Origin of the sequence: Mesorhizobium sp. M0058, from assembly GCF_040323095.1 — a bacterium.
Lineage (GTDB): Bacteria > Pseudomonadota > Alphaproteobacteria > Rhizobiales > Rhizobiaceae > Mesorhizobium.
In genome coordinates this window covers 167,670-223,590 of record NZ_JAMYUQ010000005.1, presented here as the reverse complement: position 1 = coordinate 223,590, position 55,921 = coordinate 167,670, and the positions used below count along the sequence as shown (strand labels likewise).

Annotated in this window: 55 protein-coding genes, 1 tRNA gene, 1 pseudogene and 1 riboswitch (2 of these 58 only partly in view); of the genes and pseudogenes, 28 read left to right on the top strand and 29 right to left on the bottom strand. The window is 62.4% G+C overall.

Translation table 11 applies throughout. The annotated features are described in order from the left end of the window. Positions 1–480, top strand: the 3' portion of a protein-coding gene (locus NKJ75_RS10500) for a cytochrome b/b6 domain-containing protein (RefSeq protein ID WP_198020824.1). The gene continues 381 nt to the left of window position 1, outside the view; the window shows 480 of its 861 coding nt (coding positions 382–861); its start codon lies off the left edge, out of view; the stop codon is at positions 478–480. Position 481: 1 nt separating this feature from the next. Beyond that, positions 482–1,273 (top strand): molybdopterin-binding protein, encoded by a 792-nt coding sequence (locus NKJ75_RS10495; protein ID WP_352499639.1) that lies wholly within the window; start codon positions 482–484, stop codon positions 1,271–1,273. 153 nt (positions 1,274–1,426) lie between these two features. Here NKJ75_RS10495 and NKJ75_RS10490 read toward each other — a convergent pair whose 3' ends face one another. Then, complete coding sequence (locus NKJ75_RS10490) at positions 1,427–2,428, bottom strand: hypothetical protein (protein ID WP_352499638.1); 1,002 nt, start codon at positions 2,426–2,428, stop codon at positions 1,427–1,429. Positions 2,429–2,618: 190 nt separating this feature from the next. Further along, a riboswitch (glycine riboswitch) is annotated at positions 2,619–2,705 on the top strand. A gap of 149 nt (positions 2,706–2,854) precedes the next feature. On the opposite strand from NKJ75_RS10490, the gene gcvT reads away from it, so the two are divergent. Genes gcvT through gcvP form a run of 3 tightly spaced genes read left to right on the top strand, consistent with a single transcriptional unit; the run spans position 2,855 to position 7,157 of the window. After that, entirely contained in the window at positions 2,855–3,955 is a 1,101-nt protein-coding gene (gene gcvT / locus NKJ75_RS10485; protein WP_352499637.1) for a glycine cleavage system aminomethyltransferase GcvT, read from the top strand. Between the two features lie 5 nt (positions 3,956–3,960). Continuing rightward, on the top strand, positions 3,961–4,329 hold the full coding sequence (gene gcvH, locus NKJ75_RS10480) for a glycine cleavage system protein GcvH (RefSeq protein WP_023725711.1): 369 nt from the start codon (positions 3,961–3,963) through the stop codon (positions 4,327–4,329). A gap of 17 nt (positions 4,330–4,346) precedes the next feature. Further along, on the top strand, positions 4,347–7,157 hold the full coding sequence (gene gcvP, locus NKJ75_RS10475; protein ID WP_352499636.1) for an aminomethyl-transferring glycine dehydrogenase: 2,811 nt from the start codon (positions 4,347–4,349) through the stop codon (positions 7,155–7,157). Positions 7,158–7,169: 12 nt separating this feature from the next. On the opposite strand, the gene NKJ75_RS10470 is transcribed toward gcvP, so the two are convergent. The 10 genes from NKJ75_RS10470 to cpaB form a co-directional block, all read right to left on the bottom strand. After that, positions 7,170–8,333, bottom strand: a complete 1,164-nt coding sequence (locus NKJ75_RS10470; RefSeq protein ID WP_023821412.1) for a GGDEF domain-containing protein — start codon at positions 8,331–8,333, stop codon at positions 7,170–7,172. Positions 8,334–8,494: 161 nt separating this feature from the next. Further along, positions 8,495–8,965 (bottom strand): hypothetical protein, encoded by a 471-nt coding sequence (locus NKJ75_RS10465; RefSeq protein WP_023667596.1) that lies wholly within the window; start codon positions 8,963–8,965, stop codon positions 8,495–8,497. A 133-nt stretch (positions 8,966–9,098) separates the two neighbouring features. Further along, positions 9,099–10,151 carry a PA3715 family protein gene (locus NKJ75_RS10460; RefSeq protein WP_352499635.1) on the bottom strand — a complete coding sequence of 351 codons (1,053 nt, stop codon included), beginning with the start codon at positions 10,149–10,151 and terminating at the stop codon, positions 9,099–9,101. Then, complete coding sequence (locus NKJ75_RS10455; RefSeq protein ID WP_023735308.1) at positions 10,082–11,047, bottom strand: type II secretion system F family protein; 966 nt, start codon at positions 11,045–11,047, stop codon at positions 10,082–10,084. Before NKJ75_RS10455 ends, NKJ75_RS10460 begins: the two co-directional genes overlap by 70 nt. A gap of 1 nt (position 11,048) precedes the next feature. Next, on the bottom strand, positions 11,049–12,014 hold the full coding sequence (locus NKJ75_RS10450) for a type II secretion system F family protein (RefSeq protein ID WP_023688292.1): 966 nt from the start codon (positions 12,012–12,014) through the stop codon (positions 11,049–11,051). Between the two features lie 4 nt (positions 12,015–12,018). Then, positions 12,019–13,440 carry a TadA family conjugal transfer-associated ATPase gene (locus NKJ75_RS10445; protein ID WP_023667600.1) on the bottom strand — a complete coding sequence of 474 codons (1,422 nt, stop codon included), beginning with the start codon at positions 13,438–13,440 and terminating at the stop codon, positions 12,019–12,021. Further along, positions 13,437–14,651, bottom strand: coding sequence for a CpaE/TadZ family protein (locus NKJ75_RS10440; RefSeq protein ID WP_352499634.1), 1,215 nt, complete (start codon positions 14,649–14,651; stop codon positions 13,437–13,439). Before NKJ75_RS10440 ends, NKJ75_RS10445 begins: the two co-directional genes overlap by 4 nt. 44 nt (positions 14,652–14,695) lie before the next feature. Next, a complete protein-coding gene (locus NKJ75_RS10435) occupies positions 14,696–14,962 on the bottom strand; it encodes a hypothetical protein (RefSeq protein ID WP_023667602.1) in 267 nt (88 codons plus the stop codon). Positions 14,963–14,966: 4 nt separating this feature from the next. Next, positions 14,967–16,367 (bottom strand): type II and III secretion system protein family protein, encoded by a 1,401-nt coding sequence (locus NKJ75_RS10430; RefSeq protein WP_031197419.1) that lies wholly within the window; start codon positions 16,365–16,367, stop codon positions 14,967–14,969. Positions 16,368–16,445: 78 nt separating this feature from the next. Continuing rightward, a complete protein-coding gene (gene cpaB, locus NKJ75_RS10425) occupies positions 16,446–17,351 on the bottom strand; it encodes a Flp pilus assembly protein CpaB (RefSeq protein ID WP_023688289.1) in 906 nt (301 codons plus the stop codon). Between the two features lie 256 nt (positions 17,352–17,607). Here cpaB and parE point away from each other — a divergent pair, with 256 nt between their 5' ends. Together parE and NKJ75_RS10415 are read left to right on the top strand one after the other, a co-directional pair. Further along, positions 17,608–19,662 (top strand): DNA topoisomerase IV subunit B, encoded by a 2,055-nt coding sequence (parE, locus tag NKJ75_RS10420; RefSeq protein WP_352499633.1) that lies wholly within the window; start codon positions 17,608–17,610, stop codon positions 19,660–19,662. A gap of 102 nt (positions 19,663–19,764) precedes the next feature. Continuing rightward, a complete protein-coding gene (locus NKJ75_RS10415; protein ID WP_352499632.1) occupies positions 19,765–21,834 on the top strand; it encodes an FUSC family protein in 2,070 nt (689 codons plus the stop codon). Between the two features lie 4 nt (positions 21,835–21,838). Here the strand turns inward: NKJ75_RS10415 and NKJ75_RS10410 are convergent, their stop codons facing one another. Next, positions 21,839–22,960, bottom strand: a complete 1,122-nt coding sequence (locus NKJ75_RS10410; RefSeq protein WP_023704529.1) for a DUF2336 domain-containing protein — start codon at positions 22,958–22,960, stop codon at positions 21,839–21,841. Between the two features lie 91 nt (positions 22,961–23,051). Between NKJ75_RS10410 and NKJ75_RS10405 the strand changes: the two genes are divergently transcribed. Further along, positions 23,052–23,564: a MaoC family dehydratase gene (locus tag NKJ75_RS10405; RefSeq protein ID WP_460221791.1), complete on the top strand. Its 513-nt coding sequence runs from the start codon at positions 23,052–23,054 to the stop codon at positions 23,562–23,564. Beyond that, entirely contained in the window at positions 23,564–24,439 is an 876-nt protein-coding gene (locus NKJ75_RS10400; RefSeq protein WP_352499631.1) for an HpcH/HpaI aldolase/citrate lyase family protein, read from the top strand. Before NKJ75_RS10405 ends, NKJ75_RS10400 begins: the two co-directional genes overlap by 1 nt. Here the strand turns inward: NKJ75_RS10400 and NKJ75_RS10395 are convergent. Both NKJ75_RS10395 and NKJ75_RS10390 read right to left on the bottom strand, forming a co-directional pair. Continuing rightward, positions 24,436–26,337 carry a CASTOR/POLLUX-related putative ion channel gene (locus NKJ75_RS10395; RefSeq protein ID WP_352499630.1) on the bottom strand — a complete coding sequence of 634 codons (1,902 nt, stop codon included), beginning with the start codon at positions 26,335–26,337 and terminating at the stop codon, positions 24,436–24,438. The two genes, NKJ75_RS10400 and NKJ75_RS10395, sit on opposite strands and share 4 nt — an antisense overlap. 111 nt (positions 26,338–26,448) lie before the next feature. Next, positions 26,449–27,033 (bottom strand): nitroreductase family protein, encoded by a 585-nt coding sequence (locus tag NKJ75_RS10390; protein WP_352499629.1) that lies wholly within the window; start codon positions 27,031–27,033, stop codon positions 26,449–26,451. 165 nt (positions 27,034–27,198) lie between these two features. On the opposite strand from NKJ75_RS10390, the gene NKJ75_RS10385 reads away from it, so the two are divergent. Continuing rightward, complete coding sequence (locus NKJ75_RS10385) at positions 27,199–28,161, top strand: RgsD C-terminal domain-containing protein (RefSeq protein WP_352499628.1); 963 nt, start codon at positions 27,199–27,201, stop codon at positions 28,159–28,161. 156 nt (positions 28,162–28,317) lie between these two features. Next, positions 28,318–29,208 (top strand): ankyrin repeat domain-containing protein, encoded by an 891-nt coding sequence (locus tag NKJ75_RS10380; protein WP_352499627.1) that lies wholly within the window; start codon positions 28,318–28,320, stop codon positions 29,206–29,208. 83 nt (positions 29,209–29,291) lie between these two features. Here NKJ75_RS10380 and NKJ75_RS10375 read toward each other — a convergent pair whose 3' ends face one another. Together NKJ75_RS10375 and thrS are read right to left on the bottom strand one after the other, a co-directional pair. Further along, complete coding sequence (locus NKJ75_RS10375; protein WP_352499626.1) at positions 29,292–30,230, bottom strand: lysophospholipid acyltransferase family protein; 939 nt, start codon at positions 30,228–30,230, stop codon at positions 29,292–29,294. 85 nt (positions 30,231–30,315) lie between these two features. Further along, a complete protein-coding gene (gene thrS / locus NKJ75_RS10370; protein ID WP_352499625.1) occupies positions 30,316–32,289 on the bottom strand; it encodes a threonine--tRNA ligase in 1,974 nt (657 codons plus the stop codon). 207 nt (positions 32,290–32,496) lie between these two features. Here thrS and NKJ75_RS10365 point away from each other — a divergent pair, with 207 nt between their 5' ends. After that, on the top strand, positions 32,497–33,333 hold the full coding sequence (locus tag NKJ75_RS10365; protein WP_352499624.1) for an SAM-dependent methyltransferase: 837 nt from the start codon (positions 32,497–32,499) through the stop codon (positions 33,331–33,333). Positions 33,334–33,346: 13 nt separating this feature from the next. On the opposite strand, the gene blaOXA is transcribed toward NKJ75_RS10365, so the two are convergent. The 3 genes from blaOXA to NKJ75_RS10350 form a co-directional block, all read right to left on the bottom strand. Further along, positions 33,347–34,162: a class D beta-lactamase gene (gene blaOXA / locus NKJ75_RS10360; protein WP_023695454.1), complete on the bottom strand. Its 816-nt coding sequence runs from the start codon at positions 34,160–34,162 to the stop codon at positions 33,347–33,349. A gap of 156 nt (positions 34,163–34,318) precedes the next feature. After that, on the bottom strand, positions 34,319–34,687 hold the full coding sequence (gene yidD, locus NKJ75_RS10355; RefSeq protein WP_023667617.1) for a membrane protein insertion efficiency factor YidD: 369 nt from the start codon (positions 34,685–34,687) through the stop codon (positions 34,319–34,321). Between the two features lie 123 nt (positions 34,688–34,810). Continuing rightward, a complete protein-coding gene (locus NKJ75_RS10350) occupies positions 34,811–34,969 on the bottom strand; it encodes a hypothetical protein (protein ID WP_023667618.1) in 159 nt (52 codons plus the stop codon). 94 nt (positions 34,970–35,063) lie between these two features. On the opposite strand from NKJ75_RS10350, the gene NKJ75_RS10345 reads away from it, so the two are divergent. Next, positions 35,064–35,981: a LysR substrate-binding domain-containing protein gene (locus tag NKJ75_RS10345; RefSeq protein WP_023667619.1), complete on the top strand. Its 918-nt coding sequence runs from the start codon at positions 35,064–35,066 to the stop codon at positions 35,979–35,981. A gap of 27 nt (positions 35,982–36,008) precedes the next feature. Here NKJ75_RS10345 and tolA read toward each other — a convergent pair whose 3' ends face one another. Next, the gene (gene tolA / locus NKJ75_RS10340; RefSeq protein ID WP_155923149.1) at positions 36,009–36,401 is read right to left on the bottom strand and encodes a cell envelope integrity protein TolA; all 393 of its coding nucleotides are present in this window, start codon (positions 36,399–36,401) and stop codon (positions 36,009–36,011) included. Positions 36,402–36,441: 40 nt separating this feature from the next. Continuing rightward, entirely contained in the window at positions 36,442–36,888 is a 447-nt protein-coding gene (locus NKJ75_RS10335; RefSeq protein WP_023691130.1) for an iron-sulfur cluster assembly scaffold protein, read from the bottom strand. Positions 36,889–37,129: 241 nt separating this feature from the next. Here NKJ75_RS10335 and folE point away from each other — a divergent pair, with 241 nt between their 5' ends. The 3 genes from folE to NKJ75_RS10320 all read left to right on the top strand — a co-directional run bounded on the left by folE (position 37,130) and on the right by NKJ75_RS10320 (position 39,315). Continuing rightward, entirely contained in the window at positions 37,130–37,765 is a 636-nt protein-coding gene (gene folE / locus NKJ75_RS10330) for a GTP cyclohydrolase I FolE (protein WP_023667622.1), read from the top strand. 35 nt (positions 37,766–37,800) lie between these two features. Further along, complete coding sequence (gene hisI / locus NKJ75_RS10325) at positions 37,801–38,259, top strand: phosphoribosyl-AMP cyclohydrolase (RefSeq protein ID WP_023695458.1); 459 nt, start codon at positions 37,801–37,803, stop codon at positions 38,257–38,259. An 84-nt stretch (positions 38,260–38,343) separates the two neighbouring features. Continuing rightward, positions 38,344–39,315 carry a patatin family protein gene (locus tag NKJ75_RS10320; RefSeq protein WP_023667624.1) on the top strand — a complete coding sequence of 324 codons (972 nt, stop codon included), beginning with the start codon at positions 38,344–38,346 and terminating at the stop codon, positions 39,313–39,315. A gap of 15 nt (positions 39,316–39,330) precedes the next feature. Here the strand turns inward: NKJ75_RS10320 and recJ are convergent, their stop codons facing one another. From recJ to NKJ75_RS10300, 4 genes are all read right to left on the bottom strand, one after another. Beyond that, positions 39,331–41,115, bottom strand: coding sequence for a single-stranded-DNA-specific exonuclease RecJ (gene recJ, locus NKJ75_RS10315; protein WP_023695459.1), 1,785 nt, complete (start codon positions 41,113–41,115; stop codon positions 39,331–39,333). A gap of 248 nt (positions 41,116–41,363) precedes the next feature. Next, complete coding sequence (locus NKJ75_RS10310; RefSeq protein WP_023695460.1) at positions 41,364–42,677, bottom strand: homoserine dehydrogenase; 1,314 nt, start codon at positions 42,675–42,677, stop codon at positions 41,364–41,366. 50 nt (positions 42,678–42,727) lie between these two features. Further along, on the bottom strand, positions 42,728–43,945 hold the full coding sequence (locus tag NKJ75_RS10305; protein ID WP_023681615.1) for an LL-diaminopimelate aminotransferase: 1,218 nt from the start codon (positions 43,943–43,945) through the stop codon (positions 42,728–42,730). A gap of 90 nt (positions 43,946–44,035) precedes the next feature. Beyond that, positions 44,036–44,446: a hypothetical protein gene (locus NKJ75_RS10300; protein WP_023667627.1), complete on the bottom strand. Its 411-nt coding sequence runs from the start codon at positions 44,444–44,446 to the stop codon at positions 44,036–44,038. Positions 44,447–44,543: 97 nt separating this feature from the next. Here NKJ75_RS10300 and phaC point away from each other — a divergent pair, with 97 nt between their 5' ends. The 4 genes from phaC (at position 44,544) to NKJ75_RS10280 (ending at position 48,666) form a co-directional block, all read left to right on the top strand. After that, positions 44,544–46,379 (top strand): class I poly(R)-hydroxyalkanoic acid synthase, encoded by a 1,836-nt coding sequence (gene phaC, locus NKJ75_RS10295; RefSeq protein WP_023744796.1) that lies wholly within the window; start codon positions 44,544–44,546, stop codon positions 46,377–46,379. Between the two features lie 359 nt (positions 46,380–46,738). Then, positions 46,739–47,860: a D-Ala-D-Ala carboxypeptidase family metallohydrolase gene (locus NKJ75_RS10290; protein WP_245265759.1), complete on the top strand. Its 1,122-nt coding sequence runs from the start codon at positions 46,739–46,741 to the stop codon at positions 47,858–47,860. A gap of 332 nt (positions 47,861–48,192) precedes the next feature. Beyond that, a tRNA-Glu gene (locus NKJ75_RS10285) sits at positions 48,193–48,267 on the top strand. 123 nt (positions 48,268–48,390) lie between these two features. Then, positions 48,391–48,666, top strand: a complete 276-nt coding sequence (locus tag NKJ75_RS10280; RefSeq protein WP_023833746.1) for a hypothetical protein — start codon at positions 48,391–48,393, stop codon at positions 48,664–48,666. A gap of 48 nt (positions 48,667–48,714) precedes the next feature. Here NKJ75_RS10280 and NKJ75_RS10275 read toward each other — a convergent pair whose 3' ends face one another. Next, positions 48,715–49,152 (bottom strand): hypothetical protein, encoded by a 438-nt coding sequence (locus NKJ75_RS10275; RefSeq protein WP_352499623.1) that lies wholly within the window; start codon positions 49,150–49,152, stop codon positions 48,715–48,717. A gap of 118 nt (positions 49,153–49,270) precedes the next feature. Between NKJ75_RS10275 and NKJ75_RS10270 the strand changes: the two genes are divergently transcribed. The 3 genes from NKJ75_RS10270 to NKJ75_RS10260 all read left to right on the top strand — a co-directional run bounded on the left by NKJ75_RS10270 (position 49,271) and on the right by NKJ75_RS10260 (position 50,369). After that, positions 49,271–49,516, top strand: a complete 246-nt coding sequence (locus tag NKJ75_RS10270; RefSeq protein WP_023833748.1) for a helix-turn-helix domain-containing protein — start codon at positions 49,271–49,273, stop codon at positions 49,514–49,516. A 219-nt stretch (positions 49,517–49,735) separates the two neighbouring features. Further along, entirely contained in the window at positions 49,736–50,167 is a 432-nt protein-coding gene (locus tag NKJ75_RS10265; RefSeq protein ID WP_155923528.1) for a hypothetical protein, read from the top strand. 1 nt (position 50,168) lies between these two features. Continuing rightward, entirely contained in the window at positions 50,169–50,369 is a 201-nt protein-coding gene (locus tag NKJ75_RS10260) for a hypothetical protein (protein WP_155923529.1), read from the top strand. A 76-nt stretch (positions 50,370–50,445) separates the two neighbouring features. Here NKJ75_RS10260 and NKJ75_RS10255 read toward each other — a convergent pair whose 3' ends face one another. Next, a complete protein-coding gene (locus tag NKJ75_RS10255) occupies positions 50,446–50,619 on the bottom strand; it encodes a hypothetical protein (RefSeq protein ID WP_023833751.1) in 174 nt (57 codons plus the stop codon). Positions 50,620–50,812: 193 nt separating this feature from the next. On the opposite strand from NKJ75_RS10255, the gene NKJ75_RS10250 reads away from it, so the two are divergent. Together NKJ75_RS10250 and NKJ75_RS10245 are read left to right on the top strand one after the other, a co-directional pair. Further along, entirely contained in the window at positions 50,813–51,001 is a 189-nt protein-coding gene (locus NKJ75_RS10250) for a hypothetical protein (protein ID WP_155923530.1), read from the top strand. An 847-nt stretch (positions 51,002–51,848) separates the two neighbouring features. Then, complete coding sequence (locus NKJ75_RS10245; RefSeq protein WP_023749100.1) at positions 51,849–52,382, top strand: J domain-containing protein; 534 nt, start codon at positions 51,849–51,851, stop codon at positions 52,380–52,382. A 110-nt stretch (positions 52,383–52,492) separates the two neighbouring features. On the opposite strand, the gene NKJ75_RS10240 is transcribed toward NKJ75_RS10245, so the two are convergent. Further along, positions 52,493–52,705 carry a hypothetical protein gene (locus NKJ75_RS10240; RefSeq protein WP_352499622.1) on the bottom strand — a complete coding sequence of 71 codons (213 nt, stop codon included), beginning with the start codon at positions 52,703–52,705 and terminating at the stop codon, positions 52,493–52,495. An 86-nt stretch (positions 52,706–52,791) separates the two neighbouring features. Here NKJ75_RS10240 and NKJ75_RS10235 point away from each other — a divergent pair, with 86 nt between their 5' ends. Both NKJ75_RS10235 and NKJ75_RS10230 read left to right on the top strand, forming a co-directional pair. Further along, the gene (locus tag NKJ75_RS10235) at positions 52,792–53,016 is read left to right on the top strand and encodes a hypothetical protein (protein WP_352499621.1); all 225 of its coding nucleotides are present in this window, start codon (positions 52,792–52,794) and stop codon (positions 53,014–53,016) included. Between the two features lie 1,332 nt (positions 53,017–54,348). Further along, the gene (locus NKJ75_RS10230) at positions 54,349–54,570 is read left to right on the top strand and encodes a Flp family type IVb pilin (RefSeq protein WP_023833754.1); all 222 of its coding nucleotides are present in this window, start codon (positions 54,349–54,351) and stop codon (positions 54,568–54,570) included. A gap of 409 nt (positions 54,571–54,979) precedes the next feature. Here the strand turns inward: NKJ75_RS10230 and NKJ75_RS10225 are convergent, their stop codons facing one another. Then, a complete protein-coding gene (locus NKJ75_RS10225) occupies positions 54,980–55,393 on the bottom strand; it encodes a hypothetical protein (protein WP_023833756.1) in 414 nt (137 codons plus the stop codon). Between the two features lie 484 nt (positions 55,394–55,877). On the opposite strand from NKJ75_RS10225, the pseudogene NKJ75_RS10220 reads away from it, so the two are divergent. Continuing rightward, a pseudogene (locus tag NKJ75_RS10220) lies at positions 55,878–55,921 on the top strand (phosphatase PAP2 family protein); its annotated part runs 475 nt beyond the window's last position; the annotation flags it as partial.

Here is a 55,921-nt window from a genome sequence, read left to right as displayed (position 1 = left end):
GTCGTGCATTTCTTCTTCGCCTGGATACTGACAACCACCTTGGTCGTCTGGCTGGTCGCCAGCCTGGTCAACGGCCATCTGCGCCGCGACCTGGCGCCGCGCCTTGACGATCTCAAGCGGCTGCCGCAGGACATCATCGAGCACGCCAAGCTCAGGTTCCACCACACACGCGAATACAACACGCTGCAGAAAATGGCCTATGGCGGCGTACTGTTCGTGCTGTTGCCACTCATTATCATCACCGGCCTTGCCATGTCGCCGAGCATGAACTCGGTGCTGCCCTGGCTCAACGAACTGCTCGGCGGAAGGCAGACGGCGCGCACCATCCATTTCACGGTGATGGTGCTGCTGGTCGGCTTTTTCATCGTCCATATGCTGATGATCCTCGCCGCCGGCCCGATCAACGAACTGCGCTCGATCATCACCGGCTGGTACCGCACCGATCCGCCAAGGCATGGCGACACCGAGAGGAGTGCGTGAGATGGCCAAATTCCAGATCAGCCGCCGAAAGTTCCTGACGGGTGCCGGCCTCGGCGTTTCCGGCATCATGTTGTCGGGCTGCGATGCCTTCGACAGCCAGCTCGGCATGGGCGATCGCCTGCGCAGTTTCCTCGAAAACGCCAATGGCCTGACCTACCGCGCGCAACGCTGGCTTGCCGGCCGCGATGCTCTGGCGCCGGAATTCACCGAGGCCGACATCCGCCAGCCGCAGCGGCCGAACGGCGTCACCGCGCCCGAGGATGACACCTACAAGGGCCTGCTCGCCAACAATTTCGCCGACTGGCGGCTGGAGGTAACGGGCCTGGTCGAAAAGCCGCTGTCGCTCAGCCGCGAGCAGTTGGAGAACATGCCGAGCCGCACGCAGATCACGCGCCACGACTGTGTCGAAGGCTGGAGCTGCATCGCCAAATGGACCGGCACCCCGCTGTCGCTGGTGCTCGACCAGGCTGTGGTCAAGCCGCAGGCCCGCTATGTCATGTTCCACTGCCTCGACACGATCGATCGTAGCCTCTCCGGGGAAATTAAATATTATGGCACCATCGACCTGATCGATGCCCGCCACCCGCAGACGATCCTCGCCTACGGCCTCAACGGCAAGCCGCTGCCGGTCGAAAACGGCGCGCCGCTGCGCGTGCGCGTCGAACGACAGCTCGGCTACAAGATGCCAAAGTATCTCTACAAGATCGAGCTCGTCGACAGTTTTGCCAATATCGGCGGCGGCCGCGGCGGCTATTGGGAAGACAATGGCTATGACTGGTATGGCGGGATTTGATAGGCCTCGCATTCTGACCGAGCACGATCTGACTCCGACCGAACCGAGCTTGCCTGAAGGAAGCCGGTTTCGAGCGCGTGGCCGAACTTGGCGATTGGCCTGAAGACACTCCAATATCGTCCTCTGCAAAACGGTCGCAGAAAACGGCGCGGCTTAAGCAACCTTGTCGAGCATCGGCTTGAGCGCCGGATGTATCTCCGGCGACGCGTGTATGATCAGCGCCAGCAGGGCGCGTTCGTTCTCATGCAGCGGGCGGTCGGTGCCGATGCGATCGGCCAGCCATTTCGCCTCGCTGGCGTCGATCGACTCGGCGCGGCGCGCGAGTGCCTCGGCGGCACGGTTCTTCGATTCCCATTCGGCCTCGATGTCGCCGGGCGAACGATAGGCTTCCATGATGCCGGCCAGTCCGCCCGAGACCATGCGGCTGAAGAAGCCGCCGATCTCGGGCTCCGCCTGGTCCAAGAAACTGTCACGGCGCAGCGCCACATCGCGCGTCGGCGCTTCGTAGCCGGCCGAACACATGACGAAATTGGCGAGCGCCTTGACGAACAGGTCGTTCCAGGACGGGTCGTTGTGGGCCGCTGCGGTCTGCTCGTTGATCTGGAACAGCACCTCGGCCTCAACCCGTGTGATGGCGATGTTACCGTCGCCGCCATAGGCATGGAGAATGCGGCGCAACAGATCGACCTCGGCCTTGGCGACCAGCCCGGGAACCAGCGCGCCGCCGAGCATCAGTGGTCCCTTGCCGTCGACCACCGCGTTGGCGACCTGCTCGAGCGCATAGGCGGAGAGCCGGCCGGGCGATGATTTCGCCCTTTCCAGCACATGCACCAGCAGCTCCAGTTCGGTCACACTGTCGACCATTCCGTCGCGCGAGATGGTCTGTATCAGCCAACCGGCATTGTCTTCAGAGATATAGCCTGCCGGCTTTTCCTGGTGGACGATGTAGTCGGTAACGGCCTCGACGAAGAACTCAGGCCATTGCGGGCATTTGTCCGTCGCTGTCGCATCGAGCGCGAACAGTGCTTCAGCCTCGCCGCGCGTCACCACGCCGTCGGCGAACACTTCGCGACGCAGCATGACGACATCTTCCGCCGTGATGCGGTCCTTCGAGGCCAGCCCCGCCACCGGCGCGCTGCCGATCCGTTCGCCCATTCTGTCAATCCCCATCCGCCGTGCCCAACGCAATTGCCGGCCAAATTATCAGCCCTGAATATCGGCATTGTCTTGAAAAACCGGCAAACGGCGTGGTTAGCGAAGACTTGTCAGGAAGATGTCGCTGGCAGGTGACAAGGTGTCGCCGACAAGCTATGGATGGCGCGTCGAGGGCTCAGGGTCTGAGTCCTACCTGTTTGCGGGAGAGAGCAGCGCGAGCTGCCGCCGAAGGGGAAATCGCCCGAAATCTCTCAGGCAAAAGAACCGTAGACGGGAAAGACACTCTGGAAAGTCGGGGCTTGCCCCCGCGCCGAAGGTGTAAGCGTCGCCGACAGAGTTCCGGTTGCGCGAGTCTCTCAGGCTTCAGACAGAGGGGCACGGACTGGTCGCCAGCAGCGGCCGATTGCGTGCGACTCTGGAGATGACATGACGGGCGACGACACCAAACACCTTCCTCTCGAAGATCTGCACACCGCCGCCGGCGCACGCTTTGGCGCCTTTGCGGGCTGGTCTATGCCGCTGATCTATCCGGCCGGCGTGATGAAAGAGCACCTTCACACCCGCGAACATGCCGGCCTGTTCGACATTTCGCATATGAAGCTGTTCGCTGTCAGCGGACCGGGCGCTGCGGCACTGCTCAACCGCGCCAGTCCGCTCGATGCCGGCGCGCTTGAGATTTCACAGTCCAAATATAGTTTCTTCCTCAACGAGGCCGCCGGGATCATCGACGATCTGATCGTCACCCGGCTCGGCGCCGAGCGCTTCATGGTGGTCGCCAACGCCGGGAATGCGGTCGAGGACGAGAAGCATTTGCGTGCGCTGGCGACCGATTTCGACGTGAAGGTCGATGCGCTCGATCGCGTCTTCCTGGCGATCCAGGGGCCCGAAGCCTGGGCTGCCTTGTCCCGCGCCGGCATCGAGACCGGCTCGCTCTTGTTCATGCATGGCATCGAGCCGAAGCAAAACTGGTTCATGAGCCGCTCCGGCTACACCGGCGAGGACGGCTTCGAGATCGGCCTGCCGGAGGCGGATGCGCGCGCTCTGGCCACGAAACTGATCGAGGACGAGCGTGTGTTGTGGATCGGCCTTGCTGCCCGCGACTCGCTGCGGTTGGAGGCCGGCCTGTGCCTGCACGGCCAGGACATCACGCCGGAGATCGATCCGGCGAGTGCCGGCCTGATGTGGGCGATCCCCAAAGATCTCCGCGCCGGCGGGTCCTTCATCGGCGCCGATGCGCTGCGGTCCATCCTGGAGCGCGGGCCGTCGCAAAAGCGCGTCGGCCTGAAGCCGGACGGCCGCCAGCCGGTGCGCGCCGGCGCTGCTTTGTTCGATGCCGACGGCGATCCGGCCGGCTACGTGACATCAGGCGGCTTCGGCCCGTCGGCCGGCCATCCCGTCGCCATGGGCTATGTGTCAACGGCCTTGGCCAAGCCGGGCACGAAACTGTTCGCCGACGTTCGCGGGACGAAAATCCCGGTCGATATCAGTTCCTTGCCCTTCACTCCTCATCGCTACCGCAAAGGATAATTCCGATGGCAAAAACCTATTTCACACAAGATCACGAATGGCTGAGCGTCGAGGGAGGCATCGCCACCGTCGGGATAACCGACTATGCGCAGGAACAGCTTGGCGATCTCGTCTTCGTCGAACTGCCTCAAATCGGCACCAAACTCAGTAAGGGCGACACCGCCGTGGTCGTCGAATCCGTCAAGGCGGCATCCGATGTTTATGCGCCGGTTGATGGCGAGATCACCGACGCCAACGGCGCGCTGTCCTCGGACCCGTCGCTGGTCAACTCCGCTGCGACCGGCGACGGCTGGCTGTGGAAGATGATGCTCGCCGACGAAGGCCAACTCGCAGGCCTCATGGATGAGGCCGCCTACAAAGCCCATATCGGTTGATATCAGGACCTATTGCCATGAGCGCAGCACTTACCCCCTTCTCGGCCCGCCACATCGGTCCTGATGTAAACGATGTCAGAGCCATGCTTGCCGTGATCGGCGTTCCCTCTGTCGAGACGCTGATCAGCCAGGCTGTGCCGCAGTCGATCCGCCTCGATCTGCCGCTGACCCTTCCCGCGCCGGCGAGCGAAGCCGAAGCGCTGGCCGAATTGTCGGCGATCATGGCAAAAAACACGGTGCTGAAGAGCTTCATCGGCGCCGGCTATCACGGCGTCCACGTGCCGCCGGTCATCCAGCGCAACCTGTTCGAGAACTCGGCCTGGTACACCGCCTATACGCCCTACCAGGCCGAGATCAGCCAGGGCCGCCTGGAAATGCTGTTCAACTTCCAGACCCTGGTCACCGAATTGACCGGCCTGCCGGTGGCTTCGGCTTCCCTGCTCGACGAAGCGACGGCGGTGGCCGAAGCGGTCGGCATCGCGCTGCGCCATCATCGCGACAAGCGCACCAAGGTAGCGCTGGCCGGCACGCCGCATCCGCAGACGCTGGACGTCGTGCGCACCCGCGCCGAGCCGCTCGGCATCGAGATCGATGGCGAGACCATCGACGACAACACCGCCGCCCTGCTGGTCTCCTGGCCGGACACGTTTGGCGTCTATGGCGACCACAAGGCGGCGATCGAGAAGGCTCGCGCCACCGGCGCCGTGGTCGTCTTCATCGCCGATCCGCTTGGTCTCACGCTGACCGACGCGCCGGCCAGGCTTGGCGCCGACATCGCCGTCGGCGCGATGCAGCGCTTTGGCGTGCCGATGGGCTTTGGCGGCCCGCACGCCGCCTATTGCGCCGTCTCCGACAAGCTGACCCGGCTGATGCCCGGCCGCCTCGTCGGGCAGTCGATAGACAGCAAAGGCCGTCCCGGCTATCGCCTCGCCCTGCAGACGCGCGAACAGCATATCCGCCGCGACAAGGCGACCTCCAACATCTGCACCGCGCAGGCGCTGCTTGCCAACATGGCGACCGCCTATGCGATCTGGCACGGCCCCACTGGTTTGCAGGCGATCGCAGCGCGCATCCATGAGCTCGCCAACCGCCTCGCAGCAGGCCTGAAAACCGCTGGTGTTTCCGTGCTCGGCTCAAGCCGTTTCGACACGGTGACGGCCAAAGTGAAGGGCAAGGCAGCTTCGATCGCCGCTGCCGCTGAAAAAGGTGGCCGGCTGCTGCGCGTCATCGATGCCGACCGCATCAGCATCGCCTTCGACGAAACCTCGACCGAGGCGGATGTCGAGGCTATCGCCGCCCTGTTCGGCGCCAAGTCCGGCGCTACTGAGGCCGGCGCGATGCCCGGCAAGCCGCGCGGCAAGGAGTTTCTGACCCAGCCGGTTTTCCGCGAAAACCACTCCGAGACCGACATGATGCGCCTGCTGCGCAGGCTAGCCGACAAGGATTTGGCGCTCGACCGCACCATGATCCCGTTGGGCTCCTGCACCATGAAGCTCAACGCGGCGGCCGAAATGATGCCGGTCAGCTGGCCTGTTGTCGCCAACCTCCATCCCTTCGCGCCGGCCAGCCATTCGGCCGGCTATCGCGCCATGGTCGGCGAGCTGGAAGGCTGGCTGGCGGAGATCACCGGCTTCGACGCCGTCAGCCTGCAGCCCAATGCCGGCAGCCAAGGCGAATATGCCGGCCTGCTCGCCATCCGCGCCTATCACCGTTCGCGTGGCGAAGGCCATCGCACCATCTGCCTGATCCCCCAGTCCGCGCATGGCACCAATCCCGCGAGTGCGGCGATGGCCGGCATGAGCGTCGTCGTCGTGCGTTGCCTGGAGGACGGCAATATCGACATGGACGATATGCGGGCCAAGGCCAACGAGCATTCGAAGAATCTCGCAGCCCTGATGTTCACCTATCCCTCGACGCACGGCGTCTACGAAGAAGGCGCGCGCCACCTGTGCGCTCTCATTCACGAGCATGGCGGCCAGGTCTATTTCGACGGCGCCAACCTTAACGCCCTGGTTGCTTTGGCGCGGCCCGCCGATATCGGCGCCGATGTCTGCCACATGAACCTGCACAAGACCTTCTGCATCCCGCATGGCGGCGGCGGTCCGGGCGTCGGTCCGATCGGCGTCAGGGCGCATCTGAAACCCTATCTGCCGGGTCATGTCACCGAAGGTTCGGCGCATGCCGTGTCCGCTGCCCCGTTCGGCAGCGCTTCCATCCTGCCGATCACCTGGATGTACATCCGCATGATGGGCGCCGCCGGCCTGAAGCAGGCGACGGAGACGGCGATCATCTCGGCCAATTATGTGGCGACGCGGCTCGCGCCGCACTTCCCGCTTCTCTACAAGGGCAGGCACGATCGCATCGCGCATGAATGCATCCTCGACACGCGCGTGCTCAAGGAGAGCGCTGGCATCAGCGTCGACGATATCGCCAAGCGGCTGATCGATTACGGTTTTCACGCGCCGACCATGTCGTTCCCTGTCGCCGGCACGCTGATGGTCGAGCCGACCGAATCCGAGCCCAAGCGCGAACTCGACCGGTTCTGCGAGGCGATGATCGCCATTGCCGGCGAGGCAGCGAAAGTGGCGAAGGGTGAATGGCCGCTCGAGGACAACCCGCTGGTCAATGCCCCGCACACGGCGGCCGAAACCCTTGCCGGCCAGTGGACCCACCCCTATTCGCGGCTGGAAGCGGCCTACCCCGCCGGCGATGTCGATACAGCGGCCAAATACTGGCCGCCGGTCTCGCGCATCGACAATGTCGCCGGCGACCGCAACCTCGTCTGCTCCTGCCCGCCGCTGTCGGAATATCTCGGCGCCGCCGAATAACACTCTGGCCTGTCAGGCTGAGCGCAGGGCCGGTCCGTCGGCTTTGCCGTTGAGGACAAGCACGCGATTTCGCCCGGCGTTCTTGGCCGCGTAGAGCGCCCGGTCGGCCTCGGCCAGCACTTCATCCAGGCTGCTGCCGTCTTCCTTGCCAAAGCCAATGCCGCCGCTGACGCTGCTGCGCAACGGCCCGCGCGGCGTCGGCACCACTTCCGTGCCGAAGGCGACGCCGATCCTGCTGGCGAAATCGTAGGCCTTGTCTTCGGTCATCCGAGACATGACCAACGCGAACTCCTCGCCGCCCAGCCGGAAGGCGTCGACGCCAACCCTGTCATACTTCTTGATGACTGCGGCGAAACGGCAGAGCACCCGATCGCCGACGGGATGGCCATAGACATCGTTGGTTCGCTTGAAGTGGTCGAGGTCGAACATGGCGACCGACATGAACGGGCCGAAGACGCGCTCGCGATAGAGCGAGTTCAAAGCCCGCCGGTTCATCAGACCGGTCAACGGGTCGGTCAGGGTCTCGGCCTTCAGTTCGATCTGTGCCTGCAGATGATGCAGCGACAGCGTCAGCGCGCCGAGAGCCGTCATGCAGGCGACCGCCACGACCGAATTCAACCGCTCGGCCCAATTGTCGGGTGCGACGCCGAGCACCCAATGGCCCTTGACCAGAAGCACGGCGCCGCAGAGCCCGAAGGATACGCCGCAGACGCCGCTTAGCGCCGAAACGACCAGCAGAATGCCGCGATCCTGACCGCCCTTGATCCAGAACATCACCCCGATCGAGGCGAGCAGCACTGTTACCGTCGTATAGGTGAGGATGAAGCCGACACCATCGAAACCGAGATAGGTCACGCCGGCGCAGACAGCGATCGCGAGCATGGCCGGCAGGACAGCGCGGCTGTAATTGCGCACACCAAGATATTGCATGGCCGAAAGTGAAAGCGCCAGGAAACCGAGGCTGAGCAGCGCCAACGCTGCCTGACAAAGCAACGGACTGGGCTCCCTCGTGTAGCGCCAGAAGACGATGACGTGGGCCACAAGGACGAGAATACCGCACGCAACCGTCAGCACGAAGCGTGCACGCGGCGCCGTGAACCAGATCACAAACATGGTGACGCTCAGGCATGTGCCCGACAGCGCAGCCGCCAGCAATAGCGAACTGAAATCCAGCATGGATGAGCGGCAACCTTTGGGATCTTCGATTTGTGGCGCATCATAGGCATGCAACCGGCCGGAGATACCGTTTTCGGCCGGTTTTCAAAGCAACCTGCCGACAGGGTTTACAAAGCGTCGACTGCCGTCCCGGGAAGCTCGGCACGCGAGTGTCCCTAGTCTCAGCCCTTGTTGAGCAGCGCCAGATTGGCGTTGATCACGCTCGGGTCGGCCATGCCGGCCCTTGCTTCCATGAGCAGCGCTCTCGCCTTCTTCTTGTTGCCGCGCAGCAGCTGCGAATAGCCCATATTGTTGACAATCTGCGGCTTGCGCCCGGCAACCTTCAAAAGCTGGTCGTAGGCGCGGTCGGCGAAGTCGAAGCGGCCGAGTTCGTCATAGGAGGCGGCAAGCCCCATCCATCCCTCGGCACTGTCGGCCTTCAGTTCCACGGCCTTGCGGAAATGCTGTTCGGCAAGGCCGTAATTGGCCTCGCGGAACTGCGCCTTGCCTTGCGCAAGGTCGGAGGTGCTGACGTCTTTTGCCACCGGTTGGATCGATGTGGTCTTGGTTTTGTCGACGTTGTCGGTCGTGCAGCCGCCGACCATCAAGACGGCCGCTAGCGCGGCCATTGCCGTGAAACTTCTGTGACGCATGCCCCTGGCCCCAATCGCCCGATTTACCGGGTCGTTCTCTGAGGAAGCAGGCTACAACAGGGCGATTAAACTTCAGTGCGGAAACGCGCCTAAAATTTGGTTTCGGGCACAGAAGCCATTAACCAACCGAAGCCTATTCCGGCTCCAGCGCCTTGAGCCCCGCCGGAAACTGATAGCGCCTGCCGTCGTAGCGCAGCCGGTAGGTTCGTTTCATGGACCTGCCGGGATGGGACTGGCACTCGCCATTCTTGTCGACAGACGGATTGTCGGTGTCCAACCGCTCGAACACTGTGATGTCGTGATAGCCGTGATGTCTCGCCGGGCTCATCGCCAGGCTGACCCGGTTGGATTGAAAGGATCCTGCGCAATTGGTGTCGCCTTCGCCGCCAAAGCCGGCCACGATGATGCCGTCGAGCACCAGGCGCAGAGCACCGCCGTCAAGGGCATAGAGCCGCAGGTCGGTTTCACTGAAAGGATTCGGCTGCGAATGGTTTGCCATGTCGATGCGCAGGCCGAAGGCGCCGACATCGGGCGCCAATCTGTAGCGCCCGGTATCGAAGTCGATCTCGCGGATGCCGACGGCATCATCGGTCATCAGCCCGGGCTGGAGCAGGCGCTGGCGCACCTGCCGGGACTTCCTGTCGACGACCAGAAGCTCGACATCGCCGACATGCCCGTCGTCGCTGGATTGGGAGCTGTCGATCAGCGGCACGGCGACCAACAACAGGTCGTCATGGGCGGGCCAGATCTTGCAGACCACGCCGAATGGCGCATCGCCATCCCAAAGCGTCTGGGCGATGCTGGTATGAGGTTCGAGCGTGAAGGAGGCGCCATCGGCACTCTTTTGGGCCTTGGGATATGCCTGCTGCACCAGAGCGGCAGCGTCGCCGCAATCGTCGGCCGCGGCCGCCGCCGGCGACAGACTGGCCGCGGCGAGGCCGAGGAAGGCGGTGCACAAGACTATTCGCATGGACGGCTCACTCATTTTGCTTTTTGCGGATTTTGCCGAAGGAGAGCGGCCAAACCGGCCGGATATGACATCCAGGCGAAGCGTAGTTGAAGTGAGTAACCGCAGAAAGCCGCCGGGCGGCCACTTGGTATCTACTGCCTTGGTATCTACTGAACCGCCGTCATTTTGACGATGATCGGGATGACGGCGATCATCAGCACCACCGGCAGGATGCACACCACCACCGGCACCGACATCTTGGCCGGCAAGGCATGTGCCTTCTCCTCGGCCAACGACATGCGCTTGTGGCGCATTTCGTCAGAGAACACGCGCAGCGCCCCGGCGAGGCTGGTGCCGAGTTCCTTCGACTGCTGCAAGAGCGTGGCGAAGGAGCGCACCTCGTCCAGGCTGAGGCGGTCGGCGAGCGCCTTCAATGCATCGTCGAGGCTGCGGCCGGCCCTGAGTTCCAGCGACACCAGCTGCAGATTCTGGCTCAGCGACGGATAGGTCTTGGCCAGTTCCTTCGAGACGCGCTCGATGCCGGCCTCCATGCTCATGCCGGCATCGGAGCAGACGATCATCAAATCCATGAAGTCGGGAAAGCCGTTGCGGTATTCGCGCATCTTTTCCCGCACCTTTTGGCTGAGCACCAGGCCGGGCACGAAATAGCCGGCGGCTCCCGACAGGATGATGAAGGTCCAGCGGCTGGTCGCGGTGGAATCGGCGCTGCCCATCCAATGGTTGACCAGGAACGCGCCGATCGCTGCGCCCACCAGGCAGGCGAAGCGGATCAGGAAGAATGTGCCGACCGCGCGCGGCTCCATATAGCCCGCCTGGATCAGCTTCATACGCAGCCGGGCGACATTTTCCGGATCGCTCTTGGCGTAGAATTCCTGCGCCCGCTTCACCGCCTTCTCGCGCACGACGCTCTGGTTCTTCTTCGGCGCCACCTCGGCCTGTTGGGGAGTCTTGCTGTCGTCGATCTTGAGCCGGCGCTTGAGATCGTTGCGGTCGCCTTTGGCCACTACCAGCGGCCATGCCACCGCGCTGCCGCCCAATGCCAGCAGCATCGCGGCTACCGGCATCAGCGACGTCGGCGCCAGCGAGGCAAGAAACTGGATCAGCTGCTCCATCTCAGAACCGGAAGTTCGACATCTTGAACATGATGATGTTGCCCAGCATCAGCCATGTCACCGAACCGCCCAGCAGATACCAGGTCTTCGGCACATCCCAGACGCTTTGATAAAATTGCGGCATCATCACCATGATGGCGGCGAACAGCAGCGCCGGCACCGCCGTCAGGATATAGGCCGACATACGACCCTCGGTCGAAATGGCGCGCACCTTGCGGCGCAGCTTGCCGCGTTCGCGGATCGTCGTCGACAGCCCGTCGAGGATCTCGCGCAGATTGCCGCCCGAACTCGTCTGAATGGAAACCGCGGTGACGAACAGCGGCAGATCCTCCTGGCCGACGCGATCAAACAGTGAATTCAACGCCGAAACCAGGTCGGAACCATAAGTCACCTCGTCGGAGATAACGCCGAATTCGGTGCCGATCGGATCGGGCATCTCGCGCGACACCATGGAGATCGCCACCGGAACCGGATGCCCGGCCTTCAAGCCGCGCGTGATCAATTCCAGCGCCTCCGGCAACTGCACGCCGAAACGCTTCACCCGCCGGGCACGCTTGGAACGCAGCACAATTACCGGCAGCAGCGCTGTCAGCACCACAAACAGCAAAATGGCGAGCAACAGCGGCAGGCCGTACCAGAGCGCGACGAGCATCATCGCCAGCGCCACGCCCGTCGTCATCGTCAGGAATTTCGGCAAGGGCATCACCATGCCCGACTGCGTGCGCAGGGCGCGAAAACGGTCGGGCGAGAAGAATGACGTGCCGGAATCGAGGCCGCGTTCCTTGCGCAGCTGGATCAGCACCTGTTCCTGGCTGATCTTGTTTTCCTGCAGCTTCATGCGCCGGTTGATAGCCAGGCGCTTGTCGCTGCGGCCGGCATAGAGCAGATAGCAGCCTTCGGCGATCATGATGCCGGTCAGCGCTGCCGCGGCATAGACGACATAGATCGGGCTGAAATTCTCGAACACCCGGCTACTCCTGCGGCCGGCCGGGTTCGAAATATTTGCCGGGGAATTCAATGCCCATATTGCGCAGGTCCTCGAGGAAACGCGGGCGAATGCCGGTCGCCTCGTAGTGACCGAGGATCTTGCCGTCGGCTTCCATGCCGGTGCGCACGAAGCGGAATATCTCCTGCATCTGGATGACGTCGCCTTCCATGCCGGTCACCTCGGCGACGCTGGTCACCTTGCGCTTGCCGTCCGACAGTCGCGTCAGCTGGACGATAAGGTCGAGCGCGCTGGCGATCTGGCTGCGGATCGACTGCACCGTCATCGGCATGCCGGTCATGCCCAGCATCTGCTCGAGGCGCGAAATGGCGTCGCGCGGCGTGTTGGCGTGGATGGTCGCCATCGAGCCTTCATGGCCGGTGTTCATCGCCTGCAGCATGTCGAAGGCCTCCTCGCCGCGGCACTCGCCGAGGATGACGCGGTCAGGGCGCATGCGCAGCGCGTTCTTGACCAGGTCGCGCTGCTTCAGCTCGCCATGACCTTCGATGTTGGCGGGGCGCGTTTCCATGCGCGCGACATGCGGCTGCTGCAGCTGCAGTTCGGCCGCGTCCTCGATGGTGATCAACCGTTCGTCTTCCGGAATAAAGGCTGACAATGCGTTGAGCATCGTCGTCTTGCCGGTGCCGGTACCGCCCGAGATGATGGTCGTTTTGCGGGCGTGGACTGCAGCCGCCAGCACCTCGGCCATGTTCTGGGTGATGGCGCCGAACTCGACCAGCTTGTGCAGGCCGAGCTTGTTCTTTGAAAACTTGCGGATCGACACCAGCGGCCCGTCGACGGCGACCGGGCGAATGGCGGCGTTGAAGCGCGAGCCGTCGAGCATGCGGGCATCGACCATCGGCTGCGATTCGTCGACCCGGCGGCCGACGGCGGCGACGATCTTGTTGACGATGCGCAACAGGTGCGCCTCGTCCTTGAACGGGATATGGACCTGCTGCAGCTTGCCCCGTTTTTCGACGAAGCAGTTCTGGTGGCCGTTGATCAGGATGTCGTTGATGTCGGGGTCCTTGAGCAGCGGTTCCAGCGGGCCGAGGCCGACCATCTCATCGACGATGTCATCGACCAGCGCTTCAAGTTCGACGGTGTTGATCGCCATACGCTCCTGGCGGGTCTTTTCCGACACGAACTCCTGCACCTGCCGGCGCATCTCATCCTTGGGCAGGCGCTCCAGCGCGACCAGGTTGATTTCCTCGAGCAGCAGCCGGTGGATGCGCACGCGGGCATCGAGCACCTTGTTGGCGCTTTTTCCCGGTGTTGTCTCCGGCTTCGGCGGCAAGGCCTTGCGGTTCGTCGGGATGACCACGGCGTGATGCGCGACCGGCGCCGCCTCGGCCGGCTTCAGAGCGCGGACGTCACGGTTCTGCAGGGTCGAGAAGCGGCTGGTCATCCGGCTTTCCTCTTCAGGAGGCCCCTGCCGATGCCGAACAGCGAGCGCGATTTCTCCGGCGTCACCACGGCTTCTTCCGGCAGGATGATCCTCTTCAGATCGTTGACGACATTGGCGTTCGGGTCGATCTCATGCAGCGGCACGCCGCGGTCGACCGCTTCACGCACAAGCCGGTAATTGTTGGAGATGCCGCCGACGAAATGCTCGCCCAGGATTTCCTGGACATCCGCCTGCTTGATGCCGTTGTCGAACATCTTCTGCTCGAAACGATTGACGATGACGTTCGGCTTCACTTCCTTGCCGGCCGTCTCGTAGACCGCCTGGATCAGCCGCTGCGTGTGGCGCAGGCATGGCACCGTCATTTCGGCGACGATGTAGAGCTTGTTGGAGCCGAGCAGCACCGTCTCCGTCCACGGAAACCAGGTGCGCGGCATGTCGATGACGACGTTATCGAAATAGGCCGAGACGAGATCGAGCATGCGCACCACGACATCGGTCTTGAACGAGCGCATTTCCGACGGATGCGTTGGCGCCGCCAGCACGCAGAGCCCGCTCGCATGCTTGGACAGCATCACATCCAGCAGCTGACGGTCGAGGCGCTCGGGCTGGTTCTCGATTTCGGTGATGTCGAAGCGCGGCTCGAGGTCGAGATATTCGGCGCAGGCGCCTTGCTGGAAATTGAGGTCGACCACGCAGGTCGACGCGCCGCGCGTCACCGAATGATGCAGCTGGAAGGCGGTCTGCAGCGCCAGCGTCGTGGTGCCGACGCCGCCGGCGGCCGGCATGAAGGTATAGATCTGCGACTCGGTGTTTTCCTCGCGCCCCGGCCCTTGCAGCGCGCGCACGACCGACCGCACCAGATCGGCGGTGGTGATCGGCTTGACCAGGAAATCGGCGACCTGGAGCTGCACCAGGATACGCACTGCGGCTGCGTTGAATTCCTGGGTGACGACGACCACCGGAACGCGGCCTTCAAGCCGGCGCATGATGCGCTGCAGCGACTCGATCTCTTCCAGCTTTGCCGCATCCATGTCGACGATGAGCGCGCCGAAATCGGCTTCCTGGACCTCGCCGCGCAGTTCGGTAATGTTCTTCTCGACGGCCGAAAGCTGGATCACCTCCGAGGCCGCGAACGCGGTGCGCGTATCCTGCGCAAAGGTCCGGTCGCTGGACACCAGCAGGATCTTCTTGGTCTTGATGCCGCTTGCCATTTTGTCAGCCTGTCAGGTCATTCCCGGTCAAATCACCGGGCAAATCAATCGGTTGTCGCTGTCGGTTGCACGGCCTTGGCAGCAGCAGCCTGGTCGGCGGCGTTGACTGCCGCCTCACTGCGCTGCGCCGGCACCAGCAGCCTGGTGTTCTGGACGCCGTATTTCCAGGGATCGACCATCTGCATGGCCGTATTGGCGGCCTGTGCGTTGCCGGCGGCAATCGTCGGTCCCTCGGAGCGGACATAGTCGTCGCTGGTGCAGCCGCCGGCGAGGCCGGCGATCAGCAGGGCGATGCATGATTCCACGCGCATGGCTTCAATCCTTCGGCAGGTCGAGGAAATGCCCGACGGTGGTGACCGCGGCCGGCTGTGCCGTACTGCCGCTGGCCATTGCCACTGCACGATTGGCTTCGGACGATTTCACTTCCTCGGTGTTGTTGAGGAAATAGTCGACATTGCTGGCTGGCTGCGTGCCGTCGGTCGGCTCGAGCAGCTTCTTCGACGGATCGACCGGCTTGACCAGATAGGGGGTGACGATGATCACCAGATCGGTCTCGCGCCGCTGATAGGATTTGGAGGAGAACAGCGAGCCGAGCACCGGCAGCTTGCCGAGGCCGGGAAGACGCGATGTGGTAATGTCGTTCTGTGACTGCAGCAGGCCGGCGATCATGAAGCTCTGGCCATTCTTCAGGTCGACGGATGTTTTGGCGCGGCGCACGATAAAGCCCGGGACCGAGATATTGCCGATATTGTAGGAGGCCGAAGCGTCGATCGAGGACACTTCCGGCGCGATGTCGAGGCTCACCAGCCCGTCCTTGAGAACCGTCGGCGTGAAGTCGAGGCTGACGCCGTATTTCTTGTAGCTGACGGAAATCTTGCCATTGTCCTCGGAGACCGGGATCGGGAACTCGCCGCCGGCGAGGAAGCTTGCCGTCTGGCCCGAGCGGGCGATCAGGTTCGGCTCGGCCAGCCGCCTGGCGAGACCACGTTCCTCCAGCGCCTTGATGGCGACGTCGATCGACAGGCCATTGGACAGCAGCCGGCCGATGATCTCGCCATTGCCGGCTCCCGGCACCGTGCCAGGATCGAGGGTGACGTCGCGCCCGCCAATGCCGTAAGCGAAATTGGCGCTGTATTTGGCGCCGAGATCCTGTCCGGCCTGGCGATTGATCTCGACGAAGCGGACGTTGAGCTGAACCTGCTGCGAGGACGAGATGTTGACCGAATTGATCACTTCTTCATTGCCGGAGAAGCGGCTGGCGATCTTGCTTGCCTTCTCGGCGGCGACCGCGTCATCGGCCTCGCCCGACAGCACGACGCGGCCATTGGCCGAGCCGACCTTGATCTTGGCGTCCGGCACGCTGGCGCGAATGGTGCTGGCCAGCTGGTCGGTGTCCAGCGTCACCTCGATGTCGACGGTGCCGACCAACTGCTTGTTCTCGTCGAACAGCGCGATGCCGGTGGTGCCGAGATTGTTGCCCAGCACATAGAAGGATTTGTCGGTCAGCGGATTGACGTTGGCGATCTCCGGATCGCCGATGACGATCTGGTAGAAGGCGGCATTGGTCATGACCGTCTTCGGCTTGCCCTTGGCTACCTTGATCGACGCATTCGTTGTCGACGAGACATGGACGATATCGTTGTCGGCCTTGGCTGGTGCACTGAGGCCGAGCATTGCGGCCGCGGCCAGGCAAGCCCCCACCGCAAGCGCCCGCATTGGGCGCAGCCCTTTCGTAGTTCGAAATGCATGAAGTCCCGACATCTGTCCCGTCCCTCGCCCGGTCCCCACCGGCAGTTATTGCTGGTCCCGCGCAGGAACCTGGTATTCTTCGACCTGCGTGCCGCGCGTCACGATGATCGTCTTGAATTTCGGCTTCTCAGGCTCCTTGGTCGCGGCAGTGAACAGCGCGCCGGCAGCGGCCTGGACGCCGGAGGCGACCGATCCGCCGAAGGACGAGATGGTGGTGACGCCGTCCTTGGCGGCCCCTCCGTCTGCGGCCGAGCGGAGCGACAGCGACAAGGTGCCGACGGTGCGGGCAAGCGCCACTTTCTGCGCGCCTTCGGTCGTCACCTCGATGGTGACGGAATTGGCGATCTGCGGTGTGGTCTGGCGCTCGTCGGCGCCCTGCCCCACGGTCAGCACCTTGGCGTCGGAGACGACAATCTCGGAGGTAACGGTCGATCCGGCAGCGCCCTGCGCGTTCTTGGCCACTTCCTGGATTTCGCCCGCATCGCGTGTCAGCACCACGTCGACCCGGTCGCCCGGCATGACGAAGCCGCCGACACCGGCGATCTCGTCGGTGCGGATTGTCACCGCCCGCATGCCGGGCGTCATCATGTTTGATAGCGTCGCGCGGCCGTTCGGCCCCGACAATTTGCTGATCAGCACCGGCTCGTTGACCTCGATCGGCGACAATACCACGCGGCTGCCTTCGGCGAGCAATGCATTGACTGTGGTGAACGCGCCCTGCGGCACCGAATCCTCGGACCATGGGATTTCGCTGAGCTGCGCCCGGTCAAGCTCCATGCCGTAACGCAGCGGCGCGTTGGCCACCACTATGGTCTTGAAGACGACCTTGGGGACGGCGGGCGCCGGGATCGACGCCGTTTTCTCTTCGGCATCGGCCTTGGCCTGGCTTTTCACCCAGAAATCCGCGGCAAAGATTGAAATCGCGCCGAAGACGGCAGCGATGCCAATCATCGTTATGGCCTTGCCCCTCACAACCAACCCCTGACATTCGTGGTCTTTTGTTTTGTTGGAGCGACGCTAGGCCGCTTTGTTAAAGATTCAGGAATCGCGGCCGCTCCGCACGGACCTATTTCCGCCGGCTTGGTTATCGAAAGGTTTTAGGATAAGAAGGGTTTAATCCCCGAACGTAACAGGAACTTCCGTCGCTTGGCGCCGAAAAGCGTGGCAGTATCGACGGGTGATTCGCGGCACGGATTCTATGGTAGGCATGGACGACAACAACGATCTTTTCGGCAATCTGGAAAAGCAGCCCCAACCGGCTCGGACACCTTCGCGCCCGGCCGACCCGCTGGTGCAGGCCACGAAGCGTCCTGCCGCGACCAAGGACGGCAGCGAGGGCTATAGCGCCGCCGACATCGAGGTGCTGGAGGGGCTGGAGCCGGTGCGGCGCCGTCCCGGCATGTATATTGGCGGCACCGACGACAAGGCGATGCACCATCTGTTTGCCGAGGTCATCGATAATTCGATGGACGAGGCGGTCGCCGGCCATGCCACCTTCATCGATGTCGAGCTGTCGGCCGACGGATTTCTGACCGTCACCGACAATGGCCGCGGCATTCCGGTCGATCCGCATCCGAAATTCAAGAAACCGGGGCTCGAAGTCATCATGACGACGCTGCATTCGGGCGGCAAGTTCGATAGCAAGGTCTATGAGACCTCCGGCGGTCTGCACGGTGTCGGCGTCTCGGTCGTCAATGCGCTGTCGGACCATCTCGAAGTCGAGGTCGCGCGCGGTCGCCAGCTTTACCGCCAAAGGTTCTCGCGCGGCGTTCCGGTGAGCGGGCTGGAGCAGCTCGGCGAAGTGCACAACCGGCGCGGCACCAAAATCCGCTTCCATCCCGACGAGCAGATTTTCGGCAAGGGCGCCGCCTTCGAGCCGGCGCGGCTCTATCGCATGACCCGCTCGAAAGCCTATCTGTTCGGCGGCGTCGAGATCCGCTGGAGCTGCGACCCATCGCTGATCAAGGAAAAGGACCAGACGCCGGCCAAGGCGGAGTTCCATTTCCCCGGCGGCTTGAAGGACTATCTCAAGGCATCGCTCGGCGATGATTTCCAGGTGACCCGCGAAATCTTCGCTGGCAAGAGCGAGAAGCAGGGCGGCCACGGTTCGCTGGAATGGGCGGTGACCTGGTTCGGCGGTGACGGCTTCGTCAACTCCTACTGCAACACCATCCCGACCGGCGAAGGCGGCACGCATGAGGCCGGCTTTCGCAATGTGCTGACGCGCGGGCTTCGGGCCTATGCCGACCTGGTCGGCAACAAGCGCGCCTCGATCGTCACCTCCGAAGACGTGATGATCTCGGCGGCAGGCATGCTGTCGGTGTTTATTCGCGAGCCGGAATTCGTCGGCCAGACCAAGGACAGGCTGGCAACGATCGAAGCCATTCGCATGGTCGAGACCGCCATCCGCGATCCCTTCGACCACTGGCTGGCCGACAATCCGCAGGAAGCCTCCAAGCTGCTGGAATGGGTGATTGCGCGCGCCGACGAGCGGGTGCGCCGGCGCCAGGAAAAGGAGGTGTCGCGCAAGAGCGCGGTGCGCAAGCTGCGCCTTCCCGGCAAGCTCGCCGACTGCACGCAGAACGCCGCCGCGGGCGCCGAACTGTTCATCGTCGAAGGCGACTCGGCCGGCGGCTCGGCCAAGCAGGCGCGCGACCGTGCGAGCCAGGCGGTGCTGCCGCTGCGCGGAAAAATCCTCAACGTCGCCAGCGCCGGCAACGACAAGCTCGCCGCCAACCAGCAGATATCGGACCTGATTCAGGCGCTCGGTTGCGGCACGCGCTCGAAATACCGCGATGAGGATTTGCGCTACGACCGCGTGATCATCATGACCGACGCCGACGTCGACGGCGCTCACATAGCCTCGCTGCTGATCACCTTCTTCTACCAGGAAATGCCGAACCTGGTGAATGGCGGCCATCTCTATCTGGCGGTGCCGCCGCTCTATTCGATCCGGCAAGGCGGCAAGGTTGCCTATGCCAGGGACGATGCGCACAAGGACGAGCTGTTGCGCACCGAATTCACCGGCCGCGCCAAGGTCGAGATCGGCCGTTTCAAGGGCTTGGGCGAAATGATGGCCGCGCAGCTCAAGGAAACCACCATGGACCCGAGGAAGCGCACGCTGCTCCGGGTCGATGTGATCGACGCCGTGGCGGCGACCAAGGATGCTGTCGACGCGCTGATGGGCACCAAGCCGGAAGCCCGCTTCCGCTTCATCCAGGAACGCGCCGAATTCGCCGCGACGGAAGTGCTGGATATCTGAGCGCCGGCCGACTCTTCGTTTTGACGCAGTTCCGGGCGGAAAACCGTTTCAAACTTTTCCTGGAATTGCTCTAGCCTGCACTTCCGATACGGAGACCAGCTTGTGATCCGGGCGCGGCTGAAGAGCTACTTCGAAACCAGTTTGGCGGGCCTGACGCAGCCGACGCGCTCGGATTGGATTTTCGCCCTGCGCACGGTTTCGGCCGGTCTGATCGCGCTTCTCGCTGCTTACGCGTTGAAACTCGACCACCCGCAATGGGCGATGATGACGGTCTTCATCGTCGCCCAGCCGGTCGCCGGCATGGTGCTGGCGAAAGGTTTTTACCGGCTGCTCGGCACGCTGGCCGGTGGACTTGCGGCGATCGGCATCACCTCGGTTTTCGGCACCAATCCCTGGCTGCTGGTCACGGCGCTATCCGTCTGGATTGGGCTGTGCACGCTGGTTTCGTCGCTGCTGCGCAATCCGGAAGCCTATGGCGCCGCACTTGCCGGCTATACCGCGATGATCATTGGGCTGCCGGCTTTCGGCCAGCCGCACGTGGTCGTCGATCTCGCTGTCGCGCGCTGCGCCGAGATCGTGCTCGGCATCGTCTGCGCCGGCCTGACCAGCCGGCTGATCCTGCCCAAGCTGGCCGCTGACGCCATCATCTCCAGGCTGAAGCGCAGCATCCTCGACCTTGCAACCTATGCAGGCGGCGCTTTTTCCGGTGGCGACCCGGCGACGCTGGCCGGCCTGCACCGCAAGCTGATCACCGACGCCCAGATGCTGGCCGAGATGCGCGCCTATGCCCGGCTCGAAGCACCGAGCTTCGCCACCCGCGCCCATCCGGTCCGCCTAACCATCGGTCAGCTTCTCTCGGCGCTGTCGGCGGCGCGCGCGCTGCATTCGCATGCCGCGCCGAAAAACGCAGCGCTCATTCCGGTACGCTCCGAACTGCAGTCGTTGGTCAGCGAGCTGGCAGCGACGCCCGAGGCGCTGGACGACACGTCGCCCTGGGTGACGCGGCTCGACGCGATTGCCGGCAAGGCCCGGCAAATGCCCGACGCCTCGACCGATCAGGGCGACGACAGGGTCGGCACCATAACCCGCCTCACCATCGCCGCCGATTTCGCCGAAGCCTTCAAGCAGGTGCTGCGCGGCCTCGACGCCCTGCGCGCACCGGTGACGGGCCCCAGCCGGAGCAACAGGCAGCCGCCTGCGCTGGTGGTGCACCGCGATTATCCCGGGGCTTCGCGCAATGCCATACGCGCCGGCCTTGCCACGTTGGCGGTCGCCGCCTTCTGGCTGACGACGAAATGGTCCGACGCGGCCGGCACCGTCATCCTCGTTGCCGTCGTCTCCAGTCTTTTCGCCGCGCGGCCTGACCCGGTGCGGGTGTCCTGGGGCTTCTTCAAGGGAACGCTGCTGGCTTTGCCCTTTGCCTTCCTTGTCGGCCAGGTCGCGCTGCCTGCTTTGCCCGGCTTCGGCTGGTTCACGCTGTTTGTCGTGCCGATCCTGGTACCGACGGCGCTGGGCATGGCCAATCCGCGCACCGTCGGCGTGGCGACGGCCTTTGCCATCAATTTCCTCGCCTTCCTCAGCCCGCATCAGGCGATGACCTATGCCCCAGGCCCGTTTTTCGCCGGCTCGGCGTCGGTGCTGGTCGGCATCCTGCTGGCGATCGGCGTCTTCATCGTGGTGCTGCCGGTGGATCCAGGGCGCGCGGCCAACCGCATCGTGCGGGCCATGCGCGAGGATCTGGCGCGGCTGTGCCTGCATGAGCGGGTGCCGCGGCGTTCGGCCTTCGAGAGCCTGGCCTATGACCGCATCAACCAGCTGATGCCGCTCTTGCAAAATGCCGGCAGGAAAGGCGATGCGATTCTGGGCGGCGGGGTCGCCGCCGTTACCGTCGGCCTTGAAATCCTGCGTCTGCGCGCCGCGCAGCAGAGCCCGTCCACTCCTTCCGACACCGCGCTCTCGATCGCCAATTTCCTGCGCGGCCTGGCGCGTGAACTGCTCTTTCGCGCACCAGGCGAGCCCCAGACGGCGACCATCACTGTGGCCCGGCAATATGCAGCCGGCCTCTCAGAGCGCAGCGGTAGTGCCGACACGCTGCAGATCGCAGCCTCGCTGCGCATCATCGCCGCCGCGATCGAGGATTTCCCGGATTTCTTCACCAGGGACCGTGGCTAGGGCGTCAGGCCGCGGCTATCGCCAGCGCATGCCCGCGCGCGTTTTCCCGCAGCGCGTCGAGATGGATCGACTTGACCAGGCCGGCGAGATCGCCCTCGGTGGCATGACCGCCGAGCTCCTTCAGCATCAGCCAGCTGACCTCCTGCACGCCGGCGAGGCGCTTGCCGTTGGCGACTTCGCGCCAGATTTTGAGCGCGCGCAGGATGATGCCATGGGTGGAAGCGGCAAGGCCGGCGCCGCGGAACAGCGCCTGCAACGCAACGTCCTGGCCGCCTGCGAGCAAGGCCCGCACCCGCTGCTCCGACTGCTGGCTGAGCGCAACCAGGGCCGAGCCGAAAAAGTCGACCTTGCCGTGGGCAATGGCACGGATGATGAAACTTGCGGTCAGGTCGCCGCGCAGGCGCAGATGTTCGATAAGTGCCGCATGTTCCTCCGCGCGCGTGCCTTCGACCAGCCGCACCGAAGCCTTGACGCAAGCATCGCGCGTGACGCGCTCGGCTCTGGCCGCCCCCATCAGCGCCATCACCAGCGGCGAAGCCTTCAGCGTTTCGCCGAGCTTGACCAGTAGCATGTGCCGGCAGTCGGCCGGCAGCCGCACATCCGTGACCATTGCCTCGCGCAAATGAGCGATATGGCCATGCCGCTCGGCGATGCGGCGGAAGGAGAGCGAGGCTATGTCGGCGCCGTCATTGGCGAGCAGCGCCGCACACGCTTCCGGTTCGCCGATCTCGGCGATCGCCGCGGCAACCGCCATCGAAACGACCGGCCGGTCGGCGATCAGTTTTTGCGTCGCCTTGTGCCCGGCCGCGACGCGGTCGATCAGGTCGGCGTCCGTCAGCAGCGGGGAGCGCGCCAGCACCAGGGCTGCCACTTCCGGCTGATCGGAGGCAAGCGCGCTGATGATCTGCAGCGGCGCGTGATGGCTCATCGACAGCGCTTCGGCCATAGCCAGCCGCACCTTCGACGAGGCGTCGTCGAGCAGCAGCGTCAGCGCCGCTTCGGCCGCGCAACGGTCTTCGAAAGGCAGGTCGGAATTGACGTAGGCGCGGGCCAGCGCGCTTGCCGCCGCGGCGCGCTCCGAAACTCTCGCGGTGTAGATCCATTTGAGAAAATGCGAGACAACCATACTGCCTGCTACGCCCCTTGCCGGAAAGCTTCCGGCCCCAGGAATGACCCTAGGCAGAAATGGTTTACGAACGGTTCACCATGTTTATTAACTGGCTTGCGGGTGGCATGGGCAGCGCCTATCAACCGTCAGGCAGCGGAGGAGAAAAACGATGCCCGGGCTTTATCTCGAAGAGTTCGTCGTCGGACATGTCTTTCGGCACACGCTGCGCAAGACCGTCACCGAAAGCGATAACATGCTGTTCTCGGTGATGACGCTGAACCCGCAGCCGCTGCACATCGACTTCGACTTCGCCGCCAAGAGCGAATGGGGCAGACCGCTGGTCAATTCGCTGTTCACGCTCGGCCTGATGATCGGCATTTCCGTCAATGACATCACCGTCGGCACCACAATTGCCAATCTCGGCATGAGGGAGACAGTGTTTCCGCACCCGGTCTTCCATGGCGACACCATCCGTGTCGAAACGACTGTGATCTCGGTCAGGGAATCGAAATCCAAGCCGGACCGCGGCATCGTCGAGTTCGAGCATCGCGCCTACAATCAGAACGATGTGCTCGTCGCCAAATGCACGCGCCAGGCGATGATGATGAAAAAGGCGGCCTGATGCGCTCGCTGCTGTTTGTGCCCGGCGATTCCGAAAAGAAGCTGGACAAAGGCTTTGGCGCCGGCGCCGACGTGGTCATCGTCGACCTTGAGGATTCCGTGGCGCCACAAAACAAGGCGTCGGCACGCGACATCGCGGCACGCTTTATCGGCGGCAACCGGCAGCAGACAAGCTCCGCCATCTATATCCGCGTCAACGATCTCTCGACCGGGTTGACCGACGACGATCTGGCCGCCCTGGTTCCGGTCAAACCCGACGGCATCATGCTGCCGAAGTCGAACAGCGGCCAGGATGTCCAGCAGCTATCCGTAAAGCTCCGCGTACATGAGGCCGAAAACGGATTGCCGGATGGCGCGATCAAGATCCTGCCGATCATTACCGAGACCGCTGCTGGGTTGCTGGCCGCCGCGACCTATGCCGGGGCAAGCGCCCGGCTTGCCGGCCTCACCTGGGGTGCCGAAGATCTGTCCGCGGCGATCGGTGCGCGGGCTGCGCGCGACGACAACGGTCGATACACCGATGTCTTCCGCCTTGCCCGCACCATGACCATCCTCGCCGCCGGCGCAGCCGAAGTCGCGGCGATCGACACGGTCTTCCCTGCCTTTCGCGACATGGCCGCCTTCGAAGCCGAATGCACGGAGGCCGAGCGTGACGGCTTTACCGGCAAGATGGCAATCCATCCGGCGCAAGTGCCGGTCATCAACGCCGCCTTCACGCCATCGGCGGAGGCAGTGCAACGCTCGCAGGCCATCGTCGCGGCCTTCGAGGCGGCCGGAAATCCCGGCGTGGTCGGCATTGACGGCAAGATGTATGACCGGCCGCATCTCAGGCTCGCCGAACGGCTTCTGGCTCGCGCCAAGGCAGCCGGGGTTTAGTCCCGCGCCAGCACGATGACCCGGTCCTCCGGCAGGTAGGCCAGCGCTTGCGACTTCAACGGGTTGACGGTGACGCCGCCCAGAGCCCGCTCATCATTCTGCGCAGCGCGAACGCGCCTATGCCCGATGGCGATCTCGCCGCGCAGACGCGCCGATTCCGCGATCGTCCAGAACGTCACCGGATGGTCGATGGCGACATAGTGGCCGACCGGACGCATGTAGATTTCGGAGCCCTCCTCGTCGAGCAGATCATCGAAGATCGCGGCGAGATGCTGGTTCTCCGATGCCTGCGCCAGCATCAGGCTGACCAGCCGGTTGCTGACGACGAAATCATCGGCCTTAGTCACCGCCGCCAGCTCGCGGTTGCGCACGTCGATCATCTCGCTGACGATCGAGATGTGCGTGCCGGCATCGTCTGCGATTTTGCGCAGATGCAGCAGCGTCACCAGCGTGCGCGTATCGGCGGGCTGCGCTGCCATGGTCTCGCTGTAGCCAAGGACGAGCACGTGGTCGTAGGAAGGCACGTCCAGGCTTGCCAGTGCTGTGCTGCTCGACGTGTCGGTGATGCGGCAGGAAACCGACAGATTGTCGCCGACGACCGGCAGGCCGGCAACTTCCTGCTCGAGGCCTGGCGTATCGGCGGCGATGGTCAGGATCGAACCCGGCGCGACGTAGCGCGACAGTTCATAGGTGATGATCGGACCGCGCCGGTTCCAGCCAAAGATCAGCGTGCGCTCCGGCTTCGCGTCGACAAGCTGATGGCGAAGGATTGCCGCGGTATCGATCTTGGCCCCCGCGCCTCCCAGCTTGATAGCGGCATCGTCCTCGGCAATGATGATGGCGCGCATGTCCTTGCCGATCACCAGATCCGACGGCGGGTTGAGATTGACGCGCCCGGTTTGGTCGCAGAGCCCGATCAGCGTGCAATGCTCATACGCCATCACCGCCTCACCGAAGGTCTTGCCGGTGAGATCAGGCTGCTCGGTCGTGTAGATTTCGCAGCCGTCGAAATCGAGCAGCTCCGAATAGACGCCGCTGAGACCCGACTGCCGGCTCGAATGCACGACGATGCGCGAGATCAGCTGGTCGGCCAGGACAAGCTGTACCTCGGCCCCGCCGACGACGCGGGCGACCTCGGCGTTCTTTCCGTCGCGGATCTCGGCGGCGATGTTATAGGGCGCCGTGCGCCGGTTCGGGTCGTTGGCCAGCGCCAGCACCGTCTTGATCACCTGCGAATCCGGGTCGTCGCCGTCCGGCGACAGCACGATGATCGAGCGCGAGGTCTGCGGGTTGACGATGGCCAGATCGTAGAGGTCGGTCGGGTCGCCGCTGCGGCAGATGATGCGTGTATTGCCCAGTCTGCCGACTTTGGCGGCGATCTCGTCCTCCATCGCCACCTTGTCCATATTGGCCATGACGACAATGCGCGGATGGCGGCGGCTGGCATTGGCAATGACGAGTTCGGAGATGACGTCGAAGATCGACGGCGACCAGTTGAGGATGATGGTGTGGTCGCTCTCCAGCACCCGCGAACGGCCCTTGCGCAATTCATCGAGCTTGCTGTCGACGCCGGCGCTGAGCACGCCGATGAGGGCCGACACGACGAAGATGCCGGCGAGCGTGACAAAGAGCATGACGAGACGAAAGGCCCAGCCGGTGTCGCCGCCCATCGTGCCGGAATCGAGCGTGCGCATCAGCGATTCCCAGAATGCTTCGAAGAAGTTCAGTGGTTCGCCGCCCTCCGGCGCGATGCGGGTCACCGCAAGGAAAGCCGCGGCGGCGATGATGATCAGCAGCGAAGCGACGGCGAGCCAGCCGATCAGCGCGATCGGCCCGGCCGCCATGCTCTTGTCAAACCCATAGCGCAGCCGGGTTCGCAGCGAGTCTCGTTTCTTCATGTCGCCGGCGACCCCCAAAAAAATCCCCATGGTCGATGCGCCAACCCCCAACGCATCGCCGAAGCCGCTGTCTTAGCCTGTGTTTAAATAAAGGGGAATCGCTTTCGGGTGTCAGCCGTTCCACGGCCCCGCATAATCGGCATAGAGCTTTGCCGGATCGGGCCGCGGCCGTTCCGGCGCCGGTCCCTGATAGCAGCCGATATGGACGAAGCCGACAACACGTTCCTGTGGCGCCAGTCCCAGCAGCGCCCTGCCCTCCGCCACGTCGGAATACCAGTTGCTGATCATGTTGGTGCCGTAGCCCAGCGCATTGGCTGCGATCATCAGGTTCATCGCCGCCATGCCGCCGGACAGGAACATTTCCCATTGCGGGATTTTTGGATTGTCCTTCGGGCTCGAGACCACGCCGATCACCAGCGGCGCACGCGAAAACCGAGCCAGTTCCTGGTTGCGGCGGTTTTCCGGCAGCGGTCCTTCGCGCTGTTCGGCGAGCGCCGCCAGCTTCCTGCCGATCTCGACGCGCGCCTCGCCGCGATAAAGGATGAAGCGCCACGGCTCCAGCCGGCCGTGATCGGGCACCCGGCTTGCAGCCGCGATCATGGTCGCGATATCGCCATCGCTGGGCGCCGGTTCCTTCAATTCAGGAATCGGTGCGGAGTTTCGGGTCAGCAGGAAGTCGATGATCGGCGACGCCATGGGGGCCAGGTCTCCTAAAGCACTCGATTTTGAGCTGAAGCGCGCCATTGCGGATCGGGGCGGCTCGGGCATTGGCGCGGGCGCGCCGGACGAAAGAACCTGTTGCCAAGGCGGTCGGACTCTTAAGCCTTGAAATTGCCACCGCCTTGGGCTTCAACGCAAGGCATGTTTGAGGGGACATCGCGCCTTTTCCTGATTTGGCTCGCCGTAGCGCTGTTTGCGCCGGCCTCGATGGCCATGGCGCAGAATGCCGACGGCATCGGCAATCTGAAACTCCCCGATATTTCGAGCTATGCACCGCCCAAGGGCGAGACGCCGCTGGCACTCGGTGGCGGCGGTGCCATAACGCTGTCGGCGCAGTTGACCGACAAGGGCGCCGACATCACGCGCGGCATCGTCTGGCGCGTCTTCAAGCCCGAGGCCGCCGGCGACGGCAAGCTGCCGATGGTGGCTTCCGCGCATGGCGGCAGCGCCGTGTTCCAGCTCGAACCCGGCAGCTATCTGGTCCACGCCTCATACGGACGCGCCGGCGCCACCAAGCGCATCACCGTCGGCAAGGACGCCAGGCGCGAAAGCCTGGTGCTCGATGCCGGCGGCCTCAAGCTCGACGCGGTGCTGTCGGGCGGCGTGCGTATTCCGCCGAAAAAACTGCGCTTCTCCATTTATGAGGGCACCGCCGATGCCAATGGCGACCGCGCTTTGATCATTCCCGATGTCGAGCCGAACAGCGTCGTGCGGCTCAACGCCGGCGTTTATCATGTCGTCTCCACCTATGGCGCGGTCAATGCCGTTATTCGCTCCGACATCCGTGTCGAAGCCGGCAAGCTGACCGAAGCCACCGTCGAGCATCGCGCGGCGGAGGAGACCATGAAGCTGGTGCGCGAGACCGGCGGCGAGGCCATCGCCGATACATCCTGGTCGCTGCTCAACGAATCCGGCGATCCGATCAAGGAGGCCGTCGGCGCCTTCGCCTCGATGGTGTTGGCCGAAGGCCAATACACAATCATCGCCAAGAACCGCGACCGCATCTACCAGAAGGATTTCACCGTCGTTGCCGGACAGAACCAGGAGATCGAGGTCCTGGCCACCGAGGCGTCGGCCATCGATCCCGAGGAAGGCGCCGACTAGGTTGTGGACTCATAAGCCCGAAGCCACAGCCGGACGGATCGACCTTGCGATTCGTTTCTAGGCACCGGTTGGAGTGGCCACGATCCGGCATTCGTGGTATGTTTTTGCGGCCTTGAAAGCATGACCCGTACCGCAGTTTGCCTTGGGAGATGCCAAATGCGCATGTCCTTGCTTTTCATTCCACTACTGCTCGCACCGATTGTATCGCATGCCGCCGGCATTCACGACTCCGCCATGAAGGGCGATGTCGCGGCGATCACGGCAGCGCTCGACGCTGGTGCCGGCGTCGATGAGAGCGACGGGCGCACGACACCACTCTATCTTGCGGTCAAAGGCGGTCATTTTGCAGCGGCAAAACTGCTCATTGAACGCGGTGCCGACGTCAACGCCGTCCCGGACCCGCGTTTGGGTCCTGCCCTTATTCTGGCTTTGGCAAAACGCAGGACCGATTTGATCAATCTGTTGCTGGACGGGGGCGCAAATCCAAATTCGAAGCGCAGCCGCGAAAACGCTATCCACATCGCAGTCAATCTCGGTTGCCTCGATTGCGTGAAAGCACTGGTTGAGGCCGGCGCGGACGTGAATGCGAAGACAAAGGACGGCAAGACACCGCTCCATCTGGCAAAATTCAAGGGGCAACGCGAAGTTGCTGACTATCTCATGTCGCACGGCGTCGTGTTGCCAACGCCAGCTCCGATCTCGATGAAGTTGGCTGCTGCCGATGTCGAGAAAGGCCGAACCTACTTCACACACGTGTGCCACGGTTGCCACAATGCCGAGCCACAGGGAGGGATCAAAACGGGACCGAACTTATGGGGCGTCGTCGGCCGCGACAAGGCATCCATGGCAAATATGCGTTACTCCGACACCTTGCTGGCCTTAGAGGGTGTATGGACGTACGAGGACCTGAACACATATCTGCTTGAGCCCATGCTCACCACGCCGGGTGTTTACATGGAGGTGCCTGGCGTCCCGGACGAGACCGAACGGGTCAACCTGATCGCCTACTTGCGTACACTCAGCGACAAACCGCTCCCACTGCCCTAGGAGCTATTGAGCAAAAAGGCCGAGGTTGTCGAAAGTTGACCGACTGAACGTCGTTTATGAGTACACGCCCTAGTTAGCGTCTCTCAGGCTGCCTTGCGCATACGGCGCGGCAGGAAGTGGACGCGGCTGCGCGGCGCGTCGGGCGCTAGGTCGAAGACACCGCGATGAAGACGGTCGAGCAGCGTCTTGCGGTCGCGCAATGGCTCCAACTCATCCCAGCTCAGCACATCGCCGACGCGCACGTCGATCGCCTTGCCGGACAGCCGCGCAAATTCGCGGATGAGCATTGAAAGGCGCAACGTCATCGACGCCTTGCCGACGAATTTCGCCAGCCTTCCTTCGCGCTCGGCCATGTTCATCGGACCGCTGACCAGATGGAACAGCCGGCCGTTCTGACCTGAAAAATGCATCGGCACCACCGACGCCTTGGCGTCCTGCACGAGGCGCGCCGGAAACATCTTCCACGGCAGGTCGCGCGCCCGGCCAAAGCCTTTCGGCGCGGTGGCGACGCCGCCGGCCGGAAATACGACGATGGTGACGCCCTCTTTCAACAGCCGCACTGCCTCGTGGCGCGCCGCCATGTTGTTCTTCACCGCGTCCTTGGTCTCGGAAAAGTCGATCGGCAGCGAGTACGGTTCCATCTCGCGGATCTTCAGCAGATCCTTGTGGATCATGACGCGGAACGGACGCCCGAGCTGCTCGACGAGCGACAGCACGGCAATGCCGTCGCCAATGCCGAACGGGTGGTTGGCGACGATCACCAGCGGCGTGTCGGGCAGCCCCGCCGGCGGCCACTGATCGGTGCTGCGCACCTTGACGTCGATCAGCTGCAGCATGCGGCTGAACACCCGCTCGCCGGTCGGCGCCACCTGGCGGCGCCAGAAATCATAGAGCGCGGCATACCGGTCGCGCCCCGACAGACCTTCAATGGAATGGATGAACCAGCGCGTCAGCGCCGGCTGGCTCGCATTGGCGTAGGAGAGTTCGGGAAACGGTCTTTCCCGTATCTTCAGCTTGAGCATGGGGGCTCGTTACAAGGTTGGCGTGACAGGCATGTGAAAATGGCGGTGGATCGCTCCACCGCCATTTCTCCGAAATATTGATTGCTCAGGCCGCGCTGCGCCTTCGGTCGGGCGAAACAGCCTCGTCGGAAAGCAGCTTCAGCGCGTCGGCCAGCTTGAGCGATTCCTGATCGCGCGAGCCAAGCCGGCGGATGTTGACCGTCTCCTCCTCCGCCTCGCGCTTGCCGCAGACGAGGATCACAGGAACCTTGGCCAGCGAATGCTCACGCACCTTGTAGTTGATCTTCTCGTTGCGCAGATCCGGTTCGGCCAAAAGTCCTGCCGCCTTCAACTGTGCGACAACCTTTCGCGCATAGTCGTCAGCATCCGAGGTGATCGTCGCCACAACCACCTGCAGCGGCGCGAACCACAGCGGGAAATGGCCGGAATAATGCTCGATCAGGATGCCGAGAAAGCGCTCCATCGAACCGCAGATGGCGCGATGCACCATCACCGGCTGCTTCTTTTCCGAATCCGAACCGATGTAGAAGGCGCCAAAGCGTTCCGGCAGATTGAAGTCGACCTGCGTGGTGCCGCACTGCCATTCGCGGCCGATGGCGTCCTTCAGCACATATTCGAATTTCGGCCCGTAGAAAGCGCCCTCGCCCGGATTGATCGAGGTCTTGATGCGGTTTCCCGAGCGCGTCCTGATTGTATCCAGCACGTTGCCCATGATCGCCTCGGCATGATCCCAGGCCTCGTCGGTGCCGACGCGCTTATCCGGCCGCGTCGACAGCTTCACGCTGACATCGTCGAAGCCGAAATCGGCGTAGGTCGACAGGATCAGATCGTTGATGCGCAGGCACTCCGCGGCCAGCTGCTCCTCGGTGCAGAAGATGTGCGCATCGTCCTGCGTGAAGCCGCGCACGCGCATCAGCCCGTGCAAGGCGCCGGACGGTTCGTAACGATGCACATTGCCGAATTCCGCAAGCTTTACGGGCAGATCGCGATAGGATTTCAACCCATGCTTGAATATCTGCACGTGGCCCGGACAATTCATCGGCTTCAGCGCGAACACGCGGTCGTCGTCGGTGTCGTCGCCGGCCACCGTCACCTTGAACATGGCATCGCGATACCAGCCCCAGTGGCCAGACGTCTCCCACAGGCTCTTGTCGAGAACCTGCGGTGCGTTGACCTCCTGGTAGCCCTGCTCGTCGAGGCGGCGGCGCATGTAGTTGACCAGATTCTGGAACATCTTCCAGCCCTTGGCGTGCCAGAAGACGACGCCCGGCCCCTCTTCCTGGAAATGGAACAGGTCCATCTCGCGGCCGAGTTTGCGGTGGTCGCGCTTCTCTGCCTCTTCCAGCATCGTCTGGTAGGCATCGAGTTCAGCTTGCTCGGCCCAGGCCGTGCCGTAGATGCGGGTCAGCATCGGGTTGTTCGAATCGCCTCGCCAATAGGCGCCGGCCACCTTCATCAGCTTGAACGCGTTGCCGATCTGGCCGGTCGAGGCCATGTGTGGGCCGCGGCAGAGATCGAACCAGTCGCCCTGGGAATAGATCCTGAGATCCTGGTCTTCGGGAATGGCGTCGATCAGCTCGAGCTTGTAGCGCTCGCCCTTCTCGGCAAAGACCTTTTTCGCCTTGTCGCGCGACCAGACTTCCTTGGTGAACGGCTTGTTACGCGCAATGATCTCGCGCATCTTCTTTTCGATCACCGGGAAATCGTCAGGCGTGAACGGCTCGTTGCGGGCGAAGTCGTAATAGAATCCGTTCTCGATCACCGGCCCGATGGTCACTTGCGTTCCCGGCCACAGTTCCTGCACGGCCTCCGCCAGCACGTGTGCTGCATCATGACGGATGAGCTCCAGCGCGCGCGGATCGCTGCGGGTGATGATCTCGACCTTGCCGGACTTGCCAAGCGGGTCGGAAAGATCGCGAACGGTGCCGTCGATGGCATAGGCGACAGCCTTCTTGGCCAGCGACTTCGAGATCGATTCGGCGAGGCCCGCACCGGTCATCGCCGCGTCATAGTCGCGGACGGAGCCATCGGGAAATGTCAGGGAAACGGAATTCAGCATCGGGTATCTCCTATCCAGTCCCGCAAACGAGCGCGGGTGGTCGTGGTGTGAAGCCGGAGGCATCCGGCAGCGGGCGGGTTTTAGAGGCCACGCGGCATCAGGTAAAGAGCCGTCGTTGGCGCAGCTGTCAGGAAATGGCGCGACAGATGTCGCAGGCCAGTCGCACAGGCTTGCGAATTTCCCCGACACGAGGTTGGAATCCCCGGCATGGAAGACGCAAAACCCAGCCGAACCGCCTTGGGCGTCGCGCGCGTGCGGGCCCTCCACCAGTTCTCGCAGCAGGCGGCGCTGTTTCGCGACCCATATGCGAGTGCGATACTGGGCGATGCCGCACCGACGGTGCAGGAGCTCGAGCAGGAAGATGAGCGCAGCCGGCGCATGCGCCTGTTCGTGGCAGCGCGCGCTCGCCTCGCCGAGGACTGGCTGGCTGCGGCGGTGCGCCGGGGCGTCCAGCAAGTGGTGGTGCTCGGCGCCGGCCTCGACACTTTCTCGCTGCGCAATCCGTACCCTGATGTCGCGGTGTTCGAAGTCGATCACCCGGCGACACAGGCCTGGAAACGGAAATGCATTGCCGATGCTGGTCTTGCCGAACCGCGGGCCACCATGTTCGTGCCGGTCAACTTCGAGCGCCAGCGCCCCGCGGATGAACTGGCATCGGCCGGTTTGCGGCAGACCGAGCCCAGTTTCTTCATCTGGCTGGGTGTCGTTCCGTATCTGAGCCAGGACGCAATCTTCAGCACCCTGTCCTGGATTGCCGGCATGCCCGGTTCGGAGGTCGTCTTCGACTACAGCGAGCCGGCCGAGAACCGCGATGCGGCTGGACAGGCTGCCCTCTCTTTCCATGCGGCGCGCGTCGCCGCTGCCGGAGAGCCCTGGATCAGCTTCTTCGTGCCCGCGGCACTGGCGCAATCGCTGCGCGAGCTCGGCTTCGATGAGATCGAAGATCTGGAAAGCAGCGACATCGCCGCCCGCTTCTCCAGGACGCCAAAGGCGGAGACAAGGAATTCCGGCGGCCACATCCTTCGTGCCCGCCGGAGCACTTGAAGCTAAAGCAAGTTCACTTCACCAGTTGCGGCAACTCCCTCAGTAACGCCGCGCGTGTCGCCGGGCCTTTCGGCATGTCGATCGGCTTGGTGTCGACGACCAGCCGGGCGAAGACGATCCGGCGGCCGCCCTTTTCGGCCCAGCCGACGAACCAGCCCAGCGCGCGCTTGTCCTTGCTGTTTCCCAGCCTGGTGCTGCCGGTTTTGCCCCGCACCGTCCAGCCGCCGGCCTGGAAAGTCGGCAGGATGGCTCGGGTCATCTCATGCGCCTTGGCAGAAACCGGCATCTTGCCGGCGAGCAGCTGGCGCAGGAAGGCTGTCTGTTCGACCGGCGATATCTCAAGCGAGGAATTTATCCAGGATTGCGTGAGCCCGTTGTCCTTGTCGGCATCGCCCGAGACATCCATGTTGCCGTAGCCGAATTTCGAGACGTAGAGGGCAAAGCTTTTTGCGCCGAGCCGGCGCACGATCTCGCGCGAATACCATACGATCGAGTCGCGCTCCCAGATCGTCGGGTCGACGGCCTTGTGGTCGCGCTTCACGGCGTTGAACTCAGGCTTGTAATCCCAGCTCGGTGTATGCGCGTCGCTGAGGACACCGCTGTCGTAGCCGATCAGCGCCAGCGGCACCTTGAAGGTCGACGCCGGGCTGACGCGTTGGTCGCAGACGCCGCTTTGATAGAGCGTCTCGCCGCTCGCCGCGTCCTGGATAAGCGTGCAGGCGAAATCGCCAAGCGGCGCCGATTGCGCCCGCATCGGAAATCCCAGAAACCAGGCCAGCAGGAAGAGGACCGCGGCAATGATGAAGGGATGGGTTTCGATCCGACGCATGTGGGCTCTCCTGGGAATGACAGGAGGCGCTTAGCGAAGTGTCTTGGCTCGATTTTGACTCAAATGCGCAGTCTTTGTGCAGCCCGTTGTTAACCTTACCGGATTGTAAAGAAATGCCGCGCTGGCGATCTGGATCAGGGACCAGCGCGCCCGCCGTCAGGCCTCGCCGCGCTTCCTGCCGATCTGCCAATAACGCCATGGCATGAACCAGACATAGCGCTGATCGAGTACCTCCGGCACGCGATCGATGCCATGCGAACCGAAAGGGCCGCAGCGCAGCACGCGGAACAGCCCCATGAAGCCGCCGGCCCACAGACCATGGCGGGCGATCGCCTCATGCGCGTATTCGGAACAGGTCGGCAGATGCCGGCAGGAATTGCCGACAAATCCGGACAGCGTCAGTTGATAGAGGCGCACCAGCGACGTGCCGAAAATGCGGCCGGGTGTTTTGCGCCAGGGACCGGGCCAGTTGCGCCCGCGCCGGGTCCGTCCGGCGGCATGCACATGCCGATGCTGGTCGCCCACCGCAGTCTCTTTCCGAACGCGACCCGAAACCGGCTTCCGGGTCAGCTTGCGTTTCCAAACCGATAGATGTGAGCTTCGGCCGGCAAACGCAATCCTCTTCACTCACTCGCCTCTTTGTCGGCTTCAGGGTCGCGAGCGGCGAAAGGGATGCCGCTCCGCTGGAGCCGCCCAGCGGGTGGCCGGCCTTTGCTCGGTGCGCTGCACATGATGCTGCCTGTCGCCACGCCATTGAAACGTCGCGATCCGCATCACATCGCCAAAGATTTCCAGAAACTGGATCATGTCCGTGTCTCCTCTAAGAGCGGATTAGACGCCCGCTGGCCTTCGCCTTCAAACGAGTATAATTTCCGGTTCGGATAACTTCGGGTTATGCGAAATGAAGCGCGGACGGTTGCCCCTGACGGCGTTGCGAAGTTTCGAGGCAGCCGGCCGGCAATTGAGCTTTAGCCGGGCCGCCGAGGAGCTGTTCGTCTCGCAGGCCGCCATCAGTCGGCAGATCCGCGAACTCGAGCAGTTCCTGCACCAGCCCTTGTTCCACCGTCATCACCGCCGCGTCGAGTTGACCGAGGCCGGCCAGCGCCTGCTCGATCAGCTGGTCAGGAGTTTCGATGACATCGACAGGCTGCTTTCGGACCTGGTGGCTGTTCCGGCGCAGTCGGTGGTCCGCGTCAGTGTCGAGCCGTCGCTGGCCTCGGTATGGCTGTTGCCGCGGCTCAACCGCTTCAGCCAGTTGCGGCCCGATATCGACGTTTCCCTCGAAGTTGACCCAAGGCCGATCGAGTTCCGCAGCGATCAGCCCGAACTCGCCTTGCGCTTCAGCGCGCGCGCCACCTCATGGCCGCGCAGCGAGGCCGAATGGCTAGCCTCGACCGTCGATTCACCGGTCCTGTCGCCGGCCTTGCTGGGATCGGGCCCTGCCCTCGAAAAGCCGCTCGACCTTGCCCGCTACACGCTGTTGCACGAGGAAAATCGTCAGGGCTGGGCGCGCTGGTTCGAAGCGGCTGGCGTCGCCGCCGACGCCATTCCGGCGCGCGGCCCTATGCTGGCGGATGTGTCGCTGTCGAAGCAGGCCGCCCTGCTCGGCCACGGCGTGGCGCTGGGCGACCTCTTGCAGATCGGCGAGGAGATTGCGTCCGGCGCGCTGATCAAGCCGTTCGACATCGACGTCGCATCCGGCGCCTACTGGCTGGTGGCCAGGAGTTTGAAGGACCTGCCGGAGCCGGCTAAGGCCTTTGCCGACTGGGTGAGAAGCGAATTTGCCGAAAGCAGACGGGCGCAGGAACAGCAGACCTAAGCCGTCGTGCTTCTTAAGCCCTCGGTTCTATTTCTGCTGCGCGCCGGATGACATCACTCGGCCGTCGAAATTGACCGTCGTCTCGCGCCAAGCCTGGTAGCTATCGGCATAAATCGCAAGGCCAATGAAGGGCGCACAACGGGTAATCGCCCGAACTGCGCTGTCATCGAACTTCTTGCCCTGTGGTTCTGTTGCAAGATTGAGTACCTTCGGCGGCGCCGCCAGCGAACCATCCCGGTTAAAGCTGATTTTGACGCGTGTGGCCACAAGTTCGTCGCCGACGGGGATAATCCAGCAGCCAGCCAGCTTGTCAGCGAGGTAGGCGGCAGCCTTCTGCTGCGAGGCGTTTTCTGCGCCGGCAGCATAGCCACTCGTGACCAGCGAAACCACAAGGCCCGAAGCCACCATCAACCAATGCAAACACTTCCTCCGTCATGTCCTGCGCGAAGCCCGCGCTATGTCACGCTGCTTCTTCTGCGCGTTTCTTCTCGATTTGACCGATGGCATCGACGACCGCATCGAAGGTCAGCATGGTCGAGGCATGGCGCGCCTTGTAGTCGCGCACCGGCTCCAGATATCTCAGATCGGCAAAGCGGCCTTGCGGCGGCGCGCCGTTTTCCTTGAGCATCTTCAGCATGGTGTCGCGCACCGCCCGCAATTCGTCGGCGCTGGCGCCGATGACATGTTGAGCCATGATCGAGGACGAGGCCTGGCCGAGCGCGCAGGCCTTCACGTCATGCGCGAAATCGGTGACGACGCCATTGTCCATCTTGAGGTCGATGGTCACCGTCGAGCCGCACAATTTGGAATGGGCCTTGGCCGTCGCATCCGGATGATCGAGCCGGCCGACGCGGGCGATGTTTCCGGCAAATCCCAGAATTTTCGCATTGTAGACGTCGTCAATCATATTTTTCCAATCCGTCGCCGCCAAGCGAACAGCGATTGCCGTTGTACCGTCTTTCATTCGCTGCGTACGAGCATATATAATGGTGGCAGTCGGGTATCGACAAGGCAACGCAAAGCCATCGTCCTTGCCCATTTCGTTCACGCCGCTTGCGGGCTGGAAACCGGGCGAGTTTTCAGCACCCGAAAGGTCGTGGTCCGTTCAACTCGTTCCTCCTGAGAGAGGAACTACGGGAGACGCCTTTATGGATGCCGTCATCAAGAAAATAATGCCCCCTTCCGACTATCTGGACAAGCCGGTCACCGACAGGCCGAGCGAAGCCGAGGTCGAGGCCGCCGTGCGCACGCTGTTGCGCTGGACCGGCGACAATCCGGACCGCGAGGGCCTGATCGACACGCCCAAGCGCGTCACCAAGGCCTTTCTCGAAATGTTCAACGGCTATGACATGTGCCCGGCCGAAGAGCTCGGCCGCACTTTCGAGGAAGTCGCCGGCTATGACGATCTCGTCATCGTCAGGGACATCCAGTTCCACTCGCATTGCGAGCACCACATGGTGCCGATCATCGGCAAGGCGCATGTCGGCTACCTCCCGGATGGCAAGGTCGTCGGCCTGTCCAAGATCGCCCGTGTGGTCGATATCTTCGCCCATCGCCTGCAGACTCAGGAGGCCATGACCGCACAGATCGCCGGCGTCATCCAGGACGTGCTCAATCCGCGCGGTGTCGCCGTCATGATCGAGGCCGAGCATATGTGCATGGCCATGCGCGGCATCCGCAAGCAGGGCTCCACCACGCTGACCTCGACCTTCACCGGCGTGTTCAAGGACACGCCCGAGGAACAGGTCCGTTTCGTCACCATGGTGCGCGGCCTCGGGGCGTAAGCCTCTCGCCGGCATCGCTAGATCAAGGACCGGCGATGTCGGCACTAACATTTCCCAAGGCTCCATCAGACAAGAAGGCTCTCGAAGAAGGCGCGGTGTTTTCCCCGCGCTTCGATGCTGCCGGGCTGGTCACCGTCGTCGTCACCGACGCCGCTGACGGTATGCTGCTGATGGTCGCGCATATGAATGCCGAGGCGCTGGCGCTGACGCTCGAAACCGGCATCGCGCACTACTGGTCGCGCTCGCGCAGCACGCTGTGGAAGAAGGGCGAAACATCAGGCAATTTTCAGACCGTCGTCGAGATGCTCACGGATTGTGACCAGGACGCCATATGGTTGCGCGTCAAAGTGTTGGGCCACGACGCAACTTGTCACACCGGCCGGCGTTCATGTTTTTATCGGACGGTGGGGCTAATCGGCGGCAAGGCAACGCTTGCCGACGATGGCAGCACGCCGCTGTTCGATGCGGAAAAAACCTATCGGAAGCCCGCGTGAACCATTCAACAGTCGCAAACCACTCATATTCACTATTCTCAAACGTCCTTCCTGTAGAACGGACGCGGGACAAGGGAGATCATGATGCTCGAGTGGGCGTCATTGCGTAGCAGACCGGACGTGCGGGAGGCCAATGGCCCCTCATCGTCCGGCGGGGTGCCTGACCCGCAACCCGCGGGCAAGACAGGCATTTCGCTCGCGCTGGGCGGCGGCTGCGCACGCGGCTGGGCGCACATTGGCGTGCTGCGCGCGCTCGACGAAGCCGGCATCGAAGTCTCGATGATCGCCGGCACCTCGATCGGCGCGCTGGTTGGCGGCTGCTATCTCGCCGGCAAGCTGGACGAACTCGAGGAGTTCGCCCGCAGCCTGACCAAGCGGCGCATCTTCGGCCTGCTCGATCTCAATCTGCGCGGCAGCGGCCTGTTCGGCGGCATGAAACTGGACGTCAGGCTGCGCGAGCACATGGCAGGCATCCGCTTCGAGGATCTCACGAAACCCTTCGTCGCCGTTGGCGCCGAAATTCGCACCGGCCATGAGATCTGGCTGTCCAGCGGTTCGCTGATCACCGCGATGCGGGCTTCCTATGCGCTGCCCGGCGTGTTCGAACCGGTGAATTGCAACGGCCGCATTCTGGTCGACGGCGCGCTGGTCAACCCGGTTCCGGTTTCGGTCTGCCGCGCCTACGAGCAGCCGCTGGTCGTCGCGGTCAACCTTCACTACGATCTGTTCGGCCGCGCCGCCGTCATCAAGCACAGCGCCGGCGAACTGCTCATCGAGAAGGACGCGCCCCGGCCAGGCCAGGCCAGCCCCGACCACCAGCCGCACCAGAGCCGTCTCGGCATCACCGGCGTCATGGTCGAAGCCTTTAACATCATCCAGGACCGGATTTCACGCGCAAGGCTGGCGGGCGATCCGCCCGACATGTCGCTGCAACCGAAACTCAGCCATATCGGCTTGACCGAATTCCACCGCGCGGATGAGGCGATCAGCGTCGGTTACCAGGCGACGATGGCGCAGATCAGCGAGTTGAAGCGGCTGCAGACGGTTCTCGCTTAAACCAGTTCGGCAATGTCAGGCTTTGGCCGCATCGGTGATGCGGAACTGCACCGTGCGGTTGCCGTTCCAATAATTCCCCGACAGCGAGCCGGCTACATGGATCGTGTTGCCCCTGTTCTTGAACAGGAATTCGCCCAGCGCGGTATCGACGGATCGAAAGGCGATGCCCTGGATGCGGCCGCCGCTTTCCGACTGCAGATCAGCCCGGATGTGGTTGGTGCCGACAGCCCGCGCGTCGGCCAGCCGATGGCGCGGCAGCGCGAACACCGGCGCGACATGGCCGGCGCCGAAAGGCCCGGCCTTTTCCAATGCATCGAGCAAAGCAATCGTCGCGCCCTCGGCGGCGAGCGCGCCGTCGACGGCCAGACTTTCTTCGTCCTGCAGCCGGAACACTTCGGCCGCCGCGCGCTCCTCGAAGAAAGCACGGAGTTCGCCGAGCTTGGCGCGTTCCACCGTGATGCCGGCGGCCATGCCGTGGCCGCCGCCCTTGACGATCAGCCCGGCATCGGCGGCTGCGCGCACCAGCCGTCCGAGATCGAAGCCCGACACCGAACGGCCAGAGCCGGTGCCGATGCCATTGGCGTTGAAGGCGATGGCGAAGGCCGGCCGCCGCGCATGGTCCTTCAGCCGCGAGGCGATCAAGCCGACAATGCCGGGATGCCAATTGGTGCTGGCGGTGACGATGATGGCCGGCCCGTTGCCGCCGGCAAGTTCGGCGTCAGCCTCGGCGCGCGCCGCTGCCAGCATCTCCAGCTCCATCTGCTGGCGTTCCTGGTTGAGCCGGTCGAGTGTCTCGGCAATGGTCCCGGCCTCAACCGGATCGTCGGTGGCGAGCAGCCGGCTGCCAAGTGCTGCATCGCCGATGCGGCCGCCGGCATTGATGCGCGGCCCAATCAGATAGGCGAGATGAAAGGTGCTTATCGGCTCACCGATGCGGGACACCCGCGCCAGTGCGGCGAGCCCCTCATTCTTCTGCTGCCGCGCCATCTGCAGTCCCTTGACGACGAAAGCGCGGTTCACGCCGATGAGCGGCACCACATCGCAAACCGTGGCCAGCGCCGCCAAGTCGAGCAACGACAACAGGTCCGGTGGCGCTGCGTCGGGCAATCGGCTGCGCAGGACCCTCGCCGTCTGCACCAGAGTGAGGAAGACGACACCGGCGGCGCACAGATGGCCTTGCCCGGAAAGGTCGTCCTCGCGATTGGGATTGACGACCGCGGTCGCCTCCGGCAGCGGGCCGCCGACCTGATGGTGGTCGAGCACCACCACATCGGCGCCTGCGGCCTTGACGGCATCGATGGAGACAGCGCTGTTGGTGCCGCAATCGACGGTGACGATCAGCGTCGCGCCGCGCGAGACCAGTTCGCGCATAGCCTCCGGATTGGGGCCGTAGCCCTCGAAGATGCGGTCGGGAATGTAGATCTCCGAAGGCACCGAGAAATGCGTCAGGAAGCGCTTGAGCAACGCCGAAGAGGCGGCGCCGTCGACATCGTAGTCGCCGAAGATTGCCACCTTCTCCTTGGCCATGACCGCTTCGGCGATGCGGGTCGCAGCCTTGCCCATGTCGGTCAGCGAAGCCGGATCCGGCAACAGATTGCGGATCGTCGGATCGAGGAAGCGCTCGGCCTGGTCCGCGGTGACGCCGCGCCCGGCGAGCACGCGAGCCACAATGTCGGGCACGCCGTGGCCCTGCGCTATGGCCAGCGCAGTCATGTCCTGCCGCTCGCTCAACCGGTGTTCCCAGGAAACACCGGTCGCCGACTGCCTGACGTCGAGGAAGAAGCGTTTGTCGCCCGTCATAGGAGGCGTAGTCTACAGATTGTCATTTCCGGCAATATGCGACGGCTAAACAGGAAAGTCTCAACTTTTCCACCTCCTGGTGACGCGCCTTGATCTCGCGGCTCACGCCTCCGCCAGAACCCGATGATGACTGGTGGGTTCGACCTGAAATCTCAATCCGGCTCCAAATCAAAGAGAGAGAGCATTATGGCGTCCGAAACCATTTTCAGCAGCAGCATCAATCGGTTAAAGGAGAAAAATGACTTGGCCTAGCCCGCACGCTCGATGCGGATAACCTGCGGCTTGTCTGTGAGGTGGCCGTCCTTGGTGATGCCGTCGACAGCCTTGCGCACCGCTGCTTCCGTCGTCTCGTGGGTGACCAGGATCACCGTCTTTTGCGCGTCCGTCTCGCCGCTGACGGCATGCTGGACGATCGATTCCAGCGAAATGTCGTTGTCCGCCATGCGCTTGGCGATCGCGGCGAAGACGCCGATGCGGTCGTGCACGGTCAGCCGGATGAAATAGCCGCCGGCATGGCTGCGCATCTGCGCCTTCTTGTAGGGGCGCAGTTCCTTGGCCGGCAGGCCGAACACCGGACCGTGCTGGAAGCCCGGCCGGCTCTTTGCGATGTCGGCGATATCGCCGACCACGGCGGACGCGGTGGCGTTGCCGCCGGCGCCCGGGCCGGAGAGCAGCAGTTCGCCCAGAATGTCGGTTTCGATGGCCACCGCATTGGTAACGCCATGCACCTGTGCGATCACCGACGCGGTCGGCACCATGGTCGGGTGCACACGCTGCTCGATGCCGCTGTCGGTGCGCTGCGCGACGCCGAGCAATTTTATCCGGTAGCCAAGGTCGCCCGCGGCGCGGATATCGGCCTGGCTGATATTGGAAATGCCTTCCATGTAGATGTCGTTGGCGGCGATCCTGGTGCCGAAGGCCAGGCTGGTCAGGATCGACAATTTATGCGCCGTGTCATGGCCCTCGATATCGAAAGTCGGATCGGCTTCGGCGTAGCCCAGCCGTTGCGCGTCCTTCAGGCACTCGTCGAAGGAGATGCCCTCGGCCTCCATGCGGGTCAGGATGTAGTTGCAGGTGCCGTTGAGGATGCCGAAAACGCGGGTGACCGAATTGCCGGCCATCGCCTCGCGCATCGTCTTGATGACCGGGATGCCGCCGGCAACTGCCGCCTCGTAGTTGAGCAGCACGCCCCTCTTCTCGGCGATTTCGGCAAGCGCCACGCCGTGCTTGGCCAACAGCGCCTTGTTGGCGGTGACGACATGACGTCCGGCTTCAAGTGCTGCCTTGACCGACGCGCGCGCTGCCCCTTCGTCGCCGCCGATCAGTTCGACGAAGACGTCGATATCGGCGGCCTGCGCCATCTTGATCGGATCGTCGAACCATTTGGCGGCGCTGAGGTCGACGCCACGGTCGCGCTTGGGATCGCGCGCGGAAACGGTCGTGACGATGACATCGCGTCCGCACTGGCGCGTCAGCTCCGCTGCCTTGTCGCGCAGCACGCGCGCCACCGAGGCGCCGACCGTACCCAGACCCGCAATTCCAACACGCAACGCTTCAGCCATGCCCGGCGACGCCCCTCAAAAAATCTGCTCGAATAAGATGTGCGGCGACTTTAGCGATGCGCGGCGAGCGGCACCACATTGTTCGGCTGCTTGGCGCTGGACGCCAGGAAGCGCTTGATGTTGCGCGCCGCCTGCCGGATCCGGTGCTCGTTCTCGACCAGCGCGATGCGGACGTGATCGTCGCCATGCTCGCCAAAGCCGATGCCCGGCGCCACCGCCACGTCGGCGTGCTCGATCAGGAGCTTGGAAAACTCAAGCGAGCCGAGATGCTTGAACGGCTCCGGGATCGGCGCCCAGGCGAACATCGAGGCAGCCGGTGCCGGAATGGTCCAGCCGGCGCGGCTGAAGGCATCGACCATGACGTCGCGGCGCTTCAAATAGACCTCGCGCACTTCGGCGATGTCGGCGCCGTCGCCATTCAGCGCATGCGCCGCCGCCACCTGGATCGGCGTGAAGGCGCCGTAATCGAGATAGGACTTCACCCGCGTCAACGCCGAGATCAGCCGCTCGTTGCCGACGGCAAAGCCCATGCGCCAGCCGGGCATGGAGAAGGTCTTCGACATCGAGGTGAACTCGACGCAGACATCGATGGCGCCCGGCACTTGCAGCACCGAAGGCGGCGGATTGCCGTCGAAATAGATCTCCGAATAGGCAAGGTCCGACAGGATGATGATGTCGTTCTTCTTGGCGAAGGCGACCACGTCCTTGTAGAAATCGAGCGAGGCGACCAGCGCCGTCGGGTTAGACGGATAGTTGAGGATCAATGCCAGTGGCTTCGGGATCGAATGACGGACACCGCGCTCGAGCGCCGGGATGAAGCCGTCATCCGGCTCGACCTGCAGCGAACGGATGACGCCGCCCGACATGATGAAGCCGAAAGCATGGATCGGATAGGTCGGGTTGGGGCACAGGATCACGTCGCCCGGCGCGGTGATCGCCTGCGCCATATTGGCGAAGCCTTCCTTCGAACCGAGCGTCGCCACCACCTGCGTGTCGGGATTGAGCTTCACGCCGAAACGGCGCTGATAATAGGCGGCCTGGGCGCGGCGCAGACCTGGGATGCCGCGCGAGGAGGAATAGCGATGCGTGCGCGGATCGCGCACCACTTCGCACAATTTGTCGACGATCGCCTTCGGAGTCGGCAGGTCGGGATTGCCCATGCCAAGGTCGATAATGTCGGCGCCGCGCGAACGGGCGCTGGCCTTCAGCCGGTTGACCTGCTCGAACACGTAGGGCGGAAGCCGGCGGACCTTGTGAAATTCTTCCATGTCAGTTCCAGACGATTTAAGATTGGCTTCAGCACAGTTGGTTTGGCTAGGCGCCCTTGGCAAAGACCGCTTTCGGCGCGCGATATAGCCTTATTTGCAGGTAGGGTCGAGGGCGGGATCGCATTTGGCTTCGATCTGCTTCAGCGTGTCCTTGCCATGGTTCTTCGCCAGCGAATTCAGCGCCGCCGGGCTGGTGGACGGGGCACCGCCGCCGCCCTTGGCCACTTGCCCCTGCTGTTCGCCCTTCAACTGGGCAAGCTTGGCCTGCGTCTCCTCAGGGGTGAGTTGCTTTGCCGCCACCTGCGGTGGGATGTTGAGATTGGGATAAGAGCCGGTGTCCTGCGCGCCCTGGGTCAGGCCGACATTCATCCCGTTGCCGGTGTTGGCGCTCGTGCAGCCACTTGCCGCCAGCAGCCCTGGCGCCAGACAGGCGATTGCAACCGCGATGCGGCAAAAGCGGCCTGCCCCCGAAAAAATGGTCTCGCCGGTGTTAATCGTCATATTGTTTTCCTGGCAGCCGGGGTACAGCGCATTGGACCCGGTCAGATGTCCCATGATAATATGTCAAGAAAACGCCTCGGGAGGAACCCCGCGAGCCATGTCCAAAACACCTGATTCGAGCAAAGCGGAAGATGATCAATCTTCGACCGTCGAGCAATATCTGGTGAAAGACCCGGAACGCTTCGCGTTGAACATGGCGCGCATGGTCGAGCAGGCCGGCAAAGCCGCCTCCGCCTGGGCCGAGCCGCGCGAAAAGGGCGAGGTGCGCGATCATGTCGCCGAACCCGTGGTCGACATGGTAAAAACCTTTTCCAAGCTCAGCGAATATTGGCTGGCCGACCCGCAACGCGCGCTGGAAGCGCAGACGCGACTGTTCGCCGGCTACATGACGGTCTGGGGCAACGCCATCCAGAAGGTTAGCCCGAATGCCGAGGCGCCCGAAGATGCGGTCAAGCCCGAGCGCGGCGACAAGCGTTTTCAAGACCCCGAATGGGGTCGCAACGCTTTCTTCGATTTCCTCAAACAGGCCTATCTCGTCACCTCGCGCTGGGCGGCCGACCTGGTCGAGCACGCCGAAGGCCTCGACGATCACACCCGCCATAAGGCCAGCTTCTACGTCAAGCAGGTGTCCAATGCCATCTCGCCGTCGAACTTCATCCTGACCAATCCGGAGCTGTTTCGAGAAACCGTTGCCTCGAATGGCGAAAACCTGGTGCGCGGCATGAAGATGCTGGCCGAAGACATCGCCGCCGGCAAGGGCGACCTGAAGCTGAGACAAGCTGACTATTCGCCCTTCGAGATCGGCAAGAACGTCGCGACATCTCCCGGCAAGGTGGTCGGGCGCAGCGATGTCGCCGAAATCATCCAGTACGATCCGACGACGGAGACGGTGCTCAAGCGCCCGCTGCTGATCTGCCCGCCCTGGATCAACAAGTTCTACATCCTCGATCTCAACCCGCAAAAGTCCTTCATCCGCTGGGCGATCGAGCAAGGCCATACCGTGTTCGTCATCTCCTGGATCAATCCCGACGAGCGGCACGGCGCCAAGGGCTGGGAAGCTTACATACGGGAAGGCCTGCAATACGGCCTCGACACGATCGAGAAGGCGACCGGCGAGAAAGAGGTCAACGCCATCGGCTATTGCGTCGGCGGCACGCTGCTGGCGGCCGCACTCGCACTGCTGGCACAGGAAGGCGACAACCGCATCAAATCGGCGACCTTCTTCACCACGCAGGTCGACTTCACCCATGCCGGCGACCTGAAAGTCTTCGTCGACGAGGACCAGGTGGCAGCGGTCGAGAAATCGATGAACGAAAAGGGCTACCTCGACGGCACCAAGATGGCGACCGCCTTCAACATGCTGCGCTCGGGCGACCTGATCTGGCCTTATGTCATCAACAATTACATGCGCGGCAAGGATCCCCTTCCCTTCGACCTGCTCTACTGGAACGCCGATTCCACCCGCATGGCGGCCGCCAACCACTCCTTCTACCTGCGCAACTGTTATCTCGAGAACAATCTGACTCGTGGCGTGATGGAACTCGCCGGCCGCACTGTGTCGCTGGCCGACGTCACCATCCCGGTCTACAACCTGGCGTCGAAGGAAGATCACATCGCGCCGGCCCTTTCGGTGTTTCTCGGCTCGCAATATTTCGGCGGCGACGTCGAGTTTGTGATGGCTGGTTCCGGCCACATTGCCGGTGTCGTCAACCCGCCGGCAGCCAAGAAATACCAGTACTGGACCGGCGGCAAACCGACGGGCGATTTTGGCCAGTGGCTCGCCTCGGCGGTGGAGCATCCCGGCTCCTGGTGGACGCACTGGCAGCACTGGATCGAAACCCAGGACGACACCCTCGTTCCGGCCCGCAAACCGGGCAAGAATATGAAAACCCTGGGTGATGCCCCCGGCACCTATGTGAAGGTCCGCGTGTAACGCCGGCACCTTTTGCAGGTGCCTGTGTGTAACGGAATGTAATGTCTGGTGAGTTGACGGGCCGGCAAAACGGGGCGAAATGGTGTCGTCAACCTTCAAGAAGCCTCAATTGGCCTCCAACGAGCAAATAATTCAGAGGCTTGCAGAATTGACACAAGTCTCGTTTCCGGTTTGGGAACACAAGGTTATTGGATGTGAACGTTTCGACGCCGCACCAATAGCAGGCCGACCGGACACCGAGGGGGAATCTAGTTTTGAAATCAGTAGGATCGCGTCTCGCGGGGAGAGAAGGTCGCACTATAGCGGCAGCGCTTTTCTCCGTGCTTCTGGCGTCCTGCACCTCCGCTGGCGACCCCACAATGTCCGCCGGCATGCCTGGCTACAACGCGACCGCTTCTGACATCGCCGCGGCTTCCGGCGCCAGCCCTGCGGCGCCGGGCGATTCGACCGTGCAGGTCACATCCACCGGGCCGCAGATGATGATGACGGCAGCGGGCGATGCGACACTGCCCGAGCAGGTCGCCTATGTGCCGGTGGCCAAGCCCGGCACCGGCTTCCCGGTCAATGTTCCCGCCGGCTCCGAAACCATTGTCGGCCAGACGCCGCAGTCGCTGCAGCAGTCAGCACAGACCGCGGCCGCAACGGACGCCGTGGCGCAGAAGATCGCCGCCGCCGATGCCGGCGTGACCGCACCGAAAGCGACGGCAGCGGCGCCCGCGACCAACGAGGTCTACGTGACCGCCGCGCCCCAGCAGATCGACACGCCGAAGAAGGGCTTCCTGGCCTCACTGTTCAGCACCACGCCAACCTCGGCGGCACCTGCTCCGCTGGTCAACTCGCGCTCGGGCGAACAGCCTGCGGTTGCTTCCCAGAAGGCCGCCCCGGCAAAGCCGATCATCACGCTAGCGTCAGCCAATTCCGCCGACAAGCCCTTGCAGCTTGCCTCGCTTGGCAACGAGAGCAACCACATCACCGGCAGCGATGCCTTGCCCGGCGTGCGCCAGACGGCGCTGTTCGAGATCAAGCGCAAATCCGGCCTCGACGACGAAAGCGACGTCGACCTGAACGAGGACGAGGGTTCGGGCGGCGCCTATCAGGTGGCCTCCGCCGCCGGCCTCGCCCGGCTGGCGCCCAATGGCCTGTTGAAGCAAAACGAGAGCGTCGACGTCGCCTGCCTGAAGCCGTCGCTGGTGCGTGTGCTGAAGACCATCGAAGGCCATTACGGCCGCAAGATGATGGTCACATCAGGCTACCGCGACCCGGCCCGCAACCGCCGCGCCAACGGCGCCAAGAATTCGCTGCACATGTATTGCGCCGCCGCCGACATCCAGGTTCCCGGCGTCTCGAAATGGGAACTGGCGAGCTACATCCGAACCATGCCCGGCCGCGGCGGCGTCGGCACCTACTGCCATACCGAATCCGTTCACGTCGACGTCGGCCCCGAGCGCGACTGGAACTGGCGCTGCCGCCGGCGGGGTTAGCATCCCCATTCGGCAAACGGGCCGAGGGGCCGTTAGCAGCCTGCCGTTTTTCCCGATTAGCTATCAGCGACGTTCGAGATTAGCCGAGGCACCCGCGACTTCGTCATCCTATGGCGAAGCAAGGCGCGCAGCGACGCAGCGCAGACCATAGGATGACGACTGCGCGGGGCGTTCAGGCTAATCTCGAAAGATGTGCAATGACGCGAGGGCAGAAAACCTGGGCTGGCTCACCAAACTGGCCCTTTTCGCCCCTCTTGAAAAAAGTTTCCGCATCTGGCGGCTGATGGGTTGCCGGTTGGCAACAACGCAATTATAAGCCGCTTCGTCTGAGCGCGCCCATCGTCTAGCGGTTAGGACACCGCCCTTTCACGGCGGTAACAGGGGTTCGATTCCCCTTGGGCGTACCAGATTTTTCAAGCACTTAGCGGAAATCTCCCCTCCCCTGTCCAATTTTTGGCCAATATCCGTCCCGCGTTTGTCGAGCATCGCGACTCCTGTCACACTCGAATCAGGCTTGGAAGGAGGCAGCAATGGAAGTCGACTGGGCGGAAATCAGAGCAAATCGGTACGCTTCGGCGGCGCCACCTCCTGAATGGCCCTCCGGTATCAAGGTGACCAGCCTTGAAGGCCTAACCCTCTTGGGGATGCACCCGGTCACGAATCAACTGTATTGGGATGGCCAGGAACTGGCGACGGTGAAGCGGCTCGCGAACTTCGAACGGGGAATGGCGCTGGCGGTAACGATTGCCACCGTCGTCTTGGCCCTTATTGAAGTTGGACGCGCCGCCGGCTGGATCACAACGTAAAGCCCGCCACCGTGAGGCAGCGGGCCAATTATTCTAGAACCGGAAGAATCAGACCGCCGGATCGTTCCACGTTCTGTAGCGCGGGAAGCGTCGCCGATCGCCGAACACCCGGCCGAGGATGCGAATGCAAGAAGATGGCCCACGGCCGCACACCATGGAGTCGAGAAGGAACGTCTCCTCCAGACTTCCCTTGGCGGCAAAGCGGCCCCCATAGCCTCGGCCGTGATTGTTGCGCCAGCTCATGGTTTGCGGATGACCGCCTCCAAACATAGCGACCACAATGCACCCGTCTTCCAGTTCCGCGTCTGGATCAATGATCAGGCTTTCAGCCCGAAGCTCCGGGTAGGTGTCTGTCACCGCAAACACGTTGTAGGCCCACTTGCTGGCGGCACTGCGAGGCAAAACTGCTGCCCAAGGCCACGGCATTGAGACCACGTTTGTAGGCAAAGCTTCGCCATCCGCCGAAGCGGCGATTTTCTCCAACATTTGAGATTGCCCCCCTTGGGCTCGCGACATGATTGCCGCAAAGGGCAACGTGCGTTGACATTAACCTGATGTCAACGGATTTCGTTGATATTGTCACAATTCATTGATAAGGTGACGCATGCTTGATCCCGCCCAATCCCGCGCCGCTCGTGGCCTTCTCTCGTGGTCGCAAGGCGAGCTTGCTGCCGCCGCGTCTGTCAGCCTCTCGACAGTCAGAGACTTCGAGAAAGGCCGAAGAACGCCAATCGCCAACAATGTCGGAGCGATCCGCAGTGCTTTGGAGGCGATGGGCGTTGTCTTTGTCGGCGATGGCGAAATGGTCGAAGGCGGCGCCGGGGTGAGGCTGCGGAAACAAAATGGCTGAAAGACCAGTTTCAACCTGCGAGTCGCTGTGAAATCAATTTCACTGCATGGAGCAGGATCTATACCACTTATCGCTGTAGTGCGGTGACTCTGATAGCGAGAAGAAGTAAACGCGTTCGATTGAGTCCATTTCAAGTGGTTTGCCTTGTCTCTCGCATCAGCAGCAAAAGCCCGATACGCGCAAAATCGATACGACGCCTATAAATCGGCAGCGGCAACGATGAGCGAATTTCTACAGAAACCGGTGCAAATAACCGAATGGTCAGGGCGCGCGCTTAAACATTATGGAGAATGGGGCCAGTCGTATTTTGATTGGCAGAAAATCTTTAGGGTGCATCGTGAACCGGATCGCCTTGATATGGCCATTTGGAGCGGTCAAGGTCGTTTGAGTGGGTTGGCGTTGGGCCTCACAACCGGCCAAAGTTTGATGCTTCGTTTTATGGAAGGCGACCCCCGTGAGGCGTGTCCATTGAAGGGAAAGCGGATTTTGATTGCGCTTGAAGCCGCTACAAATTATGCTCAAGCACGAGGTAAACGGGAAATCCGTTTGCAACCGATCAACGAAAAGCTCGTTAATCATTATACTAACGTTTACGGCTTCGTGCTTGAATCGCCTCGCCATGAAGAGCCATATTACAGGAAAGGAGTTTGACATGCGCGCTTTGAAAGCAGCGGTTTCGACAATGTCGCTCTCCGGCTGGTTTTCGGCAAAGCCATTGCCAGAGCCTGAGGCGTTTTGTGGAAAGCCGCGTCCAATGACCGGGTTCCTTGCAACCCTAACCGACGAGCAGAAGAAACTTGCTCGTGAATATACCGGCGAGGAGACTCACGGCGATCAGTCATTCGCTCGTTGAGTTTTCGCTAGGTTTGCTGGAGACGAGAAGCCCCTGACGCAGGGGCTTTTTTGTGTCCCCGCAGCAACCAGCCGTTTTACTCAGCGCTAGCACCCTTTGGCTCCGGCGTGATCTCCTCGACCTGCACGTTTTCGCCGATTTCTCTCGCCCAGGCCAAGGCTTTGGCCTTGTCGTTGGTCGTAAGCACCGTTCGCCAGTTCGGCGCTTCAAACACGCTCACAAGGTAGGTTGTCACCGACTCGTCGACCATGCTCCACCTTTGCCTACTTCATAAAGGTGTGGTGCCTTCATGCGGGGAGATAGAGCCCCCACATTGCCTAAGATACGAGCATATTAGCAATCACGCAATTAACCATGTGGCGCTGCCCGGTCGAAACTCAGGCAAGGCCCCCTTGAAGGCTCAAACGTGAGGACAAGCTAATAACCGTCTGGGAGTTGCGGGTATGGCCGACGGTATGGGCGAGCATCTTGAGGTTTTCGACCTTGACGCTTTGCGCAAGGCTTTCCTTGAATTCATAGAAGAGCATAAAACCAGGGATCATCCTGAGTGGGGCGAACTCGCCAAGCTGTTCCTCGAAAAAACAACGAGAGCGGCACCAAGAACCGGACCCTACCCAGCCGGAGAGGGGTGAACGCACCAGCGCTGTGTGACCGGCAGAGCGCATGTCTTAAGCGGGGGAGCGGCCAGCTGATCGAGCGTCCAGCCTATTTTGGTAAATGCGCAAGAGTACGTCGCGAGCAGTCTCGGCGCGTTCTCGCGTGCAGCCCATAAGTATTCTTCCGCCCAAGGTTGCGGGCTCGTCGGCAACGTCATCCCATACCATCCAAGCGCCGGCCGGATCGAGAATGCAACTAAATCTATCTGGGCTTTCTTCCATCGACCCATCCCCAATGGGTGGGAGCGTTTCATTATTTTAGCAATCACGCAAGTAATGACCGGCGCGACACCACTACTTCGTTTGGTCAAAGTTAATTGCAGTGCAGAGGAAAGCCTAGCGTGCCAGCTGAATGGCATTTTATTAAAATGCCCTTCAAATCAGTATTTGCGGAGTGAGAGGCTAATGCCTCTTCGGCGCACTGTGCCATGGTAGGCTGCTGTTGCTTTGGAAGTTCCGTACCGCCAAAGGCTTTGAACCTAGCGCCAATCTGCCCCGGCGATGCGCCGCGTGAATGCCCGCTCGACTCCAGCAACAGCCTCATGCTTCGTTTCGACTGTTCCGCCCGCGCCGCCGTCATGGCAGGTCCAGAACCAAGTGCCTACGGCTGGGCCGTGCATCGTCTTCATGATGCGGCCGACCTTTTCCTGCTGGAACGCTGCGGTGAAATCGAAGGGCGCCGTCTGCCCTCCTATAGCTCCCGCTCATCTTGACCCCGGGCGCAATGTATTGTCCGTATATGAACTCGACGAGTGAGGGCACTGCACGCCATGTAGGCGGTCGGCCCCCGCAGCTGTCGAGCGATGTTTGAGGGAGCAGCGCATTGTTCGTTGATTACTACGAACTCTTGGAGATCAGCCCAAACGCCAACTCGGAGACACTTGAGCGAATATTCCGCTACTTTGCGATGCGCTATCATCCCGACAATCAGCAAACTGGAAACGAAGCCCGCTTCAGCGAAATAGTAGAAGCACACAACGTCTTGAGGGATCCCGTTAAGCGCGCCCAGTACGATATCTCCTATCGAGAGCATGCCGGTGAGCGGCTTAAATTGGTCGAGGAGGCAAGCGACCCCAAAGGGGTCGAGAAGGACGCTTTGGTCCAGGCCAAACTGCTTTCGCTGCTCTATGTGAAGCGCCGCCAGGATGTCGGCAATCCGGGCATTGGCGACGTCGAAATCGAACGGTTGTTAGGCTGTCCACCAGAGCATCTGGAGTTTCATCTCTGGTACATGAAGGCAAAGGGGTGGATTGCAAGAATTGAGAACGGGACAATCGCGATCACGGTTGAAGGCGTCGATCGCGCCGATTCCGAACTGCGTCGCGATACCAGCACTCGGCTCCTGAGTAGAGACTAGAAAGCCGTCACACGGGTCGAGAAGGACGCCGTAACGGTCAGCCTGGGTGGCCCGGTGGTGACGGTCGCGCCTGATGTTGTGCGGCTGGTAAAGGTCTAGCTTTCCCGACCTTACCGCCCTAACGGCTGCTTCGAAAACGAGAGAAGTTCGGCCTCATCTTTTATCCCGGCCATGTAGTTGGCAATGATCCGAGAAGCCAACCGGCCCTGCCCATCAGGTGATTGGTCGTCGACCAGTTTAAGCTGCTCGAAAACGCGCCCTAGCAAGGCCAATTCGGCAGGCTTAAAAATCCCGGCATCCACGGCTTTTCGTCTGATGGGCATGACTAGTGTTCTTCCCTCACAGTCTCAAGCCGCCAACCTGAAATCGGTTCCGGAACATTTTAGCTAAAGTGAATGTTTCAATGGTTATGAAGATCGAAGCCGCTGAATGCCGGGCAGCGTTGACGCTCATCCGGCGCACAATCGAGGACCACTGCCCGCCCGGCGTGCTGCCCAGCGAGGAAGCTGTGAACGGTCTCTATGGGCCGGGGCTCATGGATGAGGCGGAAGCGCTGGCTGCTGCCATCGTCGCAACAATCGACCAGATGCCATTGCGCGTGATGGTGAAACCACCGTCTCCTAGTATCAAATAGAGACCGACACAGGGAAGTTCGCTTGTTGGTCGCTCGACGGTGGGCTCGCACCGACCGGGGCAGGTGATGCGAGCCCGGCCGAGTCTTGCGGGACCTCGACCAGCAGCGATCACCCACTCGCTGCCGTTCTATCAACAAGCCCCCAAATTTCAGGTTCCGCTAATGTACAAAAAAGCCCACCAACCGTTGAGGTAGTGGGCAGTTTTGGGAGACACTGATATGGGAACAGTGCGACCGCCCGAAGTGTTTCGAGGCCGACGATGTTCCAAGGGGATTCACAGATCCGCGCTTTCGGATCTTCAGAGAAGGGCGGTCAAGTTGCTCGCTTCGGGGGAGCTTCCAATCCTAGACGTGAAGACTGATCGCCAGCGAAAGCGACAGCATCTGCCTCATTTTCGAATGCTCGGGAATACGTTTCACCGTTTCTGCCTATGATGCGAACAACCCACTCGCCCAACGAATGGCCGATCTCTAGGAAGACGGAAGACGAAGACGGCGGCCGGTACGTGACGCTCGGGAGGCTTGTCCCGCCAAAATCGGCTTCATCGGGGGAATGAACTTCACGCATGCACTGACTCCCGAGACCGCGAGTCAATTAGCGCGTGCTTAATTAGTTCCGGCGCGTTTTAACGAATCGTTGACCGCGCTGTCCCAGAATAGGACGGCGCGGTCAAACCCCAACCTCGGCTGCGCAGGCGGCTCTGGCATCGAGTTCCACCCCGAACTGTCGGAGCCGCCACCCACATTCCACAATTTACCAGCAATGGTTGAATCAACCGTTACTGCACGTGCTTTCCATTGCGCTTCCCTGATCGTTAGACTTTGGCGGAACAAACAGGGGATTCACAGATTCGGCGCTTCGATCTAGACTCGACCGATGGAAACGATCTTCGATGATATCGCCAGCGCCCTCAGAGAGCCCCGCCAGGACGTGTGGCGCCCTGTCCGCGCCTTCGCCCTCGATTTTGCCGGCAAGCTGTTACTAGGCCTCGCAATCGGCCTAGGTGTTTGCCTTGGAATGGCGATCGCGGGTTAGATCGCGTCCGGTGAACTATGGCATTAGCACCCGCTAAATAACGGGATATATCTAGGGTTAGAGCTTGGTCGTTGGCCGCAGCACGACTGCGCGACATGGTTAAGCCGCAAATTGCTCATGCTTCGCAGAGACTTAGCTGTAAAGACAACCAAGGCCAAAGCATCCAAGGGTTAACGGTTCGTTAAACGATAGTTGACTCCTCCCGGTTTTGAGGAAGAGGATCAGCATCGGGACCGGGGGATGAGCACCTACAGGGGCACCTTTGTCCGGGTAAATAGTAAACAGGGGTTCAAACAATGACGAAACTTATCAGCATGGCCAAGGCATTCCGCGACGAGGAGTCGGGCGCAGCGATGGTCGAATATTCAATCCTGGTCGGCATCATTGCAGCGGCATCGCTGCTCGCGATCCTCGCCATCGGCGGGTGGGTCGGCGATCAGTTCACCGGTCTTTGCGCCAATCTTGACGGCAAAGGCGTTGACGCTGCCGGCACCGGCACTGGCGGTTGCTCGCCGTAAAGAACAAACGCGCCGCCGTCGATTGAACCCGAACGGCGCGTTGCCTGCGCGGACTTGCTTGGGTTGAGCTTCCCCGATCAATTTTGCATAGGCGATGGAGAAGGGTCGGCGTTCGTCGCGCCGGCCCTTTTTCTTAGAGCCAGCTTGCCGCGCAAATCCGCTTTCCGTTGCTGCTGGTAGCGGAAAAACCAGGGTCATTTGTCTTCGCGTATTCGGTCGTAAGGCAGCTAAACAAGGCAAGGTCTGTCGTCGATTCCAGCGAGACTTGAGCATCCTTAACCAGGGTATCCACCCCGTTGTAGCTGGCCGTCATGGTCTCTGTGCTCAGTTCGATGCCGACCGCGACCAGAAAGCCGGCAAGTGGTGCTCATCGTGATGACGATATCGGCCGTGGTGCCCGCCGCAAGCCTCAGGTTAGGTGGGGGCGTCTATGACCGTCCTGCCCCTCGTCCAGAACCGATATGTGGCCGTGGTGATAATGGCCGTTTGCGCCGGTATACTTGCGCCAGACCCACGGCTTCGGGCCGGTGCGGCCGGACATGATCTGGCCGTTGCAGATCATGTAGCTGATGCGCTTGTCCTTGGATGCGGCGATCGCGTCGCAGACCCTGCGCATGTCGCAGCCGCCGCTGGGATCGTTGGTGATGTCCCTCGCATCGACCGTGCCATCCGGTTCCGGGTTGTGGTCGGAATGACGGGCCATGTGCTTGGCGTCGCCAATCCAGCCGTCGGCAGCCTTCGACCGGTTGGGCGCCAGCTTGTTGACCTGAGCCAGCAGAACGTTGAGAGACGCGACAGCGCGAGATACGGGCTTTTTCGCCATAGGGTGTTGCCTTTCCGTGATCGCGGAAGTTGTGACGTTAACCGTTTGTCAACCAACGCCTTGCTGAAGAGATCGGAAGATGTTTGGATGACGCAGGGTGTTGTGGGGTTTCAAGATGTCAGACGCAGCGGCCGTAGCCAGCCGTCCTCGTATCGGCGTCGAAGGCAAAGTGGCGCTTGCTGGATTGGCCTATGCAGCCGTTGCGGCTGTGTTTTCCTGGCAGGCGTTCACATCGCTATTGGAAAAATACGCCATCACACAGTTTGCAGCCTTGCCGCCGATGCTGCTCAGTGGACTTGGCGCAGCGGCAGTCATATCGCGTCCGTCAGCACCATTGTCCTATCTGCGGGACATTATTCGAAATAGAGGCATCGGTGCAGCGTTGGTGATCGGCGTGTTCTGTTTTGCGATCGCAGCGTTCTCAACGTTCAAATATCAGATCCCGGCATGGATACCGTTCTTCGCCGACAAGCCGTTGGCCGATCTGGATGATATCCTGCACTTCGGCCAGCCCTGGCGGCATCTTCA

Bases quoted from the DNA above. Each gene is read 5' to 3' on its own strand.
- NKJ75_RS10465 (WP_023667596.1), bottom strand. From the start codon at position 8,965: ATGCGTCACAGAAGTTTCACGGCAATGGCCGCGCTAGCGGCCGTCTTG.
- NKJ75_RS10375 (WP_352499626.1), bottom strand. From the start codon at position 30,230: ATGCTCAAGCTGAAGATACGGGAAAGACCGTTTCCCGAACTCTCCTAC.
- NKJ75_RS10235 (WP_352499621.1), top strand. From the start codon at position 52,792: ATGAAGATCGAAGCCGCTGAATGCCGGGCAGCGTTGACGCTCATCCGG.
- NKJ75_RS10260 (WP_155923529.1), top strand. From the start codon at position 50,169: ATGCGCGCTTTGAAAGCAGCGGTTTCGACAATGTCGCTCTCCGGCTGG.
- NKJ75_RS10440 (WP_352499634.1), bottom strand. From the start codon at position 14,651: ATGGCAAGCGGCATCAAGACCAAGAAGATCCTGCTGGTGTCCAGCGAC.
- NKJ75_RS10290 (WP_245265759.1), top strand. From the start codon at position 46,739: ATGTCCGCCGGCATGCCTGGCTACAACGCGACCGCTTCTGACATCGCC.
- NKJ75_RS10445 (WP_023667600.1), bottom strand. From the start codon at position 13,440: ATGACCAGCCGCTTCTCGACCCTGCAGAACCGTGACGTCCGCGCTCTG.
- NKJ75_RS10455 (WP_023735308.1), bottom strand. From the start codon at position 11,047: ATGGAGCAGCTGATCCAGTTTCTTGCCTCGCTGGCGCCGACGTCGCTG.
- NKJ75_RS10435 (WP_023667602.1), bottom strand. From the start codon at position 14,962: ATGCGCGTGGAATCATGCATCGCCCTGCTGATCGCCGGCCTCGCCGGC.
- NKJ75_RS10225 (WP_023833756.1), bottom strand. From the start codon at position 55,393: ATGGCGAAAAAGCCCGTATCTCGCGCTGTCGCGTCTCTCAACGTTCTG.
- NKJ75_RS10470 (WP_023821412.1), bottom strand. From the start codon at position 8,333: ATGCTGGATTTCAGTTCGCTATTGCTGGCGGCTGCGCTGTCGGGCACA.
- NKJ75_RS10310 (WP_023695460.1), bottom strand. From the start codon at position 42,677: ATGGCTGAAGCGTTGCGTGTTGGAATTGCGGGTCTGGGTACGGTCGGC.
- NKJ75_RS10275 (WP_352499623.1), bottom strand. From the start codon at position 49,152: ATGTTGGAGAAAATCGCCGCTTCGGCGGATGGCGAAGCTTTGCCTACA.
- NKJ75_RS10390 (WP_352499629.1), bottom strand. From the start codon at position 27,033: ATGGCGTCGCCGATCATCGACTTCCTGCTGACCCGAAACTCCGCACCG.
- NKJ75_RS10385 (WP_352499628.1), top strand. From the start codon at position 27,199: ATGTTTGAGGGGACATCGCGCCTTTTCCTGATTTGGCTCGCCGTAGCG.
- NKJ75_RS10410 (WP_023704529.1), bottom strand. From the start codon at position 22,960: ATGGTTGTCTCGCATTTTCTCAAATGGATCTACACCGCGAGAGTTTCG.
- gcvP (WP_352499636.1), top strand. From the start codon at position 4,347: ATGAGCGCAGCACTTACCCCCTTCTCGGCCCGCCACATCGGTCCTGAT.
- hisI (WP_023695458.1), top strand. From the start codon at position 37,801: ATGTCGGCACTAACATTTCCCAAGGCTCCATCAGACAAGAAGGCTCTC.
- NKJ75_RS10345 (WP_023667619.1), top strand. From the start codon at position 35,064: ATGAAGCGCGGACGGTTGCCCCTGACGGCGTTGCGAAGTTTCGAGGCA.
- NKJ75_RS10430 (WP_031197419.1), bottom strand. From the start codon at position 16,367: ATGCGGGCGCTTGCGGTGGGGGCTTGCCTGGCCGCGGCCGCAATGCTC.
- phaC (WP_023744796.1), top strand. From the start codon at position 44,544: ATGTCCAAAACACCTGATTCGAGCAAAGCGGAAGATGATCAATCTTCG.
- NKJ75_RS10250 (WP_155923530.1), top strand. From the start codon at position 50,813: ATGGCCGACGGTATGGGCGAGCATCTTGAGGTTTTCGACCTTGACGCT.
- NKJ75_RS10300 (WP_023667627.1), bottom strand. From the start codon at position 44,446: ATGACGATTAACACCGGCGAGACCATTTTTTCGGGGGCAGGCCGCTTT.
- NKJ75_RS10380 (WP_352499627.1), top strand. From the start codon at position 28,318: ATGCGCATGTCCTTGCTTTTCATTCCACTACTGCTCGCACCGATTGTA.
- NKJ75_RS10335 (WP_023691130.1), bottom strand. From the start codon at position 36,888: ATGATTGACGACGTCTACAATGCGAAAATTCTGGGATTTGCCGGAAAC.
- parE (WP_352499633.1), top strand. From the start codon at position 17,608: ATGGACGACAACAACGATCTTTTCGGCAATCTGGAAAAGCAGCCCCAA.
- cpaB (WP_023688289.1), bottom strand. From the start codon at position 17,351: ATGATTGGCATCGCTGCCGTCTTCGGCGCGATTTCAATCTTTGCCGCG.
- NKJ75_RS10255 (WP_023833751.1), bottom strand. From the start codon at position 50,619: ATGGTCGACGAGTCGGTGACAACCTACCTTGTGAGCGTGTTTGAAGCG.
- NKJ75_RS10240 (WP_352499622.1), bottom strand. From the start codon at position 52,705: ATGCCCATCAGACGAAAAGCCGTGGATGCCGGGATTTTTAAGCCTGCC.
- NKJ75_RS10320 (WP_023667624.1), top strand. From the start codon at position 38,344: ATGCTCGAGTGGGCGTCATTGCGTAGCAGACCGGACGTGCGGGAGGCC.
- NKJ75_RS10395 (WP_352499630.1), bottom strand. From the start codon at position 26,337: ATGAAGAAACGAGACTCGCTGCGAACCCGGCTGCGCTATGGGTTTGAC.
- folE (WP_023667622.1), top strand. From the start codon at position 37,130: ATGGATGCCGTCATCAAGAAAATAATGCCCCCTTCCGACTATCTGGAC.
- NKJ75_RS10400 (WP_352499631.1), top strand. From the start codon at position 23,564: ATGCGCTCGCTGCTGTTTGTGCCCGGCGATTCCGAAAAGAAGCTGGAC.
- thrS (WP_352499625.1), bottom strand. From the start codon at position 32,289: ATGCTGAATTCCGTTTCCCTGACATTTCCCGATGGCTCCGTCCGCGAC.
- blaOXA (WP_023695454.1), bottom strand. From the start codon at position 34,162: ATGCGTCGGATCGAAACCCATCCCTTCATCATTGCCGCGGTCCTCTTC.
- NKJ75_RS10270 (WP_023833748.1), top strand. From the start codon at position 49,271: ATGCTTGATCCCGCCCAATCCCGCGCCGCTCGTGGCCTTCTCTCGTGG.
- NKJ75_RS10305 (WP_023681615.1), bottom strand. From the start codon at position 43,945: ATGGAAGAATTTCACAAGGTCCGCCGGCTTCCGCCCTACGTGTTCGAG.
- NKJ75_RS10230 (WP_023833754.1), top strand. From the start codon at position 54,349: ATGACGAAACTTATCAGCATGGCCAAGGCATTCCGCGACGAGGAGTCG.
- recJ (WP_023695459.1), bottom strand. From the start codon at position 41,115: ATGACGGGCGACAAACGCTTCTTCCTCGACGTCAGGCAGTCGGCGACC.
- NKJ75_RS10490 (WP_352499638.1), bottom strand. From the start codon at position 2,428: ATGGGCGAACGGATCGGCAGCGCGCCGGTGGCGGGGCTGGCCTCGAAG.
- NKJ75_RS10495 (WP_352499639.1), top strand. From the start codon at position 482: ATGGCCAAATTCCAGATCAGCCGCCGAAAGTTCCTGACGGGTGCCGGC.
- gcvH (WP_023725711.1), top strand. From the start codon at position 3,961: ATGGCAAAAACCTATTTCACACAAGATCACGAATGGCTGAGCGTCGAG.
- NKJ75_RS10280 (WP_023833746.1), top strand. From the start codon at position 48,391: ATGGAAGTCGACTGGGCGGAAATCAGAGCAAATCGGTACGCTTCGGCG.
- NKJ75_RS10365 (WP_352499624.1), top strand. From the start codon at position 32,497: ATGGAAGACGCAAAACCCAGCCGAACCGCCTTGGGCGTCGCGCGCGTG.
- gcvT (WP_352499637.1), top strand. From the start codon at position 2,855: ATGACGGGCGACGACACCAAACACCTTCCTCTCGAAGATCTGCACACC.
- NKJ75_RS10350 (WP_023667618.1), bottom strand. From the start codon at position 34,969: ATGATCCAGTTTCTGGAAATCTTTGGCGATGTGATGCGGATCGCGACG.
- NKJ75_RS10265 (WP_155923528.1), top strand. From the start codon at position 49,736: ATGAGCGAATTTCTACAGAAACCGGTGCAAATAACCGAATGGTCAGGG.